The sequence below is a fragment of the Nocardia sp. NPDC050412 genome (genome assembly GCF_044458825.1).
Taxonomy (GTDB): domain Bacteria; phylum Actinomycetota; class Actinomycetes; order Mycobacteriales; family Mycobacteriaceae; genus Nocardia.
Map to the genome: position 1 here is coordinate 264,556 of NZ_JBITIJ010000010.1, position 57,300 is coordinate 321,855.

Sequence of the window (57,300 nt, forward strand, 5' to 3'; positions counted from 1 at the left end):
GCCGGGCGCCGGCGCGGGCGACCCGGGCCCGGGGGGCCCGGGCCCTGCGCCGACTCGGACGCGAGACGGGCCGCGAACGGTCGCTCGTAAGACTCGCTCCGTTGTGGGTGCGTGAGTGACGGGAGTTCGTGTCTTCGTCGTATGCGCTTCGGCGACTCGGCTGTTTCTGATGGTCGCGCCTTCGGCGCGGACGCGAGACGGGCCGCGAACGTCGCTCGTAAGACTCGCTCCGTGTGGTCGGGTTGGGGGTAACGTTGCACCGCAAATCGATTCGCTGTGCTGATGCGGATCATCGATCTGCGGCGCATGCCAGCCGCCCGCGTCCGGTGGTGGACGCGGGCGGCAAAATCCCAATCGAACACATGTGCGTGAGGCAGCGCAGCGAGCGAACCAATGGCACAGCGCCCTCTGGGCACCATGGTGCCGAGTGTTAGCGAGGTGCCGATGTGAGCAGGGTGACGAAGACGTCGAAGCAACTGTCTGAGAGGCTGGAGGCGTGAATCCGTCTACAGCACAGGCGCAAGTGGTCGTTGACGAACTCGCGCGCGGGGGTGTGCGGGATGTCGTGCTGTGTCCAGGGTCGAGAAACGCGCCCCTGGCATTCGCACTACAGGCGGCCGATGCGGCGGGCCGACTCCGCCTGCATATGCGCATCGACGAGCGAACCGCGGGCTTCCTGGCCATCGGTCTCGCCATCGCCAGCCGACTGCCGGTACCGGTGGTGATGACCTCTGGGACCGCCGTAGCCAATCTCGGCCCCGCGGTGCTGGAGGCGAACTACGCCCGGGTTCCGCTGGTGGTGCTCAGCGCGAACCGACCTTACGAAATGCTCGGTTCCGGCGCCAATCAGACCGTCGAACAGTTAGGGCTGTTCGGTAGCCAGGTCCGTGCCTCGATCAGCCTCGGACTCGCCGAGGAAGAGTCCGTTACGGACGGCGGCGTGCCCTACGGCCAGCAGAACAGCCAGTGGCGTTCGGCCGTCTGCCGGGTGCTGGCGGCGGCCCGCGGCACCCGTTCCGGCAATGCCGGGCCGGTGCATTTCGATATTCCACTGCGCGAACCGCTGGTGCCGGATCACATGCCGGACGAGTGGGCGCCTCAGGGCCGCCCCGGCGGCGAGGCATGGACGAGCACTCGGTACGCGACCCTCGATGTGCCGCTGGATCTCGACCTGACGCCCGATACGGTCGTCATCTCCGGCCACGGCGCCGGATTGCGCCCGGAACTGGCCGAGCTGCCCACGGTGGCCGAACCCACGGCCCCGATGCACGGTCCGTCCCTGCATCCGCTGGCCTTGCCGCTGCTGAAGCCGCGGCAGGCGATCATTACCGGGCGGCCGACGCTACATCGTCAGGTCGCGAAGGTGCTGGCCGATCCGGCCGTGACCGTCTACGCGCTCACCACCGGTCCGCGCTGGCCCGATGTCTCGGGCAATGTGGTCGGCACCGGAACCAGGGCGGTGACCACGGGTGCGCCCAGTGCAGACTGGCTCGCGCACTGCCGCGAACTCGATGCGAATGCCGGTCGGGTCGTGCGCACGGAACTGGCCAACCATCCCAAGCCGACCGGGCTGCACGTGGCCGCGGTGGTGATGGACGCGCTGCGCGATGGCGATCAGCTGCTGCTCGGCGCATCCAATCCGGTGCGCGACGCGGCCCTGGTCTCGCATCCGCGACCAGGTGTTCGGGTGCTGTCCAATCGCGGTGTGGCCGGTATCGACGGCACCGTTTCCACGGCCGTCGGCGCGGCACTGTACCACACCGGCCGCACCATCGCGCTGCTCGGAGACCTCACCTTCCTGCACGACGCATCCGGCCTGCTCATCGGCCGCGGTGAACCCCGCCCAGCCGATCTGACCATCGTGGTCGCCAATGACGACGGCGGTGGCATCTTCGAACTCCTGGAACAGGGCGATCCGCAGTACGCCGGTGTTTTCGAGCGGGTCTTCGGTACGCCGCACGGGATGGACCTGGCCGCGCTGTGTGCCGCCTACCGTATTCCGCACAAGCAGGTCGATACCGAGCAGTTGGCGGTCGAGTTGGCCGAGCATGCGCACGGGTTGCGGGTGCTCGAGGTCGCGACCGAGCGTTCCAGTCTGCGGGAGTTGCACGCGAGGGTGCGAGCAAAGATCGCGCCGTGAGTTCGGACCGGCTCTGAGCGTGCGCTTTTCGCTCCGCGCTCAGCAGTGCACGGGGGCAGTTCGCGAAGGGACAGTTCGCGGAGGGCCGATCAATACTCCGGCTCGGAATCGCGCTCGTCATCGAGCGGCACGGGGATCGACTGTTCCACAACATCGGCCGGATCGGCACTGAAGGCATCCCGGGTGACCGCCGCCGCGAGGTCGCTTTCGGAGCTGTCGTCGATGTCATCGGCGGGGTCGGCGGGGACGCTCTGCTCGACGTAGTCGCCTTCCGTAGCCGCATCGATGGTGCGGGACGTGCTTGGATCGGTCATCGTTCATTCCTCTCCGCGCGTGGTTTTGGGTTGGGTACCCGATACTCTGCCGAACGAACAACAGGTGCCGCGAGAATCACAGCGCAATCCGACACTGTCGAGAATGCTCCTAGTCGGCTCGGGCGGCAACCCATCCGCTACTCGCCTTCGACCGGACCCGAACCATTCGCCGGGAATTCGACGAGCGCCAATGTGCGCCCCGCCATGAACCGTGCCGTTCGAACGGCGACGCCCGTTCGCGTCACTTCGCTGACCTCGACCACACCACGCGCGATGCGCACCTCGACCTTGCGCCCGGCCCGCGTCGCGGCCACTTCATAACTGCGAGACCCGTCGCCGAAATCGACGACGATCTCCACTCGATCGCCCTTCATCTACCAATTCTCCGCTTTTCCAGCACCTTTCGCCGCTACGACTTGGTTGCGATAGACGGCGGCGGGAAGGCCTGGCAAGCCGTCGAACCGTTCCCGACGCGGGCAGGATCGTGGCGCCGATGAATTCCGTTGGCGCGCGCCGTCTCAATCGATGACGTCCGTTGCCGAGGAGGCCCCGATGCACCCGAATTTCGATCTCGAACCGGCCGCAACCGCCCTGGAGGCGGTGGTCGGCGCCATTGCCGACGATCACCTCACCGCGTCCACACCCTGCACCGACACCAGCGTGCGCGACCTGCTCGCCCACGTCGTCGGACTGACCGAGGCTTTCCGGCAGGCCGCGACCAAGGAAGCGGTCGGCCGCTCGGTCCCGCCCGCTGTCGGCCCGCAGAGCGACCTGCCCGCCGACTGGCGCTTCCGCATTTCGGCCCAGCTGAAGGCGCTCGTCGAGTCCTGGCGCGATCCGGCGGCCTGGGACGGCGAAACCGAAGCGGGCGGGGTGACCGCCCCGGCGGTCGTCATGGCCGCGATCGCCCTGGACGAAATCGTCATCCACACTTGGGATCTCGCCCGTGCTACCGGTCAGCAACCGGACGTCGACCCCGCCCACCTGGCCATCCTGCTCGAATTTCTGAGGGACACACCGCCCGAGGGCACCCCGGGCATGTTCGGCCCGGTCATCCAAGTCCCCGACACCGCCCCGCTCCTGGACCGCATCGTCGGACTCACCGGCCGCGACCCCGCCTGGTCCCGCTGATCACTTGCGGCCGAGGCCCAGCGTGCGCGCGATACGGGCCATCAGCTGAGACATCCTGGCCGGGAACGAATCCGGCTCCGGAACCGTGACCGGTCGTACGCGGCCGTTGTGAATCGCGGTGATCCGCCACCCATCGGGGGTCCGCACCAGCACCACGGTCTGCCGCGACAGGCGGCGCTCGGGCAGCCGCGACCGCCACGGCATCAGCACCGAAGCGGTGCCGTGCAGGATCGCGACATCCGCAGTCACGTACCGGATCGACTCCAATTCGCCGACCAGCGCCGAACCGGCGAGCACGCCGCGAAAGAGCTTGTCGTGGTTGGCCTGGTGTTCCGTACGGCCGATCGCCCGGGTGCCGTCGTAGGACACGTAATCGGAGTCGTCGGTGAACAATGCGCCGAATGCCGCGGCATCGTTATCGGTCCAGGTCTGCATGAGCTGCTGGAAAACCGCACTGAGTTGTGTGTCGTCGGTGCTGGCGCGATCGAGGGTCTCGTTCATGGTGCTGGGCTCCTTCTGTGCTATCATTTCGATGAACGAAATATACGATAACAGAAAGATTCGAATGTCGAAAGATGAAACTATCGGAGAGATCGGGATGCAGCTCCGCCTGCTGCAGGAGAGCTTCGACGCCTTCGATGAGGCCGTCGCCGCTCGTCTCGGCCTCAATCGCACCGATACTCGCTGCCTCGACGTCGTTCTCGGTCGCGGTCCACTTGCGGCCGGCGAATTGAGTGTTCAGCTCAAGCTGAGTCCCGCCGCGACCACCACCGTCATCGATCGACTCGTCCGTGCCGGATTCGTCGCCCGCAGCCAGGATCCGTCCAATCGTCGCCGCGTCCTGGTCGAAGCCACCGAGGCCGCGCAAGCGACGGCTGCTGAAATCTTCGGTCCGGTCGGCCAGGCGGGTGCGAAAGCGTTGGCTCGCTACAACTCCGACCAACTGGACGTCATCCTCGACTTCCTGCGCACCGCACTGGAAGTCCACCGAGCTCAAACCGACCGTCAGATAGCCGCCCTGAACCACTCCGGATAACCCGCAACGAGTTGTCCGAGATCGGGATCGGGTGGAATCGCCCGAGAGTTCCGCCTGATCTTGTTCATGACTTCGCGTAGATGCCCGCTGTTGCGGCTTGGGTAGCGGCTGCGGCGGCGGTGACGGCGGCCGCGTCGTCGATCGGGTCGCCGCTGGCGAGCAGGCGATAGTAGAGGGGGGCCGACACGGCGGTGAGGACGGCGCGGGCGTCGGTGTTCTCGGGGATTTCGCCGCGGGCGATGGCGGCTTCGATGCACGGGGTCCATTCGGTGAGGCGGATGTCGTAGAAGCGGCGCAGGGCGGCTGCGGCGGTTTCGTCGCAGGTGGCGGCGGCGATCACAGCCTGGAAGAGCTTGCCTTGGCGGGGGTTGGTGAGGGTTTTGGCGACCAGACGGGCATTGGCGGTGAGATCGCCGAGCAGGGAGCCGGTATCCGCGTGTGGCAGCGATTGTTCGGCCATATCGATGAGCAGGTCGGCGACAAGTCCGGTCGAGTTGCGCCAGCGGCGGTAGGCCGTGGTCTTGCCGACCTCCGCGCGCGCCGCGACCTCGGTCAGATCCAGGTGCGCGAAACCGCGCTCGGCGAGCAGATCGCCCGCCGCCTGCAGTACCGCCTCGCGGACGCGGGCAGTGCGCCCACCAGGGCGAACCGAGCCGGGAACGGCATTGTCAGACTCCATAACGGAACTCCAGTTTCATTTACAGCGCATCGGGTGTATGGTTCGAATCGTTAACGGAACTATAGACCCTTTAGGAGTCATCATGGAGTACCGTCGGCTCGGCGCATCAGGTCTGCTCGTCCCGGCGCTGAGCTTCGGCGCGGGCACCTTCGGCGGGCGCGGCGAACTGTTCAGCGCGTGGGGTGATACCGATGCGGAGCAGGCGCGTCGACTGGTCGATATCAGCCTGGACGCGGGCGTAACGATGTTCGATACGGCCGATGTCTATTCCGATGGCGCCTCCGAGGAGGTGCTCGGTGCGGCCATCAAGGGCAGGCGCGACCGACTGCTGCTGTCCACCAAAGCGAGTCTGCCGACCGGTCCAGGTCCGTTCGACGCGGGTTCCGGCCGTTCGCGCCTGATCAAAACGGTCGAGGGGTCGCTGCGCAGGCTCGGCACCGACTACATCGACCTGTTCCAACTGCACGCCTTCGACGCGCACACCCCGGTCGAGGAAGTCCTTGCGGTACTGGACGATCTGGTGCGCGCGGGCAAGATCCGCTACCTCGGCGCCTCCAACTTCGCGGGCTGGCAGCTGATGAAATCCCTTGCCGCGGCGGCTCGGCTCGGCCTGACCCGCTACGTCGCCCACCAGGTCTACTACTCACTTGTCGGCCGCGACTACGAATGGGAACTCATGCCGCTCGGCCAGGATCAGGGCGTCGGCGCGGTGGTGTGGAGTCCGCTCGGCTGGGGCCGACTGACCGGGAAAATCCGTCGCGGCCAATCACTTCCGGAAGGCAGCCGTCTGCATCAGACCGCGCAGGCGGGTCCGCCGGTAGATGACGAGAAGCTCTATAACGTGGTCGACATCCTCGACGAACTCGCCGCCGAGACCGGCAAAACCGTCCCGCAGATCGCGCTCAACTGGCTGCTGCGCCGTCCAACGGTGTCGACCGTCATCGTCGGCGCACGCAATGAGGCGCAGCTGCGCCAGAATCTCGGCGCGATCGGCTGGGAACTCGATGCCGACCAAATCGCCCGCCTCGACAAGGCCAGCGCGACCACACCGGCGTACCCCTACTATCCGTACTATCGGCTGCCGGACTTCGCGCGGCTGAATGCTCCCGCGGTGTGAGTCCTAGCGCCCACTCCTCCTCGAATCTGCGGGTTCCCGCCGGATCTGGACAGGATTGGGCGCTCAGGCGGACCCTCAGTACACGTCGCGAACGTACCGCTTCTCGGCGACCAACTGCTTCCGGAACGCCAGCGCCCCGTCCTCGTCGAGCTTGCCGTGGATTCTGGCAATGGTCAGCAGGGTGTCGTCGACATCCTTGGCCATGCGCGCGGCATCACCGCACACATAGAAGTGCGCGCCGTCACGCAGCCAGGACCACAGCTCGGCCCCGTGCTCGATCATCCGGTGCTGCACGTAGATCCGCTCGCGCTGGTCGCGGGAGAAGGCCAGATCGAGTCGGGTGAGGAAGCCCGAGCGGAACATATCCTCCAATTCCGCTCGGTAGTAGAAGTTCTGGGCGGCATGCTGATCGCCGAAGAACAGCCAGTTGCGGCCGCTGCACCCGAGGGCGCGGCGTTCCTGCAGGAAGCCGCGGAAGGGCGCGATGCCGGTACCGGGGCCGACCATGATCATCGAGGTGGCCGGGTCCAGCGGCGGTCGGAAATGCGGTGCACGCTGCAGGAAGATCGGCACCGCAGATTCGGCGGCGTCGGCACGGTCGGCGAGGAAGGTCGAGCACACCCCGCCGCGGCGTGCGGCGGATCCGGTCGCGGCCGGATCGCCGTACCGGACAACACCGACGGTGAGTTGCACCTCGTCGGGACTGACCAGCGGACTCGACGAAATCGAATATTGGCGCGGCTGTAGCTTTTTCAGCGTGCCCAGCCATTCGACGAGATCGGCGCGCACCGGAAAATCGCGCAGCACATCGACGGCCTGCCGGTCCCACAGGTAGTTGTCGAGCTCATTGCGATTATCGCGGCGCAGCAGTTTGGCCAGCCGGTTGTTGGTATTGCGTTCGGCGATGAAAGTAAGCAGGTCGTGGCTGACCTTCGTGATGTCGTAGCGGGTCCGCAGCGCCTGGGCCAGCGGCAATTCCTGGTTGTCGACCTCGACAATCCGGCGACCGTCCAACCCGGTCGCGCCGAGCCATTCGGCCACCATCGAATCGCCATTCGTCGGCCAGACCCCGAGCGAATCGCCGACCTCGTAGTTCGCTTTCAGCCCGCGCAGGTCGAAGCCGAACTGGCGCACTTCCTTCTGCGATCCGACATGCGACAGCGGCTCATTGCGCACCAGCGGGGCGGTCACCGGGGCGTTGCGGGTGAACGGCGCCGGTCCGGCGGTCTGCGTTCCGACCGACGGTGCGGTACGGCTCAGCACCATCGTGCCACCGGTGGACCGCTCGGGCGGCCGAGCTCCGCCGGGACCGGCCGAACTCGCTTCGGGTGCACCGCCGTCGAGTGCGGCTAGCACCTCGTCGAGCCAGCGTGCCGCCGCTTCCTCGTAATCGGGTTCGCTGTCGACGCGTGTGAGCAGCCGGGTGGCCCCGCGCTCGGTCAGCTTCGCGTCCAGTTTGCGACCGTGGCCGCAGAAGTCGTCATAGGAGGAATCGCCGAGCGCGAATACCGCGTACCGCATGCCGGCCAATCGGATCACGCTGTCGTCCAGGCGTTCCCAGAAGTCGGTTCCGTTATCCGGCGGACCGCCGTCGCCGAAGGTGCTGCTGATCACCAGCACATCGCCGGTGAGTTCGTGGAGTTCGCACGAGTCCATATCGAGCAGCCGCGGCGCGAAACCGGATTCGGCCAGGCGCGCCGCCGTCGTGGCCGCGAACTCTTCGGCCGTGCCGGTCTGTGAGGCCCACAGCACGGTGATCGGACGGGCGGGTTCGTCGGGAGCCGTATCGGCGGGCGCGGATTCGGTTACCGCACTTCGCGAATACATACCGGCCAAAAGCCCATCGATCCACAACCGACTGTTCTTGGCCAGCGGCGCGGATTCGGGCAGCACCGGCTGACCCGTCACCGGAATGGATTGCAACGCCGAGAGATATCCGGCCAGATAGATCCGCTCGGTCTCGCTGAGCGTCGGGGCGGTACCCGCGTCGAGCCCCAGCATGACCGCCAGCGGGTGCGAGCCATGGTTCGCGGCGGTTTCCGGTACACCTGCCGAAGGGGTTGCGGCCGCTTTCGGCATCACCGCGACCCGGCGCAACGACACCGCGCACGCCTTGAATTCGGGCTGCAACGAATCCGGATCCACCGCGTCATTGGTTACGGCATTGATCGTCAGATATTCGCCCTGCTCGTCATTCCAATGAAACGGCGCGAAGCAATCACCGGGCCGCACCCGGTCGCTGATCTGCACCGGCAGCACCGCTCGCCCACGCCGGGAAGCGATTTCGAGCTGGTCACCCGCTTCGACCCCGAGCCGCTCGGCATCATCGGGATGCACCTCCACCAACGGCTGTCCGGTCAACTTGGTCAGCTTGTCGATCTTGCCGGTCTTGGTCATGGTGTGCCATTGATGCTGCAAGCGGCCGGTATTGAGCATGAAAGGGTAGTCTTCGTCGGGCATTTCCGCCGGCGACATATGCGGGCGCGGCCAGAACACCGCGCGACGGCTCGGTGTCGCGAACGCCAACCGGGGCTGGCGTCCGGCTTCGTCGACGAAAAGTTCCTGGCTGACACCGTCATTGAGGTAGCGGATCGGGTTGCGCTCGCGGTCGGTCTCGGCGCACGGCCACTGCATCGGCCCCTCGCGCAACCGCTGGTAGCTCATCCCACGCAGGTCGTATCCGGTGGTCGGATTGGCGAACTGCTTGATCTCGTCGAAAACCTCGGCACTGGAGCAGTATTCGAAGCCTGCGAAACCCATCGCGGTGGCGACCTGCGCGATCAGCAGCCAGTCCGGTCGGGCATCGCCGATCGGATCCACCGAGCGCCGCAGCAGCGTGACATTGCGCTCCGAATTGACCATCACCGCATCGGCTTCGGCCCACAGCGTGGCGGGCAGCAGTATGTCGGCGTAGGAGTTGGTGGCGGTATCGGTGTAGGCGTCCTGCACGATGACCAGCTCGGCCGCCTCCAGCCCACCGATGACCGTCTTCCGGTTGGCGACGGTGGCAACGGGATTGGTGCAGATGATCCAGGCCGCCTTGATCTGCCCCTCGGATAGCTCGCGGAACATCTCGATGGTGCCCGGACCGGTCTCGGTACGCAGCGTGCCGGGTTCGACCCCCCACGCGGTCTCCACGAAGCTGCGGTCGGCGGGGGAGAGCAGGCTGCGCTGGCCGGGCAAACCCGGTCCCATATACCCCATTTCGCGCCCGCCCATGGCGTTGGGCTGACCGGTCAGCGAGAACGGCCCGCTGCCCGGACGACAAATAGCCCCGGTGGCGAGGTGCAGATTGCAGAGTGCGTTGGTGTTCCAGGTGCCGTGGGTGGACTGGTTGAGTCCCATGGTCCACAGCGACATCCATTCCCCGGCCTCGCCGATCCAGCGCGCGGCCGTGCGGATATCGACCTCGGACAGCCCGGTGATCGCGGCGACCTTGTCCGGCGGGTAATCGGCGAGGAATTCCGGCATCGCCGCCCATCCCTCGGTGTGCTCGGCGATGAAGTCCGCGTCGATATCACCGTTCTCGACGAGCAGATGCAGTAGGCAGTTGAGCAGCGCGAGATCGGTACCCGGTGCGATCTGCAGGAACAGATCGGCCCGCGCGGCAGTATCGGTGCGCCGCGGATCCACCACTATCAGTTTCGCCCCCGCCTTGACCCGGTCGATCATGCGCAGATAGAGGATCGGGTGGCAGTCGGCCATATTCGCACCGATCACGAAGAACAGATCGGCGTGTTCGAAGTCGTCATAGGAGCCGGGCGGCCCGTCCGCGCCGAGCGACTGCTTATAGCCGGTGCCGGCGCTGGCCATGCACAGTCGGGAATTGGCCTCGATGTGCTTGGTCCGCAGGTACCCCTTGGCCAGTTTGGTCGCCAGATACTGCGCCTCCAGCGACATCTGCCCGGAGACGTACAGCGCGATGGCGTCCGGTCCGTGTTCGTCCAGGATCGCCCGCAGCCGGGTGGCTACCTCGTGCACCGCCTCGTCGACAGGCACAGGCACCGGTACCTGGCCGCGCTCGGGCCGCCGGTACGCGGTCTCCATCCGCCCCGGGGCCGCCATCAACTCCTGGTGGGTCGCCCCCTTGGTGCACAGGCGGCCGGCGTTCGTCGGATGCAGTTTGTCGCCGCGCACCTTGGCGATGACCGGCACGCCGCCCGCACCCGGGCGGGTCTCGACAACGACGCCGCAGCCGACGCCGCAGTACGAGCACGCCGTTCTGGCGGTGCTCGCGCGGTCGATGCCTGCATCGGTCATGCCACCGATCATGCGCACCGCCGATTGCGGCCGATTTACCCAACGTTATCGACAGATGACAATTAACCTCACCGCGGCAAATCTCCCGCGTGAGGTGTGGCGTGCGCCACGAAAATATGCCGCGACCAGGTGCGCAGTCCGATCAGGCGGTCAGCCCAGTTTGTAAGCGCGGTGCAGTGCGACGATGCCGCCGGTCAGATTGCGCCATTTCACCGACGACCAGCCCGCATCGGCGATCCGCAGCGCCAACCGCCGCTGATTCGGCCAGGCCCGGATGGATTCGGCGAGGTAGATGTAGGCATCCGGATTACTGCTCACCGCCACCGCGACTTTCGGCAGCGCCTTCATCAGGTACTCCAGATAGATGGTGCTGAAGACCGGCACGATCGGCGTGGAGAATTCGCAAATCACCATCCGCCCGCCCGGCTTGGTGACCCGCAGCATCTCGCGCAGCGCGGCATCGGTTTCGGAGATATTGCGCAGACCGTAGGAGATGGTCACCGCGTCGAACGAATCGTCGGCGAAGGGCAGTGCCGTGGCATCGGCGGCCACCATCGGCACATTGCGGAACTTGCCCGCGGCGAGCATGCCCTGGGAGAAGTCGGCCGCCAGACACCAGGCACCGGATTTCGCCAGGTCCAGCGTGGAAATGCCGGTACCCGCGGCGAGGTCGAGCACGCGCTCACCCGGCCGCGGCGCGACGGCCTTGCGCACCGCCCAGCGCCAATATCGGTCCTGTCCCAAGGAGATGACGGTATTGGTCAGGTCGTACCGCTTCGCGACCCCGTCGAACATCGACGCGACCTCGTGCGGCTGCTTGTCCAGCGAAGCCCGAACCGGTTCCCGCTGCTCTGTTTTCGCCACGCCCCCGAACCTACCGCGCGTAACACATGCGGGGCGAGACTCCCGCGCCGAACTGGCCCAGACAATCCGTGCCATCGCCCGGCGCGCCCGCGTTTTTCATGGTCACACCAGTAATCGGCGTTCGGAGGTCGCGAAACTCACACGCGGATCGATTACGCGGTGTGCGGCAACTGGGTCCGAATCCCCGTGATATCGGCGTAGTGGCCCATCAATTCGGTGCAGATGGCGGGCCAGGTCCGGTGCAGCACCGACTTGCGGGCAGCCGCGGCGAATCGCGCCCGCAATACCGGATCACGAAGCGCCGCAACCGCACTGGGCAGCAGCTCGGCGAAGCGATCCACCGGCAGCAGGTAGCCGTTGCGGCAGTGCGCGATGAGATCGCGTGGTCCGCCCGCATCCGGGCCGATCACCGGCACCCCGGCCGCTAGTGCCTCCTGCACGCCCTGACAGAACGTCTCGTGCTCACCCGCGTGCACCATCACATCCAGGCTCGCGTACGCCTCGGCCAGTTCGTCACCGCCGAGCTCACCGGTGAAGATCGCGGTGGGCATCATCCGCGCCAACCGGGCCCGCTCCGGCCCGTCTCCGACGATCACCAGTTGGATCGCTGGGTCGCTGCCCAGCACCGCGAGCCGCTCCACATGCTTCTCCGGTGCCAGCCGCCCGACAAACCCAACCAGCAGCTTGTCCTGACCGCGCAACCAGCAGGCTCGCAGCTCCGGCCGCTTCGCCGACGGCGTGAACCGACCGATATCGACACCGCGACCCCAGCGGTGCACCCGCGGAATACCGTGCCGCCGCAAATCCTCGGCCGCCGCGCGTGACGGCGCCAATGTCCGTGTCGCGCCATCATGAATCCGGCGCGTCCAGGCCCAGGCCGCCCGACTGGCCAGCCCCAGCCCGTAACTTTTCGCGAATCCGGCCACATCGGTCTGATAGATCGCGACCGTCGGCAGATCCAGCCGCATCGCCGCACCGAGACCACCCGCGCCGAGCAGGAACGGCGAGGCCAGATGCACCACATCGGCATCGAATTCGTCGATCGCGGCGGTGATACCGGGCTGTGGCAGGCCCACCGGCAGCGAGCTGACTTTCGGCACCATCACCGCTGGTACCAGATGCACTGGGAACCTTTTATAGATCCGTGGGGCGGCGGGCAGCCCGTGCGGCGTGTCCGGCGCGATCACCAGCGCCTCGTGCCCGTGCTGGTCCAGGTGGTCCAGCACCCGGAGCACGGAATTGACGACGCCGTTCATATTCGGCAGGAACGACTCCGAAACGATGGCTACGCGCACCATCCCAGGTTGACCCGCGCAACGCGCCACGCCGTCACGTCGAAATGACCGATACACAAAGATCCGGCGAACTGTCGGGGCTGCTCGCCTCAGGCGGCGCCGGCCGCGGCGTGGGGTCCGTTCACCGGGCCGGGCGTGCGGCGCTGTGCTCGCAGCAGCAGCCACATCGTGGGCACCGCGACCGCCCACACCACAAGAATCACCGACAGCGCGGGCTGAATCGCGACCCGCGCGTCGCGCCCGGCCACCCGGACCAGATCCGGATCCTTGCGGCTGTACTCCACATTGATCCGCTCACCGGCGGTGAGGTTGGTCGGATAGAGCACCCCGACCTTCGGATTGTGCGTCTTCCCGTCCGGTGTGACATAGATGACCGCCGAACGCAGCCGCCCGGCGGAGAGCACCTCGGCGGAGGTCACACCCTTGTCGGAGCTGATCAGATAGTCGTTGCGCCAGGCGGCGAGCACCAGCAGCACGACGAGGGCGCTGAGGAAGACCGCAGCCGTCAGCACCCCGATCCTGGCCCGCCGCAGGCGGTTCGAACGCCTTTCGGACTGGCTGGTTTCCGACACCACCACAGGCTACTTGCCGCCTCCGATGCGATGTGCGCGCATGTCCCGAAAATTCAGCTTCACATATCGAGGAGTGGGTCGCCGCGCAGGCGAGCGCCTGACGCGTTCGGGCTCGTCGGCTACCCGGCGAAATCCTCCGGGCTGAATTCCTTGGGCTCCACCAGCACCAGCCAGTTGCCGGAGTTGTCCCGGATGATCGCCTCCGTGCCATAGGGGCGTTCGGCGGGCGGCTGGACGAACTCCACACCCTTGGCGGTCAATTCCTCGAAGGTCTTCTGGCAGTCATCGGTCTTCAGACCGACCGCGCCGTGGGTGCCATTGGCCAGGGCACGGCGGATGGCATCGGCGAGATTCTCATCCAGCGGCGGTCCCGGAATCATCAGGGTGATCTCTAGTTCCGGATGATCGGGATGTGCGACGCTGACCCAGCGGAATCCGTTGTCGCCCATCGTCACATCGCTGGTCTCGACGAACCCCAGCTTTTCGGTGTACCACTGCTTGGCCGCGTCCTGGTCGGTGACGTACACGGTGACCAAGGAGACATTCGTAATAGTCATGCCCAAAGGCTAGGAAACGCGTCGACCCGCACGCTTCTCCGAAATTGCTGAGCTCTGCGAACCGCTCAACTTCGCGGCTTGCGATCCGATAGCCCGTGCATGAACACATAACAGCCCGGAATCCGCGGCGCGCCGTCCGCGAATTTGGCCTGATACTCCGACGGCGTCACCCCGACCAACTGCCGGAACTTACTGCTGAACGACCCGAGGCTGCTGTACCCGACCATCATGCAGACCTCGGTCACGGTGAGGTTGGTGGCCCGCAGATAATCCTGCGCCCGCTCGATCCGTCGCTGTGCCAGATACGCCGCGGGCGTCACGCCGTACACGGCCGCGAACGCGCGCAGGAAGTGATACTTCGAAACTCCCGCGGCAGCGGCTAGTTCGTCCAGATTCAACGGCTCGGCATAGTTGCGGTCCGCAAGATCCCGCGCCCGCCGCAGATGCGGAAGTAGGTAGAGCGCGGGTAGTCCGGTCATCTCAGGTGAAGGGTGCGAGTTCGTCGAAGCGGTAGGACGCCCGCCCCGCGGCCCGCCAGGCCCTGGCCGTCAGATCCAGATCCTCATCGGTGACCAGATTGCCCATCACCCGAACCGCGGTGCGCTGCAGATACTTCGACCGCATCACCGGCGGCCCGCCCATCGGCACCATCCGCGGGTGGGTCGCCAAACCGGCGATGCGCCGTGCCACCGAGAACGTCCGCCCGTAGCGGGCACGCAATAGCTGCGGCCACACCGTCGTGAGATCCGGTTCGTCCAGCAGTCCGGCGAGCATGTGCCCGCCCTCGAGTCCGTAGTCGATGCCCTCGCCGTTCAGCGGATTCACACAGCCCGCGGCATCGCCGATCAGCACCCAATTGCGCCCCGCGATATTCGATACCGCGCCGCCCATCGGCAGCAGCGCGGAGGCGACCGCCCGCAGCGAACCCTCGAACTGCCACTCCTCGCGGCGCAACGAGGTGTAGTGCTCCAGTAGGGGTTTCAGCGCGATATGCGAGGGCCGCTTCTCGGTGGCGAGCGAGCCGACGCCGATATTCACCTCCCCATTGCCCAGCGGGAACACCCAGCCGTAGCCGGGCACCAAATCGCCGTCGGCATTGCGCAGCTCCAGATGCGAAGTGATCCACTGGTCATCGCTGCGCGCGGATTTGATGTAGGCGCGGGCCGCGGTGCCATAGGCGTACTGCCGATGCCAGGTGCGCCCGAGTAGTTTGCCGATCGGGGAGCGGACACCGTCGGCGACGACGAGCGTCTTGCATGCGATCGAATGCGGGCCCTCCGCCGTCTTCACCGTCACACCGGTGACGCGATCACCCTCCCGGATGACATCGATCACTTTCGTGCCATCCAGCATCCGGGCACCCGACTTCACGGCTGTCTCACGCAGCTTGTCGTCGAGTTCGGTTCGGGGAACGGCACTTCCATACGTTGGGAACGAGCCGCCCGGCCACGGCAGCAGCGCCTCACGACCGAAACCCGTCATCCGCAGGCCATGGTTCACGGTGTGCGCCCGCAGCCAAGCGCCGAGGCCGAGGTGCTCCAATTCGGCGGTCGCGCGGGGGGTGAGTCCATCGCCGCAGGTCTTGTCACGTGGGAAGACGGCGGAATCGGTGAGCATGACATCACGTCCGGCCCGCGCGGCCCATGCGGCGGCCGCCGATCCGGCCGGCCCGGCACCGACCACGAGCACTTCGGTCTGTGTGGGAATCGCGCTCTGCGTCTCCCCGTCCCCGCCCGCGGGAGTGGCATCCGGTGAACCCATGCGCTCAATACTCGCAGGAGCATTCCGTTCGTGTCGATGGCGCCTGCCCGTGGCGCAGACCATGCGATCGATGTGGTCGGAAAACGATATGGAAAAGTGTCTGATACACCGCATAGTGACGGTGTTCATGGGCCGCGCGGCGGGGACACGCTAGGTTCTCTACCGTGGGGTCGGACGCATCGCTGGGAGAAGAGATGAGCACATCGGCTGTGAGTGATGAGAGCACGGTGGTGGCCGGAGTCGATCTCGGTGACACCGAGCTCGCCCAGACCGTGCGCAATGGCCTCATCGATGTCGAAAAACTCCTGATCGACGAGCTGTCCGACGGCGAGCTGTTCCTACAGGAGGCGGCGCTGCATCTGGCCAAGGCCGGGGGTAAGCGATTCCGCCCGCTGTTCACCATCCTCACCGGCCAGCTCGGTCCGCGCCCCACCGATCCGGCGCTGATCACGGCGGGCACCGTGGTCGAACTGGTGCACCTGGCGACCCTCTACCACGACGACGTCATGGACGAGGCCACCATGCGTCGCGGCGCCCCGAGCGTGAATTCGCGCTGGGGCAACAGCATCGCCATCCTCGCCGGCGACTATCTGTTCGCGCACGCGTCACGGCTCACCTCGACTCTGGGCCCCGATGCGGTGCGGATCATCGCCGAAACCTTCGCCGAGCTGGTCACCGGTCAGATGCGGGAAACCATGGGCGCCCGCGAATCCCAGGATCCGGTCGAGCATTACCTGCGCGTGGTGTGGGAGAAGACCGGCTCACTGATCGCCGCCGCCGGACGCTTCGGCGGCACCTTCTCCGGCGCCGATGCCGAACACGTCGAGCGGCTGGCCCGGCTCGGTGATGCGGTCGGCACCGCCTTCCAGATCTCCGACGACATCATCGATATCTCCTCGGCCGCCGAACAATCCGGTAAGACGCCGGGCACCGACCTGCGCGAGGGCGTGCACACCCTGCCGGTGCTGTACGCGCTGCGCGATGAGGGCGCCGAGGGCGACCGGCTGCGCAAACTGCTCGCCCACCCGCTGCAGACCGACGACGAGGTCGAGGAGGCGCTGTCGCTGCTCGCCCACTCCCGGGGCATGGTGCTGGCCAAGGAGAAGCTGCAGAGCTACGCCGATATCGCGCACGCCGAACTCTCCGCGCTGCCATCGGGCCCGGCCAACGACGCGCTGGAGCGCCTGGTCCGCTACACCATCGAGCGCGTCGGCTAGTGCCGCGTCCCGATAGCTCCTGCCGTATCAAGCCTTGGCTCGGAGTGTTCGAACGCCGTCGAATGGTGCTCGCCCACGCTGCATCGACCGCCATATCACTGCGCTCGGCGAGCAGTCGGAGCCAAGCTGTCCGGACGACGCGCTAGGTGGCACGGAGCTCACATTTCGATCAGGAACCTTCGCTCGTGCCTCGGCGTTGACCTGGTGTAATCCAATCGGTGAGATCGTGGTAGACGCGACGACTGATTTCGTGAGTACATGGGTAACTCGCCGGGTACGCCCAGAACCCACCAGGCGCTCGACGCAGGACCTGTGACCAAGTCTCGCGGCACTGACGGTATGGCCTGAATACGCGGAGAGGCGGACATGCACGGGTATGCGAATGGGCTGAAGACGTTCGGGCTCATGGTCGGCCTCTCGGCCTTGATCGTGTTCGCAGGGGCGTTGTTCCGCAGTCCGATGATTCTCTTCTTCGCGATCCTGATCGCGGTCGGCATGAATGCCTACGCCTATTTCTACAGCGACAAGATCGCGCTGAAGGCCATGCACGCGCAGCCGGTCAGTGAGCTGGAGGCTCCGGTCATCTACCGCATCGTGCGCGAGCTCGCGACTACCGCGCGTCAGCCGATGCCGCAGCTCTATATCAGTCCGACCAACGCCCCCAACGCCTTCGCGACCGGACGCAATCCGCGACATGCCGCAGTCTGTTGCACCAGTGGCATCCTGCAGATCCTCGACGAGCGCGAACTGCGTGCCGTACTCGGCCACGAGCTATCGCACGTCTACAACCGCGACATTCTGATCTCCTCGATCGCGGGTGCACTGGCCGCGGTCATCTCCGGCCTGGCCAACCTGGCCTTCTTCGCCTCGATGTTCGGCGGCAATCGCAATGGCGAGGGCCCCAATATCCTCGGCGTGATCCTGGTGACGCTGCTCGGGCCGATCGCCGCGACCCTGGTCAAATTGGCCGTCTCCCGCTCCCGCGAATATCAAGCCGATCAGTCCGGCGCCGAGCTGACCGGTGACCCGCTCGCCCTGGCCTCGGCGCTGCGCAAGCTGGAGCGCGGCGTACAGGCCGCCCCGCTGCCTCCTGAGCCGCAGCTGACGGCGCAGTCGCACCTGATGATCGCCAACCCGTTCCGGGCCGGTGAGCGTGCGGCGCGCCTGTTTTCCACCCACCCGCCGATGGCCGAACGCATCGCCCGACTCGAGGAAATGGCGGGCGGGCCCCGCAACTACTGATCGCTGGGCCTACCCGCAACGCACTCAATCGTGTTCGGCCGCGAGTTCCTGCTCGTAGGCCCGTAGCGTCTCCACGAACATCTGGCGCTGCTCGGCATTCAACGGTTCGAGCACCTTCCGCCACGCCCGCGCACTGCCACCGAGCCATGCGTTGACCGACTTCTCGTGCGCCGCCGCGATCGCGACGATAGTGCGACGGCGATCCGCCGCATCCGAGCGCCGCTCCAGCACCCCCTGACGGCTCAGATCGCCCACCATCAGGCTCACGGTCGTCGGCGCGACTTCCAGCCGCGCGGCCAGCTCGTTCACCGTCATCGGCCCCTCGAACACCAGATTCGCCAGCAGTGACAGATGCCGCGGCGCGAGCGAAAACGATTGCAGTTCTTCGGGAACACGCATCTTCTTGGCCCTTCCCACCACCCGCGGCATGAGCAGCAGCAGACTCCGAATGCCCTCGTCCACCCCGATGCCACGCGCACCCGTTGACATCCCGCACACCTCCAAATAGCCTTTGCTTACAAAGCATTTTTGCTTGCAAAGCAAAATCTAATCTCTCTCGCAAGGCTAGTACCAGCGGTCGTCGGTCTGCCCGGCGATCCGGAAGGGCACAGGACATGACAGAGGCACAGCCGACTTCGTCGGCGGGTTTCAATGCGGCGATCATCGACGAGTTCCGCGCGAACGCGGGGTCGGTCGGCGCGATGTTCGAGGGTGTGCCGCTCATCCTGCTGACCACGGTCGGCGCGAAAAGTGGACGCGAGCACACGACGCCGGTCGTCTATTGCCGAGACGGCGATCGTCTACTGATCTTCGGCTCGAACGGTGGCGCCGACACCCATCCGGCGTGGTTCTACAACGTGCAGCGGAATCCGGCCGTCACTGTGGAGATCGCCGAAGCGGCCGGCGTCGAGACTTTTCGGGCAACCGCAACAGTGCTGGCTGGTGCCGAGCGCGATCAGCGCTACGCCGAACAGGCCGAGCGCGATCCGGCATTTGCCGCATACCAAGCGGGAACCTCGAGAGTCATACCGGTGATCGCGCTGTCTCGCGAACAGCGAGCCGCGATCGGCCGCCGCGGCGTGATCGTCGGTGCGGCGGTCGCCGCGACCGCGGTGGCGGGCGTCTCCGCCGCGATCGTTGGCTCGGGTGATGTGGCCCCGCAGCAGGCGGCCCCGCGCGCAGCCGCCATCGGTGACCATCTGCGGACCGTGCATGAGCAATTGCGGCGCGATCTCGCGACGGTTCGCACGCAACTGGATCGGCTCGACGACTCGAGTGAAAACCTAAGCCTGCCAATGGATCTACGCAGCCACTGTGTCGCATTTTGTGGTGCGCTGCACGAGCATCACACCAATGAGGACGGTGTCTTTCCGGCGTTGGTCCGCCAGCATCCCGAATTGGCTCCGGTGGTCGAGCGGCTGCAGCGTGAGCACGGTGTGGTTGCGACGGCACTCGCCGAATTGCAACTGTTGCTCAACAGTGCCGACCCGGTTCGTTTGCGTGCCGAATTCGACCGTCTCGCGAATGAATTGGAAACCCATTTCAGCTACGAGGAGGACGAGCTCGTCGCAACCCTGAATGCGACCGACCCGACCGCACTTCGACAGCGGTAAATGCGCGCACAAACGAGAAACCCCCGCCGATCATGTGATCGGCGGGGGTTTTCGGTGGCAGGTGTAGGATTCGAACCTACGTAGGCTTTCACCGACAGATTTACAGTCTGCTCCCATTGGCCGCTCGGGCAACCTGCCGTCGCGCTTCTCGGCGCGCAGTGCAGCTTACAACGAACCCGCACCCAGAATGCAAACCGGCTGGCCATCGGCCATGCGACGGGACTACCGTCACGCTCCGGGGTAGAACTGACGATGACCGGAAACCGGTCGCTAGCGACTGCTTGCAGGTCGCTCGAAAGGGTCAGCAGACCCGTTGGACCGCCAGGACAGGAGCGAAGTGTGGCCGATTCGTCTTTCGATGTTGTCAGCAAGGTCGACCGTCAGGAGGTCGACAACGCGCTGCATCAGGCGGAGAAGGAGCTGAACACCCGCTACGACTTCCGTGGCACGGGCGCGAGTATCGAATGGTCCGGTGAGGACAAGATCGTGCTCAGCGCCGAGGCCGAGGAGCGGGTCAAGGCGGCGCTCGAGGTATTCAAGGAAAAGCTGATTCGCCGCGATATCTCGCTCAAGGCCTTCGATGCCGGCGAGCCCGTGGCCTCCGGCAAGACCTACAAAATCACCGGCACGCTGGTGCAGGGCATCGACGCCGAGCATGCGAAGAAGATTTCCAAGAAGATCCGCGACGAGGGCCCCAAGGGTGTCAAGGCGCAGATCCAAGGCGAGGAACTGCGCGTCTCCAGTAAGAAGCGCGACGATCTGCAGGCGGTGATCGCATTGCTCAAGGGTGAGGACTTCGGCATCGCGCTACAGTTCGTCAATTACCGGTAGGCTTTGGGCGGCCGCTGTATGTGGCCGCAAAAACCGCTCTGACCACCCGGTTTGGAGGTGCGACCGGTGAGTGTGTAACCTCGTTCAAGACTTCGCCGCGCCGGAGTCCTGAACGTTAGGCCACGGTGCGGAGCTAGTCATGCCCCCTTAGCTCAGTCGGCAGAGCGTTTCCATGGTAAGGAAAAGGTCAACGGTTCGATTCCGTTAGGGGGCTCGCCGGATTGCCGGTGGTGACCGACTCGGCATCTCCAAGGTTGGGCGCGGCATCACCGAGCAATGCGACCCCGTGGCGGTGTAGCTCAGTCGGTAGAGCAAACGACTCATAATCGTTGTGTCGCCGGTTCAAGTCCGGCCATCGCTACCAAAGACCGATCAGACCATCTGGTTGACCCGAAAGAAGGAATATCGTGGCCGCGAAGTCCACCGATGTCCGGCCAAAGATCACCTTGGCCTGCGAGCAGTGCAAGCACCGCAACTACATCACCAAGAAGAACCGGCGCAACGACCCGGATCGGCTGGAGCTGAAGAAGTTCTGCCCGAACTGCGGCACCCACCGGGCGCACCGCGAATCCCGCTAGTTCACCACGCGTGCCGCGGCCGCGTTGATTGGCTTCCGGGTGCGTCCCGGATTATCGGGTCGTGACACTTGCGAGGGCCGGACATATGTCCGGCCCTGACGTGTTTCACGACTCGAGTGCGGTGGGCGTTGCGAGCGAAGCGAGTAACCGATCGACACAGCCGCCAAGCGGGCACGACGGAGCCGAGCGCTAGCGAGGCGCAGTCGTGAACGCTCCGTCGACTCCGGGGCTCGGGGTCAGATAGGTACAGTCCTCCCGTGACAATCAACACCGGTACAGACGAAGCGGTCGCAACGGACGAAGAACTCGATCCCGCGGCGCATGCCGCGGCGATGGTCGGTCATCACTACCGCGTCGACGACTACTACGAGGTCGGCCGCGAGAAGGTGCGCGAATACGCCCGCGCCGTGCAGGACTACCACCCCGCGCACTGGGACGAGGACGCGGCACAGGAGTACGGCTACGACGGACTGCTCGCCCCGCTCACCTTCATCTCCCTGGTCGGAATTCTCGCCCAGCGCAAACTCTTCGAGCAGATCGTCACGGGCTACGACCTGAGTCAGATCATGCAGACCGATCAGATCCTGGAATTCCACCGCCCCATCAAGGTCGGCGACCGGCTGGTCTGCGATGTTTACCTGCACTCGTTCCGGCAGGCCTTCGGCGGCGACATCATCGTCACCAAGAACATCGTCACCGCGCAGAACGACGAGATGGTGCTCACCACCTACACCACGCTGATCGGGCGTAGCGGCGGCGATATCGATCCGAACCTGCAGGGCGCGGTCCGCAATGTGCTCATGCACGGCATCGACGAGGACGCCCCGAGCCATCATCCGCGCACTGTGGCTGACACCCACGTGCCCGCTGTGCCCGCGCCCGTGATCGCACCGAGCAAGCACGCGATCAACTTCGAGGACATCGCCGTCGGCGACGAACTGCCCGCGCGCATCGTCCGGCTCACTCGCGGCGATCTGGTCAACTACGCCGGTGTCTCCGGGGATGCGAATCCGATCCACTGGAGTGACGAGGTCGTCAAACTCGTCGGCCTGGAGAACGTGGTCGCGCACGGCATGCTCACCATGGGCCTCGGCGGCGGTTTCGTGACCTCCTGGCTCGGCGATCCCGGCGCGGTCAAGGAGTACAACGTGCGCTTCACCAGCCCGGTCTACGTCGGCTCCGAGGAACCTGCGGAGGTCGAGTTCGCGGGTAAGGTGAAGTCGGTGGATCCGGAGACCCGGACCGCGGTCGTCGCCATCGTGGCGAAGTCGGCGGGCAAGAAGATCTTCGGGCGCGCCACCGCGACGGTCCAACTGGCCTGACCTGGTCGAGCGACCCTGATTGGCATATGCCGCAGGCGGTAACGTACACTCAGATTTCTGGGGTCACCAGCCGCTGCGCGCTGCTCTGCAAGGGCTGGTTCCAGGTGAGTCCGCAAGGATTCGCCGACGGGGCCGGCAACTGCCGGAGTGGCGCGCGTGTTGTGTGATACCAGATAGAAGAACGACAACTGAATACAGAACAGTGGTTGGACAGCTGGATCGTTCGACCGAAGGGGCGTAGCTCAACTGGCAGAGCAGCGGTCTCCAAAACCGCAGGTTGCAGGTTCAAGTCCTGTCGCCCCTGCCCTGGATGCCAGCGACGAAAGGATCGACGTGAGCGAGCGTAGCGAGCGAGCCATTGGCACATCGCGCATCGCGCACGGCGGCGCCGAGCGCAGCGAGGTGACGGCGTGAGCGACGAGCGGGATACTCGCCGCGGCGCGCATGCCGAGGACGACGACACCGCCGCGGTGGCTCGCCCGAGCGGTAAGCGGTCCGCGCGGCGCAGTCGGAATGCCGATTCGGGCTCGGTCGCCACGATCGATCGACCGTCGTCAGCCAAGGCAGCCAAGAAGACCGATCGGGCCGAACGCAAGAAGACGGGTAACCCGTTCAAGCGTTTGATCAAGTTCCTGCGCGAAGTAGTCGCGGAACTGCGCAAGGTGATCTGGCCCAACCGGAAGCAGATGGTCACCTATACGAGCGTTGTTCTGGTGTTCGTGATCTTCATGGTCGCGTTCATCAGCGGGTTGGATCTGGCGTTCATCAAGGGTGTCAACTGGCTGTTCGGCTAGCCGATCGCCGCCGACGCCGGTAGCCGACCCCGGGTCGGCGCGTTACAGCGCGCCAGGCCCGGTACGCAAAGGATGTACGTGACGACACAGGAAGCGAGTGCCCCAGTGAGCACCCCGGAGAACGACACAACCGACGAGTTCCCGGTCGACGACGCGGTGCAGACCGTCGAGGAGTCCGCTGCCGTCGAGGAAGCTGTTGTCGACGAATCCGACGCCGCTGACGCCGAAGTTGTCGAGGCCGCTCCTGTCGATGCCGAACCCGCCGATCCGGTCGCCGAAATGAAGGCCGCGCTGCGACGCGCCCCCGGCGATTGGTACGTGATTCACTCGTACGCCGGTTACGAGAACAAGGTGAAGGCCAACCTCGAAACCCGCGTGCAGAACCTGGACCTCGAGGATTACATCTTCCAGGTCGAGGTGCCGACCGAAGAGGTCACCGAGATCAAGAACGGCCAGCGCAAGCACGTCAACCGCAAGGTGCTGCCCGGTTACATCCTGGTCCGGATGGAACTCAACGACGAGTCGTGGGGCGCGGTGCGCAACACCCCCGGTGTCACGGGTTTCGTCGGCGCCACCTCGCGGCCGTCGCCGCTTTCCATCGACGATGTGGTGAAGTTCCTGGTCCCGGCCGCGCAGCAGCAGAAGAAGCCCGCTGCCGAGGCCGCTGCCGCGACTTCGGCCGCCACCGATATCGCGCCCAAGCCGGTCATCGAGGTCGACTTCGAGGTCGGCGAGTCGGTGACCGTGATGGACGGCCCGTTCGCGACGCTGCCCGCCAGCATTTCCGAGGTCAATGCCGAGCAGCAGAAGCTCAAGGTGCTCGTGTCGATCTTCGGTCGCGAGACTCCGGTCGAGCTGGCGTTCACCCAGGTCGCGAAGATCTAGTTCCGCGGTTTCGGCTCCGGCTGGGATCGCGGGATGAATCGGCCCGGCGCACGGGTTGATTCACCAGGCTTGCAAAGAGCAAGGACACCAAAACCCTAGGAAAGAAAGATGCCCCCCAAGAAGAAGAAGCTCGCCGGGATCATCAAGCTCCAGATCCAGGCCGGCCAGGCGAACCCGGCCCCTCCGGTCGGCCCCGCGCTCGGTCAGCACGGCGTCAACATCATGGAGTTCTGCAAGGCGTACAACGCCGCGACCGAGTCGCAGCGTGGCAACGTCATTCCGGTCGAGATCTCGGTGTACGAGGACCGGTCCTTCGACTTCAAGCTGAAGACCCCGCCCGCCGCCAAGCTGCTCCTCAAGGCCGCCGGTGTGCAGAAGGGCTCGGCCGAGCCGCACAAGACCAAGGTCGCGAAGGTCACCATGGACCAGGTCCGGGAGATCGCCAAGACCAAGCAGGAAGATCTGAACGCCAAGGACATCGACCAGGCGGCCAAGATCATCGCGGGTACCGCGCGTTCGATGGGCATCACCGTCGAGGCGTGAGTCTCGCACTCGCAATCCCGGTGGGAGGGTCGGCCAGACCCGATAACCACTTCTGAACCACATTAAGGACAGACAATCATGGCAAAACGAAGCAAGGCGTATCTCGCCGCGGCCGAGAAGGTCGATCGCACTCAGCTCTACTCCCCGCTGGCCGCCGCGCGTCTGGCGAAGGAGACCGCTACCACCAAGACCGACGCGACCGTTGAGGTCGCCGTTCGTCTCGGTGTGGATCCCCGCAAGGCCGACCAGATGGTCCGCGGCACGGTCAACCTGCCGCACGGCACCGGTAAGACCGCCCGCGTCATCGTGTTCGCGGCCGGTGAGAAGGCCGCCGAGGCCGAGGCCGCCGGTGCGGACGCCGTCGGTGCAGAGGATCTGATCGAGCGGATCCAGGGCGGCTGGCTGGACTTCGACGCCGCGATCGCCACCCCGGACCAGATGGCCAAGGTCGGTCGGATCGCGCGTGTCCTGGGCCCGCGCGGCCTGATGCCGAACCCGAAGACGGGCACGGTCACCAACGATGTGACCAAGGCCGTCAACGACATCAAGGGCGGCAAGATCAACTTCCGCGTCGACAAGCAGGCCAACCTGCACTTCGTCATCGGCAAGGCGTCCTTCGACGATGCCAAGCTGGTGGAGAACTACGGCGCCGCGCTGGACGAGATCCTGCGTGCCAAGCCGTCGACCGCCAAGGGCCGCTACGTCAAGAAGGTCACGGTCTCGACGAACACCGGACCGGGCATCCCGGTGGACCCGAACCGCACCCGCAACCTCCTCGACGAGGATGCGTAAGTAGCACCCCGGCTCTTCGATAGCCCAGCTCTTCGGAAGCTGAGCGTTATCGCAGGAAGCTGAGTTTTACCGCAAGGGCGGGAACGCGATTCGCGTTTCCGCCCTTTGTGCATATTCGGCTGATTTTCCCAGGTGGCGGTATGGGCGCTCGCGGTGCTGCGGACGCACCGCGATTCGGACTATTTCACGCGTGGCGACGGTTGGCCATGAGGTGACCGCCGTACTACTCATCTCCGGAAGCACGCGTAGTGCTTCGACCAATACCGCCGCACTGCGCACAGTCGCGGCGATCGCGCCGGAGGGTGTCGAGACCTTCTGGTACGAAGGCCTCGGTGAACTTCCCGCCTTCAGTCCGGATGACGACGGTACCGGTCATCCGTCGGTTGTCGCACTGCACGAACATATTTCGCGCGCCGATGCGGTCCTGCTCTGTACTCCGGAATACGCGGGTACCCTCCCCGGCAGCTTCAAGAATCTGCTCGACTGGACCGTCGGCACTGCCGACCTCTACGAAAAGCCCACTGCCTTCCTCAATGTCGCCGCCCAAGGCCGCGGCGAAGGCGCGGCCACCACCCTGACCACGGTGCTGGGCTACGTCGGTGCCATCGTCGATCCGGCCACCTGTGCCCGACTCCCGGTAGCCCGCGATGCCGTCGACACCGACGGCCTGGTCACCACCCCCGAATTCCGCAGCGGGGCACTGACAGCCCTCATCCGCCTGGTCCACCAGACCACCCCCGCTTGAACCACCCCCGCCTGACCACCCGCCCAGGCGAGTCGAATGGTGGCTTTCGGGCCGGGGTCCGAGCCACCATTCGACTCGTCTCGATGGTCAGTTTTCCTGGGGCTCTGAGGATTTGCGCCAGCCGAGTAGCACCGATTCGCCCTCCTGCACACCCCACGGTAGGAAGATGGCGACGATCAGCGCGCACACCACGACCGCGCCCGCGGCGACCAGGGATGCGGCGTGGGAACCCTGCAGTGCTGCCGTTTTCATTGCGGTGATCAGGTTTTCGCGCTGGACCTCGAAGAATGGTGCGAGTTCTCGTTTGCGGATCTCGAGCACGCTGAGCGGACTGGCCTTCACCAGACTGCGCTGGTCGGAGTTCATCATCCCGGCGGGCACCCGGTCGATCAGCGGCGAGACGCGAGTTGTGTAGTAGGAGGCCACGATCGAGCCGAGGACCGCGACGCCGAGGGTACCGCCGATCTCGCGGGTGGTGTCGTTGACCGCGGATCCCGCGCCCGCTTCGTTCAGCGGTAGCGATCCCATGACCGATTCGGTCGCCGGGCCCTGCACGATGGCCAGGCCCAGTGCCATCGAAACCATGGACGGTAACACGTCGATGACATAACTGCTGTCCACCGTCACCTGCCCGCCGAGATACAGCCCGACCCCGGTGAGCAACAGCCCGAATACGATCACCGGCGTGGTGCCGATGCGGGTCGCCATGAGCGTCGCGATCGGTGCGCCGATCGCCACCGAAAACGCGAATGGCAGTGAGGCGATGCCGAATTCGAGTGGCGTGTACTCGCGCACCCCTTGGAAGTACTGAGTAATGAGGAATAGGAATCCGAACATCGAGAAGTAGCCGACCGCAATCGCCAAGGCGGGCATGGAGAATCGGCGATTGCGGAACAGCCGCATATCGAGAATCGGTGCGTTGGTACGCAATTCCCACGTGATGAAGGCCGCGAGCAGTGCGACACCGAGTGTGCCGACACCGAGCGTGGTGGTGGAAAGCCAGCCGTAGCGCGGCGCTTCGATAATTGCCCACACCAGCGCGGTGATGCCGGTGACCGACAATCCGATGCCCGGCAGATCGAGCCGTCCCACCTGGGCGGATCGCGATTCGGGCACCCAGATCAGGGTGGTGGCCAGCGCGATCAGTGCCACCGGCACATTGATCCAGAAGACCGAATGCCAAGAAAAGTGTTCCAGCAGCCAGCCGCCCGAGATCGGGCCGATCGCGATGGCGAAGCCGGCCATGGCCGTCCAGGCGGCGATGGCCAGTGCCCGCTCGCGTTTATCGGTGAAGATATTGATGATCAGCGCCAGGGTGGCGGGGAAGACGGCCGCGGCGAAGACACCCATGGCAGCGCGGGCGGCGATGACACTGCCCATGGATTCCGACAGCGCCCCGCCGACCGACATGACGGCCACGCCGACCAGGCCGATCATCATGACGCGGCGGCGTCCGTAGCGGTCGCCGAGATTGCCGAAGGCCAGCAACAATCCGGCGAAGGTCAGGGTGTACGCATCGACGACCCATTGCAGGCCGCTGACGCTGGTGGCCAATTCCACTCCGATGGAGGGCAGGGCCACATTCACGATGGTGTTGTCGAGGACGACCAGCAGCTCCGCCGAACAGATGACGGCAAGAGCGATGAAGCGTCTGGTGCGTCGTTCCAACAGCACCGGTGGATCGACTATGGAGGTTGCCATAGTTTCAGTAGTCAAGCAGTAACTGTCACCAATGGTAACACTTTGTTGTGGCGATATCCGCCACAACTGTCAGCGATTGTGATTGGCGACACGTTGTCGAAGCTATGCGGGCACTGGCTGATTTCGCGAATAACTCGACGGATGCGTCCAATACGCAACTCCGGCATAGCCGCAGGTCCACGAGGTTCGTCCGGTGGCACTCGCGAACGGCGAAAGTTCCGGGGAGGCTGAGGGAGTGCCGTTTTGGCAGATGGGGATGGGTTCGGCTACTCTGGACCGAAGTAATCGACAAGTTCGATGACTACCCAATCCGTTCTACCGAAGACCGTTGGTCGCTGCGCCCATTCGGGCGTGGTCGAAGGTCCGGCATCAAGCCGGCGGCCCACGCAGGGAGGACCGAGGCTGGGAATTGACTTGGGCCATGCCCGGGTCGATCACCTATTGCGCCCCGGAACGCTCTGCGTTCGGGGCGTTTGCTTTATCGCTGGCCCCTGGTACTCGGCAGTTCGAATACGAACCGACATCCAGAGAGGAGGCGAAGTATGGCAAAACCCGAGAAGGTCACCGCGGTCGAGGAGATCACGGAGCAGTTCAAGAGCTCGTCGGCCACCGTCATCACGGAATACCGTGGTCTGTCGGTCGGTAAGCTCACCGATCTGCGTCGCGCGCTCGGCGAAGGCGCTACCTACTCCGTCGCCAAGAACACCCTGGTCAAGCGGGCGGCCGCGGAAGCGGGCGTCGTTGGCCTGGACGACTTGTTCGTCGGACCGACCGCCATCGCCTTCATCAAGGGCGAGCCGGTCGACGCGGCGAAGGCCATCAAGACCTTCGCTAAGGACAACAAGGCGCTCATCATCAAGGGCGGGTACATGGACGGCGCCGCGCTGTCCGTTGCCGAGGTCGAGAAGATCGCCGACCTGGAGTCCCGCGAGGTGCTGCTGGCCAAGCTGGCCGGCGCGATGAAGGGCAACCTGGCGAAGGCTGCCGGTCTGTTCAATGCTCCCGCTTCGCAGGTGGCCCGCCTGGCCGCCGCGCTGCAGGAGAAGAAGCAGGCCGAAGAAGGCGGAGCTGCCGCCGAGTAACACCCCCGCGGCATGAGCGAGGGGCCCGGAGCGGTAGCGCAGTCGCAACCACGCAGGGCCCCGCGAATGCCGCAAATTCAACACAGCGGGTGGATCGCGTGCGGCTCGCCCACATAGACAACCAACTACCGAAAGGAACCAACAATGGCCAACGTTGACGAACTGCTCGAGACCTTCGGCAACATGACCCTGCTCGAGCTGTCGGACTTCGTCAAGAAGTTCGAGGAGAAGTTCGAGGTCACCGCGGCTGCTCCGGTCGCCGTCGCCGCCGTCGGTGGCGCTGCCGCTCCGGCCGAGGCCGCCGAGGAGCAGGACGAGTTCGACGTCATCCTCGAGGGTGCCGGCGACAAGAAGATCCAGGTCATCAAGGTGGTCCGCGAGATCGTCTCGGGCCTGGGTCTGAAGGAAGCCAAGGACCTGGTCGAGAGCGCCCCGAAGCCGATCCTGGAGAAGGTCGCCAAGGATGCCGCCGAGGCTGCCAAGGCGAAGCTGGAAGAGGCCGGCGCCAAGGTCTCCGTCAAGTAATTCGCGAGTTACTCGCCGAGCGGGCGGTCCCCATTGGGGGCCGCCCGTTTGCATTGTCGTGACGCGTGCGACGGTAATGCGAATATTGCGAGTGATCCGGGGTTACTCTTCGGTCAGGTTAGGGTGTGCCGCGTCATGCTCATGGGATACAGTGACCGCACCCACTGTGACGCGACACACCGTGATACCGAATAGCGCGGTTCGCCGGTGGGTGGTTCGCTGAGAAATTTGTGGAGGTTGGCGTGGGCGTCGAGGTCAGGACCGAGGGTGTTACCAAGTCCTTCGGTTCACAGCGTATTTGGCAGGATGTCTCACTGACGCTGCCCTCGGGTGAGGTCAGCGCGCTGCTCGGCCCCTCGGGTACCGGTAAATCCGTCTTTCTGAAGTCACTGATCGGCCTGCTGCGTCCGGAGCGCGGTTCGATCTTCATCGACGGAACCGATATCACCACCTGCTCCAATAAGGAGCTCTACGAAATCCGCAAGCTCTTCGGTGTGCTGTTCCAGGACGGCGCGCTGTTCGGCTCGATGAATCTCTTCGACAATGTCGCTTTCCCATTGCGCGAGCACACGAAGAAGACCGAATCCGACATCAAGAAGATCGTGATGGAGAAGCTCGAGCTGACCGGTCTGCTCGGCGCGGAGGGCAAGCTCCCGGGTGAGATCTCCGGTGGTATGCGCAAGCGCGCCGGTCTGGCCCGCGCTTTGGTGTTGGACCCGCAGATCATCCTGGTCGACGAGCCCGACTCCGGTCTGGACCCGGTCCGTACCTCTTACCTGTCGCAGCTGCTGATCGATATCAACGCGCAGATCGACGCGACGATCTTGATCGTGACCCACAACATCAACCTGGCCCGTACCGTGCCCGACAACATCGGCATGCTGTTCCGTCGCTCGTTGGTGATGTTCGGTCCGCGCGAGGTGCTGCTCACCTCGGAGGAGCCGGTGGTCAAGCAGTTCCTCAACGGACGCATGATCGGTCCGATCGGTATGTCGGAGGAGAAGGACGAGGCGCAGATGGCGCGCGAGCAGGCCCTCGTCGACGCAGGGCACCACCATGGTGGCGCCGAGGAGGTCGAGGGCATCATCCCGCAGATGCGGGCCACTCCGGGGATGCCGGTGCGCCAGGCTGTGATTCGCCGCCAGGCGCGCGTCCGCGAAATCATGCACACCCTGCCGCACGCGGCCCAGGCGGCTATCCGGGATTCACTTGCGGAGAGCGACGACACGCAGGTGATGGCGTACCAGAATGGGGACCTGGGCGGATACCAAGGTGGGTCGTTCGACACTACCGTGCGCCACAACACAACTAACGGGTAACATCTGCGATCGTGAATTCCACCCTGGCGCGATTGCGGACTCCAGTAGAGTCGGGGTTTGGCCAGGCCGGCAACATCTTTGCGCTGCTCATCGACGTTATGCGCAAGACGTTCAAACGGCCTTTCCAGTTGCGCGAATTCATCGAGCAGTCGTGGTTCATCGCGAGTGTCTCGATCTTGCCCAGCGCACTGGTCGCCATCCCGTTCGGTGCGGTTGTCGCGCTGCAGACCGGCTCTTTGATCAAACAACTAGGCGCCGAGTCTTTTACCGGCGCAACCAGCGTGCTGGCTACCGTCCAGCAGGCCGCTCCCGTTGTGACCGCGTTGATCATCGCGGGCGCGGCCGGCTCGGCGGTCGCCGCCGACCTGGGCGCGCGCAGCATCCGTGAGGAGATCGACGCGATGGAGGTGCTCGGCATCGACCCGGTGCAGCGACTGGTCGTGCCGCGCGTGCTCGGCATGATGCTGGTCGCGCTGCTGCTCAACGGTCTGGTGTCGGTCGTCGGGATCGCCGGCGGCTACTTCTTCAACGTGCTGCTGCAGGGCGGAACACCGGGCGCCTACCTCGCTTCGTTCTCCGCACTGGCCCAGCTGCCGGACCTGTGGATCGGTGAGATAAAGGCCTTGGTATTCGGTCTGCTCGCAGGCGTGATCGCCGCGTACAAAGGGTTGCATCCAAAAGGGGGCCCGAAAGGAGTCGGAGACGCGGTGAACCAATCCGTGGTTATCACCTTCATGGTTCTGTTCTTCGTGAACTTGATCCTGACACTGGTGTATTTGCAGGTCGTCCCCGCCAAGGGCGCCTGACCCGTGGCCACCTCGTACCGTCCCCCGGTGCTGGCGAAATCTGCCCGCCGGGCCCGTGAGATCGCACGTGTGCCGGTTAATGTCATCGATCGCGCAGGCGACCAGATGTCGTTCTATTCCAAGGCCATCGCCTGGATTCCGCGCACCGCGGTGCACTACCGCAAGGAGGTCATGCGGCTGCTGGCCGAGGTGACCTTCGGCAGTGGTGCGCTGGCCGTCATCGGCGGCACCATCGGCGTCATCGTGTTCATGTCCGGCTCGGTCGGCGTCGTTGTCGGCCTGCAGGGCTTCAAGGCCTTGGATGCGCTCGGCAGTTCGGTGCTGACCGGCTTCCTCACCGCCTATATCAATACCCGTGAGATCGCCCCGCTGGTCGCCGCGCTCGCGCTCTCGGCAACGGTGGGTTGTGGTTTCACCGCCCAACTCGGCGCGATGCGGATCTCCGAGGAGATCGACGCGCTCGAGGTGATGGCGGTGCCGGGTCTGCCGTTCCTGGTCACCACCCGGGTGATCGCGGGCTTCCTCGCGGTTATCCCGCTCTACATCGTCGGCCTGCTCGGCACCTTCCTGGCTTCGCGAATGATCAGCATCTGGTTCAACGGACAATCCAGTGGTTCCTATGACCACTATTTCAGTCTGTTCCTGCCACCAGAAGACGTCTTGTATTCATTCGTCAAAGTGTTGGTCTTCGCGTTCGTAATCATCATGGTGCATTGCTATTACGGCTTCAATGCCACCGGCGGACCGGCCGGTGTCGGTGTCGCGGTGGGTCGCGCTGTGCGCGCGGCGATCGTGCTCGTGAATGTGCTCGATTTCTTCCTGAGTCTCGCCATCTGGGGCACTACGACAACAGTGCGGGTTGCCGGATGAGCGAGCGGGGCATCGAAATGGGAGCGGCAGTGAGGTGCCGTCATGAGTAATAACGTGCAGATGTGGCGCGCGACGGAGAAATTGCGCGTCCGGTTGCTCGGTATCGCATTCTTCGTGGTCTGCGCACTATTCCTGGTCACTACGGTCGCGATCTACAACAAGGCGTTCGTCGACACCGTTCGGGTCCAATTGATCACCGACAGCGTGGGAAATGCGTTGACCCGCAATGCCGATGTGAAGGTGCGCGGCGTCAATGTCGGCGAGGTCAGATCCAGCCGGTCCGAGGGCGGCAAGGTGACCCTCGACCTCGCGATCGTTCCGGGTAAGGCAGAGCAGATTCCGGTCAACGCGACGGCCCGGCTGCTGCCGAAGACGCTGTTCGGCGAGCGGTATGTGGATCTGGTCATCCCGGACGAGCCGAGCAAGCAGCACCTGACCGAGGGCGTGACCCTGCATCAGGACACCAGCGGCAATGCCATCGAGATCAGCAAGCTGCTCGACGATGTGCTGCCGCTGCTGCAGGCGATTCCGCCGCAGGATCTCGCCTCGACGCTCGGCGCACTGTCCCAAGCGCTGTCGGGGCAGGGCCTGGCGCTCGGTGAGTCGGTGGAGAAGTTGGATCACATCTTCCGTGAGGTCAACGGGGTCATGCCGGATCTGAAGCAGGATCTGGTGAGCTTCGCCGATGTGGCCGCCACCTACTCCGACGCGCTGCCGCAGTTGGTCGACGCTTTCAACAACCTGCGCACCACCAACGCGACCATCGTGCAGCGCCGCCCGCAGATCGACACCCTGCTGGCCACGCTGAATCCGACCGCGGCCACCACCGCGGACTTCCTGATCGCCAACCGCGACAACATCATCGATGTGGCCGCCGATTCGCGGCCCGCGCTGGAACAGCTGGCGACCTACTCGCCGACCTACACCTGCGCATTGGCGAACTTCGCCAAGATGAAGCCGCGCATCGACCAGCTCATGGGCATGGGCACCGCGCGTCCAGGCTCGCGAGTCACCATCGAGCTGACCAACACCCGCGGCAAGTATCTGCCCAACCAGGACGAGCCGCGTTGGCTGGACACCCGCGGACCTTGGTGCGTGCCGGAGTACCCGGTCTTCACCGATCCCGGCCAGTACACCGGCGGACCGAGCAACGACGGTTCCTATGCGGTGCCGAGCCGCAATCCGGGTGACCAGGACAGCGGCAAGTTGTCGGCGCCGCAGTTCGGCATGTACCCCGCGGCGAATGTGCCGAGCACGGTCGGTTCACCGGCCGAACAGCAGACCCTCGGCGCGATCTACGGCGCGGCGAACGGTGTTTCGCCCGACCAGGTGCCCAGCTGGGTCACCCGGATCGGTGCACCCGCATTCCGTGGCAGCGAGGTGAGCGTGCGATGAAGGAAACGTTGCGCGGCCTCGGCGGGCCGCTGACCAAGCTCGTCATCTTCGTCGTCGTCACGCTGTTGGCGACGACGATCCTCGGGCTCTCGATCGCCAACTACACCGGCGGCGGCACCGCCTTCAGGGCGCGCTTCACCGATGTCACCTCGCTCAATGCCGGTGACGAGGTGCGCATCGCCGGTGTCCGGGTCGGCAAGGTCACCAGCGTCAAGATCGTGGACAAGCGCCAAGCCGAGGTCGGATTCGAACTGACCGACCGCGATTGGCTGCCCGCCTCGACGACGGCGACCATCAAGTACCGCAACCTGGTCGGCCAGCGCTATATCGCGCTCGAGCAGGGCACGGGGGAGCAGGGCCGCAAACTCAATAAAGGCGCGACCATCGGGCTCGAGCACACCAGGCCCGCGCTGAACCTGACCACCCTGTTCAACGGTTTCCGGCCGCTGTTCCAGACGCTGACCGCCGATGACGTGAACAAGCTGTCCTACGAGATCATCCAGGTCTTCCAGGGTGAGCAGGGCACCATCCACGATCTGGTGGCGACCACCGCGAACCTGACGAACAAGATCGCCGACAAGGATGCGGTCATCGGTGATCTGGTGCGGAACCTGACGGCCGTACTCAATGCGGTCAACGAGCGCGAAGGTCAGTTCGATCAGCTGATCGTCAATACCGAGGCGCTGGTCAGCGGATTGGCCGCCGAACGCGACACCATCGGCAGCTCGGTCACCTCGCTCGGCAATCTGGCCTCGGCCACCGCGGATCTGCTGGTGCCGACCCGCCCGACGCTGCAGGGTTCGATCGCCGGGCTCAGCCAGCTCACCGGCACCATCGACGAGCGCAAGGACGAAGTGAATACGTCGCTGACGAATTTGCCGATCAAGATGGAAAAGCTCGGCCGAGTCGGCAGTTACGGCTCCTGGTTCCAGTTCTATCTGTGCGGTATCGACATCGTGGTCGGACCGGGCGCGGTTGATGCGCCGCAGCTCAACCTCCCGGCCGGGCTGCCGACGGTCAACCAGCCGCTCTACACCAATGCCGCACCGCGCTGCCAGGGGAAGGGTGGTCACTGATGGACGACCGGATCCTGCTCGGCAAGCGCAGCCCCGCGTTCATGGGTGTGCTCGGCGTTGCGATGGTGCTGCTCGTGGCGGTCTCCGCGTTCTTCCTGGACAGGTTGCCGATCATCGGCGCGGGCACCAAGTACACCGCGCAGTTCTCCGAGGCCGCGGGCATCAAGAAGGGCAATGAGGTCCGCATCGCCGGTGTGAAGGTCGGTGCGGTATCGGATGTTCGGCTCGACGGCAATAAGGTGCTCGTCGACTTCCGCACCCAGGACGCCTGGATCGGCAACGAGACCACCGCCTCCATCCAGATCAAGACCGTCCTCGGACAGAAGTATCTGGCATTGGATCCGAAGGGTTCCGAGCCCGCCGATCCGAGCAAGGTGATCCCGTTGTCGCGCACGGTGTCCCCGTACGACGTGGTGGACGCGTTCAGCGATGCGGCCAAGAACATCGACCAGATCGACACCGCGCAGCTGGCCACCAGCATGCGGGTGCTCTCGGAGGCGTTCGAGACCACACCGCCGGAGATCCGCAGCTCAATCGACGGTGTCGCCAGGCTCTCGGAAACCCTCGGCAAGCGCGATGAGGAACTGAAGAAGCTGTTCGCGGCGACCAGGCAGACCACCGGTGTGCTCGCCGACCGCAATCAGCAGTTCGAGCGCCTGCTGGCCAACGGCGGACAGTTGTTGGCCGAGTTGAACATTCGTCAGCAGTCCATCGCACAGCTGCTGACCGGAGCCAAGACGGTGTCGGCCGAGCTGAGCGCGTTGGTCGCCGATAACGAGAAGCAGATGGGTACGGCGTTGACCAACCTCGAGGCCTCCATCAATCTGCTGAACGAGAACCAGCAGAACATTTCCAAGACGCTGGAACTCGCGGCGCCGTTCTACGGCCTCTACGCCAATGTGCTCGGTACCGGACGCTGGTTCGACGCGGTGATCGTGAATCTGCTCCCGCCCGGTCTGCCGGAGATTCCGGGCGACCGTCCGCCGGTGCGCACCATGGGAGGTAACTGACATGGGGGTGAACTGGCCTCGTAAGGAGCCGCTCACCGCGCTGCGCACCTCGCGTCGCGGCACCAAGGCGACCATCGCGATCGGCGTGATCGCGGCGCTGGTACTGGCCGGTGCGCTCTGGTGGCTTTTCGACCGGATGACCACGACCAAGATCACCGCGTACTTCGACCGCTCCGTCGGCATCTACGAGGGTTCGGATGTGCGCATCCTGGGTGTGCCGGTGGGCAAGGTGGATTCGGTTGAACCGCAAGGCGAGCAGGTCAAGGTGGTGATGAGCGTCGATCGCAGCTTCGACGTGCCCGCCGAGGCCAAGGCCGCGCAGATCACGCCGTCGATCGTGTCCGACCGCTACATCCAGCTGACCCCGGCCTACACCAGCGGACCGAAAATGGCTCGCACGGCGACCATTCCGCGCGATCGCACGGTCACTCCGATCGAGGTCGACCAGCTGTACAAGAGCATCACGGAACTCTCGGATGCATTGGGCCCCAACGGCGCCAACGCCCAGGGGGCGGTGAACCAATTGGTGCGCACCTCGGCGGCGAATCTGGCGGGCAATGGAGAGGCGTTGGCCAACAGCATCACTCAGCTCTCGCGCGCAGCGCGGTACCTGGGCGATGCCCGCGGCGATATCTTCGACACCGTCAAGAATCTGCAGACCTTCGTCACCATGCTGGCCCAGAACGACCAGCAGGTGCGGCAATTCAATGCCCAGCTCGCGGATCTGTCGACCTTCCTCGCCGGGGAGCGCCAGGATCTCGGTGCGGCACTGAACCTGCTTTCGGTCGCACTCGGCGATGTCGCCCGATTCATCGACGAGAACCGGGATCTGATCCAGCAGAATGCCCAGGGCCTGACCACGCTCACCGCCACGCTGGCCAAGCAGCGCGACGACCTGGCCGCGACACTACCGGTGCTGCCGCTGGCGCTGAGCAACCTGATCAATATCCACAATGCCGAATCCGGCACCCTCGATATGCGCGCCAACTTCACCGATCTGCAGGATCCGTTCGGCGCGGTGTGCAAGATGCTGGATCTGAGCAAGTTGATGCCGGGCGATCCGAAGTTCGAGGCGCTCGGCAAGCAGATGCGCCCGATTCTGGAGCACTGCAAGGAGATCACCGACCAGATCACCGCCGGTGTGAAGACGCCGACGCTGATCCTGCCGTTCGGCATCCTCAGCAATGACAACCAGCAGCGTGACCCGGTGCCGGGCACGGTTCCCGGCACCCCGTCCGATCAACTTCCGCCCTCGCAGGGAGGTGGCCAGCGATGAACGCGCGAATTCGTTCCGCGGCACGTACTCTCGCCGTAGCGACTGCTCGCAGGTCGCTCGAAAGGATCAGCGTAGCGACTGCTCGCAGGTCGCTCGAAAGGATCAGCGTAGCGACTGCTCGCAGGTCGCTCGAAAGGATCAGCGTAGCGACTGCTCGCAGGTCGGTCGAAATGGTCAGCGCCGTGCTGGTGGTCGGCATGAGCACGGTCCTGGTGACCTCATGCTCGTCCGAGGGTATCTACGCGGTGCCGCTGCCCGGTGGCGCCGATGTCGGCAACCATCCGATGACCATCGATATCCGGTTCGACGATGTGCTCGATCTGGTGCCGCAGTCCGCGATCAAGGTCGAGGGCGTGGCGGTCGGCCGCGTCGAGAAGATCGCGCTGGCACCGGACGGCTGGACCGCCAGCGTGCGCGCGGTGGTGAACTCCTCGGTCGATCTGCCCGCCAATGCGCGGGCCGAGGTGCGGCAGTCGAATCTGCTCGGCGAGAAGTTCATCGAACTTTCCAAGCCCGCCGAGGAACCCGATAGCAAAAAGCTCGCCAATGGCGCGGTCATCCCGGCCGATCACACTCGGCACGCGACCGAGGTCGAGCAGGTGCTCGGTGCGCTGTCGTTGCTGCTCAACGGTGGTGGCGTCGCGCAGTTGCAGCCGATCGTCACGGAGCTGAACAAGACCCTCGGCGGCCGCGAACAGCGGGTGCGTTCGCTGCTGGATCAGGCCAATACCCTGATCGGCGGGCTGAACGAGCAGGTCGACGACATCACCAGGGCCATCGACGGACTGGCCACGCTGAGCGGTCGGGTGAGCACCCAGACCGATCAGATCAGCCGGATCATCGATGAGCTGCCGCAGGGCATCAAGATCCTGAACGAGCAACGGCCACAACTGATTTCGCTGCTGCAGCAGCTGGATCGGGTGGGTCAGGCCGGTTTCGACGTGTTGAACCACTCGAAGGAAGATCTGATCAAGGATCTGACCTCGCTGCGTCCGACACTGCAGGAACTCGGCAAGGCCGCACCGGATCTGGTGACCGCGCTGCCGCTGGTGCCGACCTATCCGTTCCCGGACTCGACGCTGGAGGGCACCTTCGGCGGCCAGGTGAACACCTGGCTCTCGGTCGATCAGCAGATCGGTGTCACACTCAGCAATCTCGGTGTCGGCAAGGGTGATCCGGTCTATATCCCACCGCCCTACGGCCCTGAGGTGCCGGTGAATCCGACCAACCCGTACTACGGCGGCAACGGTCCGCGCCCGGGTTGGCCGACGGTATCGCTGCTGCCGCTGCCGCCCAATATTCCTCGCTTCCCGGCCGGCCTGCCGCAGCTGCCGACCGATCCGCTCGGGGCGATTCTCGACCAGATCGGAGGTGGTCAGCGATGACCCGTCTGGTGCGCTACCAGCTGGTCGCATTCGCCCTGATCGCGGTGCTCGGCGTGGTTTACGTCGGCGCCAAATACGTTCGGCTCGAGCACATGCTCGGCATCGGTGAGTACAGGGTGAAGGTCGACGCCAAGCAGACCGGCGGTATCTACAAGGGCGCCGAGGTGACCTACCGCGGCGTCCCGGTCGGTCGGGTCGGCGATCTCGAACTGACCGATTCGGGTGTGGCTATCGACCTTGTGCTCGATTCGAGTGCGCCGAAGGTTCCGGAGTCGGCTCGCGCGGTGATCGCAAACCGCTCGGCCATCGGTGAGCAGTACGTCGATCTGCAGCCCGATGCCGATCACGGCCCGTATTTGCGCGACGGTTCGGTCATCGCCTCGGCGACGACACCGATTTCGGTCGAGCAGCTGGTGCAGAGTGTGGACACCTTCACCCGCTCGGTCGATCTCACCGCGCTCAACACCACCGTCACCGAACTCGGCAAGGCCTTCGACGGCAAGGGCGACGACCTGAAGGTCTTCATCGATTCGCTGAACAAATTCACCGCGACGTTCAACGACAGCCTGCCGCAGACGATCCAGCTGATCCGCGACGGCCGGATCGCGCTGGGCACCCAGGCCGAGCAGTCGGGCTACATTCGGCAGTTCAGCCAGGGCCTCGATGAACTCACCGCCCAGCTGCGCTCCAGCGATCCGGACATCCGGCGCCTAATCGGCACCGGCACCGATGCGGGCGAGCAGATCACCGCGCTGCTGAACGAGAGCGGCGGCGCCCTCACCGAGGATCTGACCAACCTGCGTCAGCTGCTGCTGTCCATCTCGCCGAAGTTCTACGCGCTGCGCCCGCTGCTGCAGATGCTGCCGCAGCTGTCCATCGGCGCGTCGTCTACCGCACCGGGCGACGGGACCAGCCATTTCGGTCTGGTGGTCGAGGCGAACAACCCGCCCGCCTGCACCCAGGGCTACGAGGGCACCAAGGCCATCCTGGACCAGATGAAGCGGGAGAATCCGGACTTCGACGACACCCGCGACGAATTCCCGTTCAACAAGGACGCGAAATGCACTGTGCCGTTCGGTAATCCGACCGCGGTGCGCGGCGGAATGCGCGCCGAGCTGGCGGATCCGAGCATTGTGCAGCCCTGGGATGCCAACCCCAAGACCGATCCCGAGAAGCTGAATCTGAACCCGATCGCCGTGCAGATGGCCACCCTGTTGGGGGTCACGCCCAAGCGGTGAACAGGACCTACGCGGCTACGCCGCAGTAACAATAGTTAGGGTGTCTGGCCGTGAGCGAGCGAACCAAGAATACTGCGCCCATGATGGGCACGACCGTGCCGAGCGCTAGCGGGGTACGGTCGTGAGCATCGACATATCCAAGGAAACGCCGGCGGTGACCGACTCCGATTCCACGGAAGCTGATGCCGCGGCGCATGACGCGACGGCATCGGATCCCGTGCGCCCGACGGTGGCGTCCGCGGACGCCCCCCGCGGACGACTCGCGGTCACCATGGTCGCCGCGGCCGCGCTGGTCGTCGCGTTGATCGCCGCGGTCTGGTTCGGCACCGGCTGGGTGCGCGCGGCGTTCTTCACCGACGGTCCGCGCGTCGAGGCGCGTGATACGGCGCTCGCCGATGCCAGGCAGGCCGCGATCAATCTGATGTCGCTGGATCCCAATGATGTCGACGGTTCGATCAAGCTGATCCAGTCGTCGATGACCGGATCGCTGCTCGACGATGCCACCAAAACCCAGGATCAGTTCCGTGAGCAGGCCAAGCAGGCCAAGACCAGGCTGGAGTCCAAGGTCATCGGCTCCTCGCTGACCGCGCTGAATTCCGAGCGCGACCACGCCTCCGCGCTCATCGTGCTGCAGACCACCCGGACTGCCCCGGATGTCGCGCCGTACTCCTACCGCCAGACCTGGACCCTTGATGTGGTCAAGCAGGGTGAGGTGTGGAAGGCCGAGAAGGCGAGTCCATTGAGTCAACCCATCCCCCTGAATCAGCCGACTGCCGGGCAGCCCGGTGCGACGCCATCCGGGGGCGCTACGCCCAAGCCCGGATCGTAGGAGAACCCGTCATGGCATCTCGTCGACCAGTCAATCGGGTCACTCCCCGCAACCGTCCCACCGTCGGCCGCACCGCGGCGAATGCCGGGTCCGCCACCGTGCGCCGCAGCACCCGCGCGGCCGAGGAAGCGAGCACGAAGCGGCGGGCGAAGGTCGCCGGTACCGCGGAATCGGTCGGTCCGGCTGCGCAGCCAGCCGAACCGTCGCGGCCGTGGTCGCAGCGGCTGCGTCCGGGCGCGGGGTGGGGCGTGGTCGCGGGCCTGCTCGTTGCCGCCGTGCTGCTCGGCGCATTCGCCACGGTCGCGGCCTTCCGTCCCGGCATCGACGATTCCAATGCGGCCTATGTGGACAGCAAGGCCACCGAAGAGGTGACCGCGGCCGCCTCGCACGCTTTGAAGACCATCTACGCCTACGACGTGAACAAGCTCGACGGCTACAAGGATGCCGTGCACGGGGTTGTCACCGGGCAGATGCTGGCCGATTTCGACAAGTACGCCGATACCAATCTCGCCGCCCTGAAACAGGCGCAGACCAGCGCCGATGCCCTCGCCGACCCGATCGGGGTGACCTTGCTCACCGAGGATCGGGCCGAGCTGTTGGTGAACTTCGTGGTCAGCGCGAACAAGAACGGGGTCGCCCAGCAGAGCGCGTCCGGACCGATCGTGCTGAAAATGCAGAAGGTGGACGGCAAGTGGCTGGCCGCGGCCATCGTCGATCAGTGATTTCGGCGGCATAAGCCCAGCGGGGCAGGGGATCTGGCCGATCATGGCGTCGGGCCCGCCACTTGACGAGTTTCGCCGGACACGTCACGCTATTCACAACAGCGGCAGCTGTCACAGTGGCTTCAAGAGCCCCGTGGCTACCCGACGCAGCCAGCGATTCGGGCATGGCACGCGGTCATAACGGTCACGGCGTGCCGCCACGCGGCGGATGGTTCGGGTGGTACTTTGACACCACCTTGCGTATTGGTGTACGGTTGGACGTTGCGCTGGCTGCCTCCTGTCCATACCTCGATTTGCACACGTAAGTTCCACCTTCCGGTGTTACTTCCGTTGTTGCCTGTTCGGGTTTCGTTCGGGTTGTATCCAGCGGAATTCGTAGCAGACAAGCGACGGTCGCGGACCACCACGCGACGCGCGTGAGGTGCTGGAAGGACGCATCTTGGCAGTCTCCACCCAGACCAAGGCAGTTGCCGGAATCCCCGGAGCCCCGTTGCGGGTGTCTTTCGCGAAGATCCGTGAACCCTTGGAGGTGCCCGGACTTCTCGATCTACAGACCGACTCATTTGCATGGTTGATCGGCTCGCCCTCGTGGCGTGAAAAAGCCGCGGCTCGCGGCGACGGCGGACTAACGGGCGGTCTGGAGGAGGTGCTCGAGGAGCTTTCGCCGATCGAGGACTTCTCCGGGTCGATGTCGCTTTCTTTCTCTGATCCTCGTTTCGAGGAGGTCAAGGCCTCCATCGACGAGTGCAAAGACAAGGACATGACCTACGCGGCGCCGTTGTTCGTGACCGCAGAGTTCATCAACAACAACACCGGTGAGATCAAGAGCCAGACGGTCTTCATGGGTGATTTCCCGATGATGACCGATAAGGGCACGTTCATCATCAACGGCACCGAGCGCGTCGTCGTTTCGCAGCTGGTGCGTTCGCCGGGTGTGTATTTCGATCACAGCGTCGACAAGGCCACGGAGAAGGATCTGCACAGTGTGCGGGTGATTCCGTCCCGTGGCGCTTGGCTGGAGTTCGATATCGATAAGCGCGACACCGTTGGCGTGCGTATCGACCGTAAGCGCCGGCAGCCGGTCACCGTGCTGCTCAAGGCGCTGGGTTGGACGAACGAGGAGATCGTCGAGCGTTTCGGCTTCTCCGAGATCATGATGTCGACCCTGGAGAAGGACAACACCGCCGGTCAGGACGAGGCGCTGCTGGACATCTACCGCAAGCTGCGTCCGGGCGAGCCGCCGACCAAGGAGTCCGCGCAGACCCTGCTGGAGAACCTGTTCTTCAAGGAGAAGCGCTACGACCTGGCGCGCGTCGGTCGCTACAAGATCAACAAGAAGCTCGGCATCCACCTCGGCGAGCCGATCACCGCATCGGTGCTCACCAAGGAAGACATCGTCACCACGATCGAGTACCTGGTGCGTCTGCACTCCGGTGATCGGGCGATGACCGCGCCGGGCGGCGAAGAGGTGCCGGTCGAGGTCGACGACATCGACCACTTCGGCAACCGTCGTCTGCGCACCGTCGGCGAGCTGATCCAGAACCAGATCCGGGTCGGCCTTTCCCGCATGGAGCGCGTGGTCCGCGAGCGGATGACCACCCAGGACGTCGAGGCCATCACGCCGCAGACCCTGATCAACATCCGTCCCGTCGTGGCCGCGATCAAGGAGTTCTTCGGAACCTCGCAGCTGTCGCAGTTCATGGACCAGAACAACCCGCTGTCGGGTCTGACCCACAAGCGTCGCCTCTCGGCGCTGGGCCCGGGTGGTCTGTCCCGTGAGCGCGCGGGTCTGGAAGTCCGCGACGTGCACACCTCGCACTACGGCCGCATGTGCCCGATCGAGACCCCGGAAGGCCCGAACATCGGCCTGATCGGTTCGCTGTCGGTGTACGCGCGGGTCAACCCGTTCGGCTTCATCGAGACGCCGTACCGCAAGGTGGTCGACGGCGTGGTCACCGATGAGGTCAAGTACCTCACCGCCGACGAAGAGGACCGCCACGTCCGTGCGCAGGCCAACTCGCCGGTCGACGTCGACGGCCGCTTCCTCGACGAGCGTGTGCTCTGCCGCCGGGGCAATGACGAGAACGAACTCGTCCCCGCCTCCGAGGTCGACTACATGGATGTTTCGCCGCGTCAGATGGTTTCGGTCGCGACCGCGATGATTCCGTTCCTCGAGCACGACGACGCCAACCGTGCCCTCATGGGTGCGAACATGCAGCGTCAGGCCGTGCCGCTGATCCGTTCCGAATCCCCGATCGTGGGTACCGGTATGGAGCTGCGCGCCGCGGTCGACGCCGGTGACGTCGTGGTGAACGAGAAGTCCGGTGTGGTGGAAGAGGTTTCGGCCGATTACGTCACCGTGATGGCCGACGACGGCACCCGCAAGAGCTACCGGATGCGCAAGTTCGCCCGCTCGAACCAGGGCACCTGCGCGAACCAGCGGCCGATCGTGGACGAGGGCCAGCGCGTCGAGACCGGTCAGGTGCTCGCCGATGGTCCCTGCACCGAGAACGGTGAGATGGCGCTCGGCAAGAACCTGCTCGTGGCGATCATGCCGTGGGAGGGCCACAACTACGAGGACGCGATCATCCTGTCGCAGCGCCTCGTGGAAGAGGACGTGCTCACCTCGATCCACATCGAGGAGCACGAAATCGACGCCCGCGACACCAAGCTCGGTGCCGAGGAGATCACCCGGGACATCCCGAACGTCTCCGACGAGGTCCTCGCGGACCTGGACGAGCGCGGCATCGTACGCATCGGCGCCGAGGTGCGCGACGGCGACATCCTGGTCGGCAAGGTCACCCCGAAGGGTGAGACCGAGCTGACCCCGGAGGAGCGGCTGCTGCGCGCGATCTTCGGTGAGAAGGCGCGCGAAGTGCGCGACACCTCGCTGAAGGTGCCACACGGTGAGTCCGGCAAGGTCATCGGCATCCGCGTGTTCTCGCGCGAGGACGACGACGATCTGCCTCCGGGCGTCAACGAGCTGGTCCGGGTGTACGTGGCGCAGAAGCGCAAGATCCAGGACGGCGACAAGCTGGCCGGTCGCCACGGCAACAAGGGTGTCATCGGCAAGATCCTCGCGACCGAGGACATGCCGTTCATGCCCGATGGCACCCCGGTGGACATCATCCTGAACACCCACGGTGTGCCGCGTCGTATGAACATCGGCCAGATCTTGGAGACCCACCTCGGGTGGATCGGCAAGGCTGGCTGGGATGTCGGCGCGGGTGCGGACGGTGGTTCCCGTCCGGACTGGGCCAAGGCACTGCCGGAGGAGATGCTGGCGGCTCCGGCCGAGTCCAACATCGCCACCCCGGTGTTCGACGGCGCTCGTGAAGAGGAGCTGACCGGCCTGCTCGCCTCGACCCTGCCGAACCGCGACGGTGAGCGCATGGTCGACGACAACGGCAAGGCGACGCTGTTCGACGGACGTTCCGGTGAGCCCTTCCCGTACCCGGTGGCCGTCGGCTACATGTACATCCTGAAGCTGCACCACCTGGTCGACGACAAGATCCACGCCCGTTCGACCGGTCCGTACTCGATGATCACCCAGCAGCCGCTCGGTGGTAAGGCGCAGTTCGGTGGTCAGCGCTTCGGTGAGATGGAGTGCTGGGCCATGCAGGCCTACGGCGCCGCCTACACGCTGCAGGAGCTGCTGACCATCAAGTCCGACGACGTGGTCGGTCGCGTGAAGGTGTACGAGGCGATCGTCAAGGGCGAGAACATTCCGGAGCCGGGCATTCCGGAGTCGTTCAAGGTGCTCCTCAAGGAGCTCCAGTCGCTGTGCCTCAACGTCGAGGTGCTGTCTTCGGACGGCGCGGCGATCGAGATGCGCGACGGCGATGATGAGGATCTGGAGCGCGCGGCCGCGAACCTGGGCATCAATCTGTCCAGGAACGAAGCCGCCACCGTCGACGATCTGGCGAACTAGGCGGTAGGGCCGGATGGCGTGCACGCCGACGACATCCGGCCTCCGCGCTCGACCAACTAGTGAACTTTTTGCTCGAATTCGACCCGAATAGGGGAAAGGAAGTTACGTGCTAGACGTCAACTTCTTCGATGAACTCCGGATCGGTCTGGCCACCGCCGAAGACATCCGCCAGTGGTCCTTCGGCGAGGTGAAAAAGCCGGAGACCATCAACTACCGCACGCTCAAGCCGGAGAAGGACGGCCTGTTCTGCGAGAAGATCTTCGGTCCCACCCGGGACTGGGAGTGCTACTGCGGTAAGTACAAGCGCGTCCGCTTCAAGGGCATCATCTGTGAGCGCTGTGGCGTCGAGGTGACTCGCGCCAAGGTGCGCCGTGAGCGGATGGGCCACATCGAGCTGGCCGCTCCGGTTACCCACATCTGGTACTTCAAGGGCGTGCCTTCGCGCCTCGGGTACCTGCTCGACCTGGCGCCGAAGGATCTGGAAAAGATCATCTACTTCGCCGCCTACGTCATTGTCGGCGTCGACGAGGAGCTGCGTCACAACGAGCTCTCCACGCTCGAGGCCGAGATGGAGGTCGAGAAGAAGGCGGTCGCCGATCAGCGCGACGCCGATCTCGAGGCCCGCGCCCAGAAGCTCGAGGCCGACCTGGCCGAGCTCGAGGCCGAGGGTGCCAAATCCGATGTCCGCCGCAAGGTCAAGGACGGCGGCGAGCGCGAAATGCGTCAGCTGCGCGACCGTGCCCAGCGCGAGCTGGACCGGCTCGACGAGATCTGGAGCACCTTCACCAAGCTGTCGGTCAAGCAGCTCATCGTCGATGAGGTGCTCTACCGCGAGCTGATCGACCGCTACGGCGAGTACTTCACCGGCGCCATGGGTGCGGAGTCCATCCAGAAGCTGATGGAGAACTTCGACATCGACGCCGAGGCCGAATCGCTGCGCGAGACCATCCGCAGCGGTAAGGGCCAGAAGAAGCTGCGCGCGCTCAAGCGGCTCAAGGTCGTCGCGGCCTTCCAGGCCAACGGCAACTCGCCCATGGGCATGGTGCTCGACGCCGTTCCGGTGATCCCGCCGGAGCTGCGCCCGATGGTTCAGCTCGACGGTGGCCGCTTCGCCACCTCCGACCTGAACGACCTGTACCGCCGCGTGATCAACCGCAACAACCGCCTCAAGCGACTGATCGATCTGGGCGCGCCCGAGATCATCGTCAACAACGAGAAGCGGATGCTGCAGGAGTCCGTGGACGCACTCTTCGACAACGGCCGCCGCGGCCGCCCGGTCACCGGACCGGGTAACCGCCCGCTGAAGTCGCTGAGCGATCTGCTCAAGGGTAAGCAGGGTCGTTTCCGTCAGAACCTGCTCGGTAAGCGCGTCGACTACTCGGGCCGTTCGGTCATCGTGGTCGGTCCGCAGCTGAAGCTGCACCAGTGCGGTCTGCCCAAGCTGATGGCGCTGGAGCTGTTCAAGCCGTTCGTGATGAAGCGTCTGGTCGATCTGAACCATGCGCAGAACATCAAGTCCGCCAAGCGGATGGTGGAGCGGCAGCGTCCCCAGGTGTGGGATGTCCTCGAAGAGGTCATCGCCGAACACCCGGTGCTGCTGAACCGTGCGCCCACCCTGCACCGCCTCGGCATCCAGGCCTTCGAGCCGCAGCTGGTGGAAGGTAAGGCCATCCAGCTGCACCCGCTGGTCTGTGAGGCGTTCAACGCCGACTTCGACGGTGACCAGATGGCCGTGCACCTGCCGCTGTCCGCGGAGGCGCAGGCCGAGGCCCGCATCCTGATGCTGTCCTCGAACAACATCCTCTCGCCTGCCTCGGGTCGCCCGCTGGCCATGCCGCGTCTGGACATGGTGACCGGTCTGTACTACCTGACCCGCCTGGAAGAGGGCGCGAAGGGCGAGTACCAGGCGGCCACCAAGGATGCACCGGAGCAGGGCGTGTACTCCTCGCCCGCCGAGGCGCAGATGGCGGTGGACCGCGGTGAGCTCACCGTGCGTTCGCTGATCAAGGTGCGCCTCACCGACCAGCGCCCGCCGAAGGCTGTCGAGGCGGAGCTGTTCCCGGATGGCTGGAACCGCGGCGACGCGTGGATCGCCGAGACCACCCTTGGTCGCGTGCTGTTCAACGAGCTGCTCCCGGCGGACTACGCGTTCATCAACGAGCAGATGCCGAAGAAGCGTCAGGCAACGATCATCAACGATCTGGCCGAGCGCTACCCGATGATCGTGGTCGCGCAGACCGTCGACAAGCTCAAGGACGCGGGCTTCTACTGGGCCACCCGTTCCGGCGTGACGGTCTCGATGTCGGACGTGCTCGTTCCGCCGGAGAAGACCGAGATCATGGAGCGCTACGAGGCGCAGTCCGATCAGATCGAGAAGAAGTACCAGCGTGGTGCTCTCGACCACCAGGAGCGCAACAACGCCCTGGTCAAGATCTGGCAGGAAGCGACCGAAGAGGTCGGTAAGGCGCTGCGTGCGCACTACCCGGCCGACAACCCGATCATCACGATCGTCGACTCGGGCGCGACCGGTAACTTCACCCAGACTCGTACCCTCGCCGGTATGAAGGGCCTGGTTACCAACCCGAAGGGTGAGTTCATCCCGCGGCCGATCAAGTCCTCCTTCCGTGAGGGCCTGACGGTGCTGGAGTACTTCATCAACACCCACGGTGCTCGTAAGGGTCTGGCCGACACCGCGCTTCGTACCGCGGACTCGGGTTACCTGACCCGTCGTCTGGTGGACGTCTCGCAGGATGTCATCGTGCGCGAGCACGACTGCGCCACCGAGCGCGGCATCGTGGTGCCGATCGCCGAGAGGCAGCCCGACGGCTCGCTCATCCGGGACGCGCACGTGGAGACCTCCGCGTACGCCCGGACGCTCGCCTCGGACGCGGTGGACACCAAGGGCAACGTTGTCGTGGCGAAGGGCGCCGACCTCGGCGACCCGGCCATCGAGGCGCTGCTCGACGCCGGTATCACCGAGGTGAAGGTCCGCTCCGTGCTGACCTGTACCACCGGCACCGGCGTGTGCGCGACCTGCTACGGCCGCTCCATGGCGACCGGCAAGCTGGTCGACATCGGTGAGGCCGTCGGTATCGTCGCCGCGCAGTCCATCGGTGAGCCCGGTACCCAGCTGACCATGCGTACCTTCCACCAGGGTGGTGTCGCGGGTGACGACATCACCGGCGGTCTGCCCCGTGTGCAGGAGCTCTTCGAGGCTCGTGTGCCCAAGGGCAAGGCGCCGATCGCTGAGGTCTCGGGTCGGGTGCGGCTCGAGGACGACGATCGCTTCTACAAGATCACCATCATCCCGGATGACGGTGGCGAAGAGGTTGTCTACGACAAGCTCTCGAAGCGTCAGCGTCTGCGTGTGTTCAAGCACGACGACGGCACCGAGCGTCTGCTCTCCGACGGTGACCACGTCGAGGTCGGCCAGCAGCTGCTGGAAGGCGCGGCGGATCCGCACGAGGTGCTGCGTGTGATGGGCCCCCGTCAGGTGCAGATCCATCTGGTCCACGAGGTCCAAGAGGTCTACCGCTCGCAGGGTGTGTCGATCCACGACAAGCACATCGAGGTCATCGTGCGCCAGATGCTGCGTCGCGTGACGATCATCGATTCCGGTGCCACGGAGTTCCTGCCCGGTTCGCTCACCGAGCGTTCCGAGTTCGAGGCCTCCAACCGTCGCGTCGTCGCCGAGGGCAATGAGCCCGCGGCCGGTCGCCCGGTGCTGATGGGTATCACGAAGGCGTCGCTCGCGACCGATTCGTGGCTGTCGGCGGCATCCTTCCAGGAGACCACGCGAGTCCTGACCGACGCGGCCATCAACTGCCGCTCGGACAAGCTCATCGGTCTGAAGGAAAACGTGATCATCGGCAAGCTGATCCCGGCCGGTACCGGTATCAACCGCTACCGCAACATCCAGGTCCAGCCGACCGAAGAGGCTCGTGCCGCGGCGTACGCGGTGCCGTCCTACGACGACACCTACTACTCGCCGGACAGCTTCGGCGCCACCACCGGTGCCGCGGTCCCGCTCGACGATTACGGTTTCAGCGACTACCGGTAGTCGGTAATTGGCAATCGCCCCGCTCCAACAGGAGCGGGGCGATTCTCGTTTCACGGTATTGTCAAAGTGTGAGCGTGGCGTACGACCACTACCCAGAACTGCATCGTCTCGTCGAGCAACTCCGACCAGAGGTTGCGCCCGCAGCGCGTGAAGCGCTGCTGCGATTGGTTGAGGGTGGCGCAAGCGATCGGCTCGCCGCACTGCCGTCCTTCGACGGCCCAGAAGACCTTAGTGAGCGGATGGATACCGAACTCTTTGAGGCCCAGTGAAACTGATCGTCGATGCTAATGTCCTGGTCGCAGTGATGAATCGGCGGGATAGACGGCACGCTGAGATGAGTGCGCTCCTGGTAGGTCGGACTGATGAGCTGGTTGTCCTCCGTATGTAGTGGCTGAGGTCACCTACTTGATGCAGAAGTACGCCAGTGCACAGGCCGAAATCCAGTTCATGGAAGCCGTGCGGGACGGAGTCTTCCGTGAGGAGTTCGATGCCGCGGACACGCTGCGGATTATCGAGCTGATGAAGCAGTTCGCGAGCTTTCCACTGGGCGCTGCGGACGCTTCTCTGATTGCGGTTGCCGAGCGACTCGGAATACGGGAAATCGCTAATGCGGACAACCACTTTCGTGCGGTGAATACCGCCGGACTAGATTTCATCAATGTTCTGCCGTAGATGATGACCGGCGGTCAGCCGGCAGATTTCTAGCGATCCTGATGACGCACTCGGGGACAGGTTTTGCCTGCGATGTGGCATTTCTCCTCGAAGCCAGCCGGTAGCCAGTTACCTGACTGCAACAGGGGATGGCTCGGGAACTGGGTGTGGGCCGCAAGTGCGAAAATCAGTACGGCCCATGGGCTTTGGACCTGCAGTAGATGTGGATTGCCGTTTCGGTCCGGATAGCGGCAGACCATTCGGTCGGGACCGGGCATATCCACCACTTCCAGACCGGCCCAGTGCACCGAGAACGAATGATCCGCGTTGTAGCAGTACATCCGTCGGTCCGAAACCATTACTGTCCCAGGGCGTTCGGCTACCCAGCGCGGGCGCAGTCCGGCCTCGGCCTGGCGGCGGCGCGAGCGGTTCGCCATAGCATTGCCGAGATGGGCGGCGGCCACAAAGGATAACGATCCGACTGCGGTCACACTGTTGTGATTCCAGGTACCGTCCCCGACCGCGCGCCACTGAAACCAGACGGCAGGCCCCTCTGCCAGAGGGATTTCGGCGGGTTCGGTTCGGACCATGGTCGCCCGGGGCGGCAGTTCGGAGAGTCGGTCGTGCAGTAGGAAGTCGATGACACCACAGGTGTACAGCAGATGGTCGTCGGCCGTGGACCAACCCACCTGCTGCGCGATGATCCGGTCGATATCGGCGGTCGGGTCGTACATCGGCCCCTACCGTCCGATCGGCCGCAGACACATCGGCTTTCCCTCAGTTCTTCGCGCCAACGTCGTCATGCAATATCCAATCGCGATAGATATGCCACCGTTGTCAATTGTGCCCAAGGGGAGCCGATCGCGCGATCATCCGCCGTCTGCACGAGTGCGCGAAAAGATTCGTAGGCTGGAAGGGCCCGAAATGCCGAGCCTGGCCGCCGACCTCGAGACGGGACTACACCCATGACGTACGGACAACAGCCCGGCTATGGCTATCCTCCAGCGCAGCCGCAGTTCGAGCCACCGGCGCATCTGGGCTTCGCGCTCGTCGCGACGATTATCGGCACGCTGACCTGTCTGGTGGGGACGGCGCTCGGGCTGGTCGCGATCGTCTTCGGCGCGCAAGTGCACTCGAAGTGGATCGCGGGCGACGTCGCGGGAGCGACGGACGCGTCGAGGAAGGCGCGAGGCTGGGCGATCGGGGCCATGGTCGCGAATGTGGTGTGCGTAGTACTCGCGGTCGGCTACCTGGCCGTCACGCTCACCCGATCGTCTTCCTACTGATCCATGGTGGACAACCGCTGTCCTGCCGGGGTATGAAATTAGAACACGTTTCAGTTCGGTGGGAGATGCGATGGATGACGCGGCTATGGGCGATCTGGTGATGGCCGGATTTCAGAAGCTGGGATTTATCCAGTTCACCGGCATCGAAGGAGTGGAGTTCAGCTCGGGCCGCAATGTTGTGACGATCGCGCCGAAGCCCGAACATCTCAACCACAATGGTGATCTGCATGCCGCGGTGCTGTTCGGGCTAGCCGAGACCGCGGCGATGGGTGCGTCGATCTCGGGCATTGTCGATCTCATGGGTGAGACGTTCATCGTCGCCCGTGGCGGCCGGATCGAATACCTCGCGCGGGCCAAGGGGGAGGCGGGTCCATTCCTCGCGACCTCCGAGTTGACCGCCGAAACCTTGGAACAAGTGCGCGCCGATATCGCGGCGCGCGCCGATGTCGAACTCGAGGTGCCAGTGGAAATCACTGACAACACTGGCAAGCCTGTTGCCGCATCGGCATTCACGGCGGTCATTCGGCCACGTCGGAAGTGACCGATTGCCCGGGGTCGGGAGGGCGACCCGAACGCGCGCCCTCCCGTAAACCACGTCAGCGCTCGCTGTCGAGCAGCGCCATCTGCGCGGCCGCATAACGCTCGCCCGCGATCTGATCGGCCGGCACTGCGGCTTCGATGGTTGCCAGTTCGTCGGCGCTGAGCTGGATATCCACGGCTCCAAGGGATTCCGTCCAGCGCTGGCGAGTGCGTGCGCCGAGGATCGGCACGATATCCGCGCCCCTGGTCAGCACCCAGGCAATGGCCAATTGCGCGACCGAAACATCCTTCTCCGCAGCGATTTTCGCGAGAGCGTCGACCAATTTCAGGTTCTGGTCGAGATTTTCACCCTGGAAGCGCGGGCTGTGCGCGCGGAAGTCGGTCGGCGCGAAGGTCGCGCCCGGACGAACCGAATCGCTGAGCAGACCACGTGACAGCACTCCGTAGGCGGTGACGCCGATGCCGAGTTCCCTTACCGTGGGCAGGATTTCGGCCTCGATACTCCGGGAGATCAGCGAGTATTCGATCTGCAGATCCGCGATCGGATGCACGGCGGCGGCCCGACGGATGGTTTCGACGCCGACCTCGGACAGGCCGATGTGGCGGATATAACCCGCCTCGACGAGTTCGGCCATGGCGCCGATCGTCTCCTCGATCGCGACATTCGGGTCCAAGCGCGCGGGGCGGTAGACGTCGATGTAGTCCACGCCGAGGCGCTGCAGGCTGTAGGTGAGGAAGTTGCGCAGCGCGACGGGGCGACTATCGGTGCCGCCCCACGTGCCACCCGGCCCGCGCAGTGCGCCGAACTTCACGCTCAGCACCATGTCCTCGCGGGGACGCTCGGCAATCGCCTTGCCGATCAGCATCTCATTGTGACCGGCGCCATAGAAGTCGCCGGTATCGATGAGGTTGGCGCCGGAGTCCAGTGCGGCGTGGATGGTGGCAATCGATTCGGCGTCGTCGGCGGCCCCGTACATGCCGGACATGCCCATGGCGCCGAGTCCGATGCGGCTGACCGCTGGTCCGGTATTGCCGAGCTTGCTGGTGAGCTTCGATGTCGTCATAGGACCAGCTTGGCCGCTGTGCACGCGTGGCGGCAGAGATCGCTTATCGGGGGATCGGCGATCCCTGGCTGACTCGCGCGTATTGCGGGAAAGTATTGCTATGGACCGATCCGAACTGGCCGATTTCCTGCGCCGGCGTCGCGAACAGTTGACGCCCGCGGACGTCGGACTGCCACCGGGGGTGCGCCGGCGCACCCCCGGTTTGCGCAGGGACGAGGTTGCCATGCTGGCGGGCATGTCCACCGACTACTACACCCGTCTCGAGCAGTCCCGCGGCCCGCGCCCATCCACCCAGGTGCTGGCGTCGCTGGCGCGGGCGCTGCGCTTCAGCAATGACGAGCGCGACCACCTGTATCACCTGTGCGACCACGCCCCGCCCGGAGGTGAGTCCGCCGACAAACACGTCGGTCCCGGGATCATGCATGTGCTCGCGAAACTGGACGACACCGCGGCCACGGTCATTACTGACCTCGGCGAGGTATTGGTGCAGAACCGAATGCACACCCTGCTCGTCGGCGACCACGCGAGTCGGCGCGGCTGGGACCGGTTCTATGCCTGGCGCTGGTTCACCGATCCGCAGTCGCGCTCGATCTTCCCGGAGGACGACTGGGAGCGGTTGGGGCGCAATCACGTCGCGGATCTGCGCGCCACCGCGGCGCGCCGATCCGGCGATGCCGACGTCACCGAATACGTGAGCCGATTGCGTACCGCGAGTGCGGAATTCGAGCAGTTGTGGCACGAACACGAAGTGGCGGTGCGGACTTCGGATATCAAGCGGATCCTGCATCCGGAGGTCGGCGCGATCGATACGGTCTGCGAAACCCTGCTCACCCCGAACGCGGCACAGCGCCTACTGGTCTATATGCCGCGTCCGGGCACCGATGCCGCGGAGAAGCTGGATCTATTGCGCGTCATCGGGACGCAGCGCCTGCTACCGCACGACGATATCGGCTCGCTCAGGGATTGAGATCGAAGTAATCCATCGCCGCCTGAACGGCCGGTTCACCACCACCCGCGGACAGACCGGCGAACGCGCCGATGGTCCCGCCGACCACGGTCATGACCGGGACGGTGACGAAGTCGAAGACGAAAAGGCCGAGCGGGAAACCGAGGACGAATCCGATAGCGGCACCGATGGCGGCACCCGTCAACACCTGCGGCATGGACTTCTCGACCTGATCGAAAAAGCGCTCCTCGGTGCTCACCTCCCGCACCGGGTCATCGGTCGTGCTGATCGGTGTGAGTGCGAGCCGGGTACCCGCCTCATCGATGGTCGGCACCAGATCGATCCGATGCCCGGCGATCTTCACTACGGTTGGCAGTGCGGCGACCACCTGTCCGTTCGGATCGGTCAGCGAGATGACCTTGTTGTCGCGGACCAGGTCCCAGCGGCCCTCCGAAATGGTCGTCACCACGGCGTGTCGGTTCTGCGTCGCCGCGACGTGGTAGCCGAGGTGCTGGAAGATGCCCTGCAGATCGAGTGGTACGTCGGCGGTCGAATTAGGCGCGGGCACTGCGGGTTCGGCATGTACGACGCTGGTGCCTATCGTGGTGGCCGCGAGCGCAAGCAGTGCCGTCGCGGTGATTCTGGAGATCCTCATCCTGCTCTTTCATCCGACCACCGGCGTGGAATGTCCGGTTTGCTCCGGACGAAGATACCGTTTCGTGATCGAATGTTGAAGGGTTTCCTCCCCGATACCAGGTGAGTCCCGATTGTTTTGTGGTGCTTCGTATTCAGGTCCTGGCCGAACCCATGCGCCGCTTGCGCGGCTTCAGATGCAGACCGGGCAGCGGCGGGGCGGGAATGCGCTGTTGCGGTGTGTGGCCCGCGATATCGGCGAAACGTTCGACAACATGCTTTTCCCAATCGTTTCGGGCCTCGACGATGTCTTCATGGCTGCGGCCGACGAAGTTCCACCACATCACCAGTTCTTCGCCGAATGGCTCGCCGCCGATGAGCGCGAAATGCGCGCCCTCGGTGCTCGTCAGCGGCAACTCGTCGCGGCCGGCGCCCAGGTAGAGCAGTGGGCCCGCGGCGATTTCGGTGCCATCGACGGTGACATTGCCCTCGACCACCATGAGCGCGTGCTCGAAATCGGGATCCAGGGCAATGGTGGTGTCGACGCCCGGTTCGATCCGCACATCCGCGCCGACGATCGGCGTGTACACCTTGGCAGGCGAGGTGAGTCCGGCGAACGTGCCGATCAGCACGATGGCTCGCACTCCGGGAGCCTCGTAGACCGGCAGGTCACGATGCTGTTCGAAGTGTGGATCAATCCCGAGGCTATTGCCGGGCAACGCGATCCACAGTTGTAGGCCGTGCCCGGCTTGCGCCCCCGCGACGCCGTATTCGGAATGCGCGATGCCGCGTCCGGAGGTCATCAGATTCAGCTGTCCCGGCTCGATCTCCACATCGGAGCCGACCGAATCGCGGTGGCGGATACGGCCGTCGAACGGCCAAGTCACCGTCTGCAATCCGATATGCGGATGCGGATCGATATCCGGTGACGCACCCGTCTTGGTGACCGTGGGCGAGCCGAAGTGATCGAGAAAGCACCAGGCGCCGACGGTCGGCAGATCACGTTGCGGCAGTACACGTTCCACGTAAACGCCGCGCACACCGCCGAGCGGGACCTCGCGCGCCGGATAGATCTCCGCGACCGGACCGCAACCGGGTGTCGCCTCGCAGACCGCTTCGTCCGGATGCGGATCCAGGTCACTCATGCCTTCGCCTCGCTGGCGCTCGGCTCCGGCATGACCGACCTTGTCGCTGTGCTGATGGTTCGCTCGCTGCGCTCACTCACGTGCCTGCACCTCGCTGGCGCTGGGTTCCGGCATGACCGACCTTGTCGCTGTGCTGATGGTTCGCTCGCTCATCGGGTGATGCCCTTGCCGACCACGTGCTCGTCGTACTGCGGATGCTTCTCCAGATAGGCCTTGATGAACGGGCACAGCGGTCGGATCACCCGGTCGCGGGCGACCGCATCCTCCACCGCGTTCTTGGCCAGAACGGTGCCGAGGCCCTTGCCGGAAAACGCGCCATCGATCTCGGTGTGGATGAACACCGTCTCGTCGTCGCGCTCCTCGTACTCGGCGAATCCAGCCAGTTCGCCGCCGTAGAAGACCTCGTAGCGCTGCTTCTCGTCGTTGCGAACGACCTTGCTCTCGGGCGTCGATTCGGTCATGGTCGACTTCTCCTTCGTCGGGCGTACCGGGTGCTTACTCAGGATCGATACGCGGTTGAACGCACCGATCGTGGTGGCGACCCAGAGGATCGCCGAGACCTGCTCATCCGATAAATGCTCCCGCGCCCGAGCGTACTCACGATCCATCGTGGCCTCGTCCGGCAGCGTGGTGGTGAGTTCGGCAAGTGCCAGCGCGGCCCGCTCGTGCGGCGCGTACAGCTCGGTGCGCCGCCACGCGGACAGTACGGCGAGTTCGCGCTCGGTGGCGCCGGCCGCGATGGCGGCGCGATGGTGCACGTCCAGGCAGTAGGCGCAGCCGTTGATCTGGGAGATGCGTACGTTGATCAATTCGATGAGCCTGCGGTCGAGTCCGGCCTCGGCTCCGGCGGCGCGGACCGCGCTGGCCACGGTGTTCAGCGCGCGAAACGCCTCGGGTGTCTGCTTGTCGATGAACACGCGTCTGCCGGATGACTCCATGCTCCGGATAGTAGAGCAGCACGGACCCGGACTGCGGTCCGGATGCCGTGCTGCGCTGGGCTCTGTGAGATCAGGTGACCTCGTGGAACCGTCGGAGGTGGAACGGCTCGATCAGGATCTCGTCCAATATTGCCGCCGCTTCCTTCAGATGCGGGGTTTCGAAATGCGTCGCAAGTGCCGCCTCATCGACCCACTCCTCGAGCAGCACGACCCGACTCGGATCGCTCGGGTGCAGATACAGCTCGTAGGCGATACAGCCCGCCTCGGCAAGTGTCGGCGCAACCAAATCCTCGAGCGTCTCGCGCAGTTCGGTCTCGTGACCGGGCTTGGCGGCGAACCGGACATTGAGCGTCAGAGTGGACACCGATGACTCCTGATTCGGCTGACCGGTCATTCCCGGCCGACGGCGGTGAAAGACATATCCGCGTACCGGTCTCCGGCCACCTTGTCGGCGATCGGGTCCAGCACGGCCAATTCCTCGGCGGTGAGCGAAATGGTCGCTGCGGCGACATTCTCGGCGAGCCGGATGCGGCTGCGGGTGCCCGGAATCGGGACCACCGTGAGTCCGTGCACGCCCGCCTGGG

General features: G+C 64.9%; 54 protein-coding genes, 4 tRNA genes and 1 pseudogene (1 of these 59 only partly in view). 38 read left to right on the forward strand and 21 right to left on the reverse strand.

The features are described 5' to 3' along the window. The first annotated feature begins 496 nt into the window (after positions 1-496). Complete coding sequence (gene menD / locus ACIBI6_RS27700) at positions 497-2,140, forward strand: 2-succinyl-5-enolpyruvyl-6-hydroxy-3-cyclohexene-1-carboxylic-acid synthase (protein ID WP_396958305.1); 1,644 nt, start codon at positions 497-499, stop codon at positions 2,138-2,140. 89 nt (positions 2,141-2,229) lie between these two features. On the opposite strand, the gene ACIBI6_RS27705 is transcribed toward menD, so the two are convergent. Next, positions 2,230-2,454, reverse strand: a complete 225-nt coding sequence (locus ACIBI6_RS27705; protein ID WP_364358644.1) for a hypothetical protein — start codon at positions 2,452-2,454, stop codon at positions 2,230-2,232. A gap of 137 nt (positions 2,455-2,591) precedes the next feature. After that, the gene (locus ACIBI6_RS27710; RefSeq protein WP_396958306.1) at positions 2,592-2,828 is read right to left on the reverse strand and encodes a hypothetical protein; all 237 of its coding nucleotides are present in this window, start codon (positions 2,826-2,828) and stop codon (positions 2,592-2,594) included. Positions 2,829-3,006: 178 nt separating this feature from the next. Here ACIBI6_RS27710 and ACIBI6_RS27715 point away from each other — a divergent pair, with 178 nt between their 5' ends. After that, a complete protein-coding gene (locus ACIBI6_RS27715; RefSeq protein ID WP_396958307.1) occupies positions 3,007-3,585 on the forward strand; it encodes a TIGR03086 family metal-binding protein in 579 nt (192 codons plus the stop codon). On the opposite strand, the gene ACIBI6_RS27720 is transcribed toward ACIBI6_RS27715, so the two are convergent. After that, positions 3,586-4,086 (reverse strand): SgcJ/EcaC family oxidoreductase, encoded by a 501-nt coding sequence (locus ACIBI6_RS27720; protein ID WP_396958308.1) that lies wholly within the window; start codon positions 4,084-4,086, stop codon positions 3,586-3,588. A gap of 64 nt (positions 4,087-4,150) precedes the next feature. Between ACIBI6_RS27720 and ACIBI6_RS27725 the strand changes: the two genes are divergently transcribed. Then, positions 4,151-4,621, forward strand: a complete 471-nt coding sequence (locus tag ACIBI6_RS27725) for a MarR family winged helix-turn-helix transcriptional regulator (protein WP_396958309.1) — start codon at positions 4,151-4,153, stop codon at positions 4,619-4,621. Between the two features lie 64 nt (positions 4,622-4,685). Here the strand turns inward: ACIBI6_RS27725 and ACIBI6_RS27730 are convergent, their stop codons facing one another. Further along, a complete protein-coding gene (locus ACIBI6_RS27730; protein WP_364358628.1) occupies positions 4,686-5,300 on the reverse strand; it encodes a TetR/AcrR family transcriptional regulator C-terminal ligand-binding domain-containing protein in 615 nt (204 codons plus the stop codon). An 82-nt stretch (positions 5,301-5,382) separates the two neighbouring features. Between ACIBI6_RS27730 and ACIBI6_RS27735 the strand changes: the two genes are divergently transcribed. Continuing rightward, complete coding sequence (locus ACIBI6_RS27735) at positions 5,383-6,417, forward strand: aldo/keto reductase (protein ID WP_364358625.1); 1,035 nt, start codon at positions 5,383-5,385, stop codon at positions 6,415-6,417. Positions 6,418-6,492: 75 nt separating this feature from the next. On the opposite strand, the gene ACIBI6_RS27740 is transcribed toward ACIBI6_RS27735, so the two are convergent. From ACIBI6_RS27740 to ACIBI6_RS27770, 7 genes are all read right to left on the reverse strand, one after another. Further along, entirely contained in the window at positions 6,493-10,689 is a 4,197-nt protein-coding gene (locus ACIBI6_RS27740) for a molybdopterin-dependent oxidoreductase (RefSeq protein ID WP_396958310.1), read from the reverse strand. 138 nt (positions 10,690-10,827) lie between these two features. Beyond that, positions 10,828-11,541 carry a demethylmenaquinone methyltransferase gene (locus ACIBI6_RS27745; RefSeq protein WP_396958311.1) on the reverse strand — a complete coding sequence of 238 codons (714 nt, stop codon included), beginning with the start codon at positions 11,539-11,541 and terminating at the stop codon, positions 10,828-10,830. A 152-nt stretch (positions 11,542-11,693) separates the two neighbouring features. Beyond that, positions 11,694-12,836 carry a glycosyltransferase family 4 protein gene (locus ACIBI6_RS27750; RefSeq protein WP_396958312.1) on the reverse strand — a complete coding sequence of 381 codons (1,143 nt, stop codon included), beginning with the start codon at positions 12,834-12,836 and terminating at the stop codon, positions 11,694-11,696. Positions 12,837-12,925: 89 nt separating this feature from the next. After that, positions 12,926-13,408 carry a DUF3592 domain-containing protein gene (locus ACIBI6_RS27755; RefSeq protein ID WP_396958313.1) on the reverse strand — a complete coding sequence of 161 codons (483 nt, stop codon included), beginning with the start codon at positions 13,406-13,408 and terminating at the stop codon, positions 12,926-12,928. 119 nt (positions 13,409-13,527) lie between these two features. Continuing rightward, positions 13,528-13,965 (reverse strand): VOC family protein, encoded by a 438-nt coding sequence (locus tag ACIBI6_RS27760; protein ID WP_396958314.1) that lies wholly within the window; start codon positions 13,963-13,965, stop codon positions 13,528-13,530. Between the two features lie 65 nt (positions 13,966-14,030). Further along, positions 14,031-14,444 carry an AraC family transcriptional regulator gene (locus tag ACIBI6_RS27765; RefSeq protein ID WP_364358607.1) on the reverse strand — a complete coding sequence of 138 codons (414 nt, stop codon included), beginning with the start codon at positions 14,442-14,444 and terminating at the stop codon, positions 14,031-14,033. Position 14,445: 1 nt separating this feature from the next. After that, on the reverse strand, positions 14,446-15,726 hold the full coding sequence (locus tag ACIBI6_RS27770) for a geranylgeranyl reductase family protein (RefSeq protein ID WP_396958315.1): 1,281 nt from the start codon (positions 15,724-15,726) through the stop codon (positions 14,446-14,448). A 194-nt stretch (positions 15,727-15,920) separates the two neighbouring features. Here ACIBI6_RS27770 and ACIBI6_RS27775 point away from each other — a divergent pair, with 194 nt between their 5' ends. Beyond that, complete coding sequence (locus tag ACIBI6_RS27775; protein WP_364358601.1) at positions 15,921-16,943, forward strand: polyprenyl synthetase family protein; 1,023 nt, start codon at positions 15,921-15,923, stop codon at positions 16,941-16,943. A 366-nt stretch (positions 16,944-17,309) separates the two neighbouring features. After that, a complete protein-coding gene (htpX, locus tag ACIBI6_RS27780; protein ID WP_364358598.1) occupies positions 17,310-18,185 on the forward strand; it encodes a zinc metalloprotease HtpX in 876 nt (291 codons plus the stop codon). A gap of 24 nt (positions 18,186-18,209) precedes the next feature. On the opposite strand, the gene ACIBI6_RS27785 is transcribed toward htpX, so the two are convergent. Continuing rightward, the gene (locus ACIBI6_RS27785; protein WP_364358595.1) at positions 18,210-18,674 is read right to left on the reverse strand and encodes a MarR family transcriptional regulator; all 465 of its coding nucleotides are present in this window, start codon (positions 18,672-18,674) and stop codon (positions 18,210-18,212) included. A gap of 125 nt (positions 18,675-18,799) precedes the next feature. Here ACIBI6_RS27785 and ACIBI6_RS27790 point away from each other — a divergent pair, with 125 nt between their 5' ends. Then, positions 18,800-19,798, forward strand: coding sequence for a nitroreductase/quinone reductase family protein (locus ACIBI6_RS27790; protein ID WP_396958316.1), 999 nt, complete (start codon positions 18,800-18,802; stop codon positions 19,796-19,798). A 55-nt stretch (positions 19,799-19,853) separates the two neighbouring features. Here ACIBI6_RS27790 and ACIBI6_RS27795 read toward each other — a convergent pair. Next, positions 19,854-19,936: transfer RNA gene (locus tag ACIBI6_RS27795), tRNA-Tyr, on the reverse strand. Positions 19,937-20,137: 201 nt separating this feature from the next. Here ACIBI6_RS27795 and ACIBI6_RS27800 point away from each other — a divergent pair. The 11 genes from ACIBI6_RS27800 to ACIBI6_RS27850 all read left to right on the forward strand — a co-directional run bounded on the left by ACIBI6_RS27800 (position 20,138) and on the right by ACIBI6_RS27850 (position 26,288). After that, complete coding sequence (locus tag ACIBI6_RS27800; protein ID WP_396958317.1) at positions 20,138-20,629, forward strand: YajQ family cyclic di-GMP-binding protein; 492 nt, start codon at positions 20,138-20,140, stop codon at positions 20,627-20,629. Positions 20,630-20,770: 141 nt separating this feature from the next. After that, positions 20,771-20,843, forward strand: a tRNA-Thr gene (locus tag ACIBI6_RS27805). Between the two features lie 74 nt (positions 20,844-20,917). Then, positions 20,918-20,993 (forward strand) — tRNA-Met (locus ACIBI6_RS27810). A gap of 43 nt (positions 20,994-21,036) precedes the next feature. Further along, on the forward strand, positions 21,037-21,207 hold the full coding sequence (gene rpmG, locus ACIBI6_RS27815; RefSeq protein WP_011211653.1) for a 50S ribosomal protein L33: 171 nt from the start codon (positions 21,037-21,039) through the stop codon (positions 21,205-21,207). A 263-nt stretch (positions 21,208-21,470) separates the two neighbouring features. After that, on the forward strand, positions 21,471-22,529 hold the full coding sequence (locus ACIBI6_RS27820; protein WP_396958339.1) for a fused (3R)-hydroxyacyl-ACP dehydratase subunits HadA/HadB: 1,059 nt from the start codon (positions 21,471-21,473) through the stop codon (positions 22,527-22,529). A 231-nt stretch (positions 22,530-22,760) separates the two neighbouring features. Next, positions 22,761-22,833: transfer RNA gene (locus tag ACIBI6_RS27825), tRNA-Trp, on the forward strand. A 106-nt stretch (positions 22,834-22,939) separates the two neighbouring features. Then, positions 22,940-23,323 (forward strand): preprotein translocase subunit SecE, encoded by a 384-nt coding sequence (gene secE / locus ACIBI6_RS27830; RefSeq protein WP_364358585.1) that lies wholly within the window; start codon positions 22,940-22,942, stop codon positions 23,321-23,323. Positions 23,324-23,428: 105 nt separating this feature from the next. Further along, entirely contained in the window at positions 23,429-24,208 is a 780-nt protein-coding gene (nusG, locus tag ACIBI6_RS27835; RefSeq protein ID WP_364358656.1) for a transcription termination/antitermination protein NusG, read from the forward strand. Between the two features lie 108 nt (positions 24,209-24,316). Continuing rightward, positions 24,317-24,751 (forward strand): 50S ribosomal protein L11, encoded by a 435-nt coding sequence (gene rplK / locus ACIBI6_RS27840; RefSeq protein ID WP_062983809.1) that lies wholly within the window; start codon positions 24,317-24,319, stop codon positions 24,749-24,751. 78 nt (positions 24,752-24,829) lie between these two features. Beyond that, positions 24,830-25,543 (forward strand): 50S ribosomal protein L1, encoded by a 714-nt coding sequence (rplA, locus tag ACIBI6_RS27845; protein WP_354960268.1) that lies wholly within the window; start codon positions 24,830-24,832, stop codon positions 25,541-25,543. A 190-nt stretch (positions 25,544-25,733) separates the two neighbouring features. Then, entirely contained in the window at positions 25,734-26,288 is a 555-nt protein-coding gene (locus ACIBI6_RS27850) for an NADPH-dependent FMN reductase (RefSeq protein WP_364358581.1), read from the forward strand. Positions 26,289-26,375: 87 nt separating this feature from the next. Here ACIBI6_RS27850 and ACIBI6_RS27855 read toward each other — a convergent pair whose 3' ends face one another. Further along, entirely contained in the window at positions 26,376-27,989 is a 1,614-nt protein-coding gene (locus tag ACIBI6_RS27855) for an MFS transporter (RefSeq protein WP_396958340.1), read from the reverse strand. Positions 27,990-28,531: 542 nt separating this feature from the next. Between ACIBI6_RS27855 and rplJ the strand changes: the two genes are divergently transcribed. The 17 genes and pseudogenes from rplJ to ACIBI6_RS27940 all read left to right on the forward strand — a co-directional run. Further along, positions 28,532-29,071 carry a 50S ribosomal protein L10 gene (gene rplJ, locus ACIBI6_RS27860; RefSeq protein WP_364358575.1) on the forward strand — a complete coding sequence of 180 codons (540 nt, stop codon included), beginning with the start codon at positions 28,532-28,534 and terminating at the stop codon, positions 29,069-29,071. A gap of 144 nt (positions 29,072-29,215) precedes the next feature. Beyond that, positions 29,216-29,596 (forward strand): 50S ribosomal protein L7/L12, encoded by a 381-nt coding sequence (gene rplL, locus ACIBI6_RS27865; RefSeq protein WP_040696004.1) that lies wholly within the window; start codon positions 29,216-29,218, stop codon positions 29,594-29,596. 242 nt (positions 29,597-29,838) lie between these two features. Continuing rightward, the gene (locus ACIBI6_RS27870; RefSeq protein ID WP_364358571.1) at positions 29,839-30,915 is read left to right on the forward strand and encodes an ATP-binding cassette domain-containing protein; all 1,077 of its coding nucleotides are present in this window, start codon (positions 29,839-29,841) and stop codon (positions 30,913-30,915) included. A gap of 98 nt (positions 30,916-31,013) precedes the next feature. Continuing rightward, positions 31,014-31,721, forward strand: a complete 708-nt coding sequence (locus ACIBI6_RS27875; protein ID WP_364358653.1) for an ABC transporter permease — start codon at positions 31,014-31,016, stop codon at positions 31,719-31,721. Positions 31,722-31,826: 105 nt separating this feature from the next. Next, on the forward strand, positions 31,827-32,591 hold the full coding sequence (locus ACIBI6_RS27880; RefSeq protein WP_364358650.1) for an ABC transporter permease: 765 nt from the start codon (positions 31,827-31,829) through the stop codon (positions 32,589-32,591). Positions 32,592-32,633: 42 nt separating this feature from the next. Further along, complete coding sequence (locus ACIBI6_RS27885) at positions 32,634-33,986, forward strand: MCE family protein (protein ID WP_396958318.1); 1,353 nt, start codon at positions 32,634-32,636, stop codon at positions 33,984-33,986. Further along, positions 33,983-35,062, forward strand: a complete 1,080-nt coding sequence (locus ACIBI6_RS27890) for an MCE family protein (protein WP_364358565.1) — start codon at positions 33,983-33,985, stop codon at positions 35,060-35,062. The genes ACIBI6_RS27885 and ACIBI6_RS27890 overlap by 4 nt, the downstream gene beginning before the upstream one ends. Beyond that, positions 35,062-36,072 carry an MCE family protein gene (locus tag ACIBI6_RS27895; RefSeq protein WP_364358562.1) on the forward strand — a complete coding sequence of 337 codons (1,011 nt, stop codon included), beginning with the start codon at positions 35,062-35,064 and terminating at the stop codon, positions 36,070-36,072. Before ACIBI6_RS27890 ends, ACIBI6_RS27895 begins: the two co-directional genes overlap by 1 nt. 1 nt (position 36,073) lies before the next feature. Further along, positions 36,074-37,348 (forward strand): MCE family protein, encoded by a 1,275-nt coding sequence (locus tag ACIBI6_RS27900; protein ID WP_364358559.1) that lies wholly within the window; start codon positions 36,074-36,076, stop codon positions 37,346-37,348. A gap of 170 nt (positions 37,349-37,518) precedes the next feature. Beyond that, positions 37,519-38,733 (forward strand): MCE family protein, encoded by a 1,215-nt coding sequence (locus tag ACIBI6_RS27905; RefSeq protein ID WP_364358556.1) that lies wholly within the window; start codon positions 37,519-37,521, stop codon positions 38,731-38,733. Then, positions 38,730-39,971, forward strand: coding sequence for an MCE family protein (locus ACIBI6_RS27910; protein ID WP_396958319.1), 1,242 nt, complete (start codon positions 38,730-38,732; stop codon positions 39,969-39,971). Before ACIBI6_RS27905 ends, ACIBI6_RS27910 begins: the two co-directional genes overlap by 4 nt. 121 nt (positions 39,972-40,092) lie before the next feature. Further along, positions 40,093-40,800: a hypothetical protein gene (locus ACIBI6_RS27915; RefSeq protein ID WP_396958320.1), complete on the forward strand. Its 708-nt coding sequence runs from the start codon at positions 40,093-40,095 to the stop codon at positions 40,798-40,800. A gap of 11 nt (positions 40,801-40,811) precedes the next feature. Next, positions 40,812-41,522 (forward strand): hypothetical protein, encoded by a 711-nt coding sequence (locus ACIBI6_RS27920; protein ID WP_396958321.1) that lies wholly within the window; start codon positions 40,812-40,814, stop codon positions 41,520-41,522. Positions 41,523-41,943: 421 nt separating this feature from the next. Then, positions 41,944-45,453, forward strand: a complete 3,510-nt coding sequence (locus ACIBI6_RS27925; protein WP_396958322.1) for a DNA-directed RNA polymerase subunit beta — start codon at positions 41,944-41,946, stop codon at positions 45,451-45,453. 106 nt (positions 45,454-45,559) lie between these two features. After that, positions 45,560-49,513 carry a DNA-directed RNA polymerase subunit beta' gene (locus tag ACIBI6_RS27930; protein ID WP_364358081.1) on the forward strand — a complete coding sequence of 1,318 codons (3,954 nt, stop codon included), beginning with the start codon at positions 45,560-45,562 and terminating at the stop codon, positions 49,511-49,513. 68 nt (positions 49,514-49,581) lie between these two features. Next, positions 49,582-49,782, forward strand: a complete 201-nt coding sequence (locus ACIBI6_RS27935) for a hypothetical protein (protein ID WP_364358084.1) — start codon at positions 49,582-49,584, stop codon at positions 49,780-49,782. A 115-nt stretch (positions 49,783-49,897) separates the two neighbouring features. Further along, positions 49,898-50,185, forward strand: a pseudogene (locus ACIBI6_RS27940) (type II toxin-antitoxin system VapC family toxin); the annotation flags it as partial. Between the two features lie 29 nt (positions 50,186-50,214). Here ACIBI6_RS27940 and ACIBI6_RS27945 read toward each other — a convergent pair. Next, the gene (locus ACIBI6_RS27945) at positions 50,215-50,898 is read right to left on the reverse strand and encodes a hypothetical protein (protein WP_396958323.1); all 684 of its coding nucleotides are present in this window, start codon (positions 50,896-50,898) and stop codon (positions 50,215-50,217) included. A gap of 231 nt (positions 50,899-51,129) precedes the next feature. Here ACIBI6_RS27945 and ACIBI6_RS27950 point away from each other — a divergent pair, with 231 nt between their 5' ends. Both ACIBI6_RS27950 and ACIBI6_RS27955 read left to right on the forward strand, forming a co-directional pair. Continuing rightward, a complete protein-coding gene (locus tag ACIBI6_RS27950) occupies positions 51,130-51,450 on the forward strand; it encodes a CD225/dispanin family protein (protein ID WP_364358093.1) in 321 nt (106 codons plus the stop codon). 70 nt (positions 51,451-51,520) lie between these two features. Next, entirely contained in the window at positions 51,521-51,991 is a 471-nt protein-coding gene (locus tag ACIBI6_RS27955; protein ID WP_396958324.1) for a PaaI family thioesterase, read from the forward strand. Between the two features lie 55 nt (positions 51,992-52,046). Here the strand turns inward: ACIBI6_RS27955 and ACIBI6_RS27960 are convergent, their stop codons facing one another. After that, the gene (locus ACIBI6_RS27960) at positions 52,047-53,054 is read right to left on the reverse strand and encodes an aldo/keto reductase (RefSeq protein WP_364358099.1); all 1,008 of its coding nucleotides are present in this window, start codon (positions 53,052-53,054) and stop codon (positions 52,047-52,049) included. 100 nt (positions 53,055-53,154) lie between these two features. Between ACIBI6_RS27960 and ACIBI6_RS27965 the strand changes: the two genes are divergently transcribed. Beyond that, on the forward strand, positions 53,155-54,021 hold the full coding sequence (locus ACIBI6_RS27965; protein WP_364358102.1) for a helix-turn-helix transcriptional regulator: 867 nt from the start codon (positions 53,155-53,157) through the stop codon (positions 54,019-54,021). Here ACIBI6_RS27965 and ACIBI6_RS27970 read toward each other — a convergent pair. The 5 genes from ACIBI6_RS27970 to ACIBI6_RS27990 form a co-directional block, all read right to left on the reverse strand. After that, positions 54,011-54,655: a hypothetical protein gene (locus ACIBI6_RS27970; protein ID WP_364358105.1), complete on the reverse strand. Its 645-nt coding sequence runs from the start codon at positions 54,653-54,655 to the stop codon at positions 54,011-54,013. The genes ACIBI6_RS27965 and ACIBI6_RS27970 overlap by 11 nt on opposite strands. A gap of 133 nt (positions 54,656-54,788) precedes the next feature. Beyond that, positions 54,789-55,778, reverse strand: a complete 990-nt coding sequence (locus tag ACIBI6_RS27975; protein ID WP_364358108.1) for a pirin family protein — start codon at positions 55,776-55,778, stop codon at positions 54,789-54,791. 149 nt (positions 55,779-55,927) lie between these two features. Continuing rightward, positions 55,928-56,716: a GNAT family N-acetyltransferase gene (locus ACIBI6_RS27980; RefSeq protein WP_396958325.1), complete on the reverse strand. Its 789-nt coding sequence runs from the start codon at positions 56,714-56,716 to the stop codon at positions 55,928-55,930. 70 nt (positions 56,717-56,786) lie between these two features. Then, positions 56,787-57,080: a putative quinol monooxygenase gene (locus tag ACIBI6_RS27985; protein ID WP_364358111.1), complete on the reverse strand. Its 294-nt coding sequence runs from the start codon at positions 57,078-57,080 to the stop codon at positions 56,787-56,789. Positions 57,081-57,106: 26 nt separating this feature from the next. Further along, on the reverse strand, positions 57,107-57,300 hold the 3' end of the coding sequence (locus tag ACIBI6_RS27990; RefSeq protein WP_396958326.1) for an aldo/keto reductase. Its footprint extends 817 nt past the window's final position; the window shows 194 of its 1,011 coding nt (coding positions 818-1,011); its start codon lies off the right edge, out of view; it ends in the stop codon at positions 57,107-57,109.

Excerpts from the sequence above, each read along its gene's own strand:
- ACIBI6_RS27705 (WP_364358644.1), bottom strand. The coding sequence starts at position 2,454 with ATGACCGATCCAAGCACGTCCCGCACCATCGATGCGGCTACGGAAGGC.
- ACIBI6_RS27710 (WP_396958306.1), bottom strand. The coding sequence starts at position 2,828 with ATGAAGGGCGATCGAGTGGAGATCGTCGTCGATTTCGGCGACGGGTCT.
- ACIBI6_RS27715 (WP_396958307.1), top strand. The coding sequence starts at position 3,007 with ATGCACCCGAATTTCGATCTCGAACCGGCCGCAACCGCCCTGGAGGCG.
- ACIBI6_RS27720 (WP_396958308.1), bottom strand. The coding sequence starts at position 4,086 with ATGAACGAGACCCTCGATCGCGCCAGCACCGACGACACACAACTCAGT.
- ACIBI6_RS27725 (WP_396958309.1), top strand. The coding sequence starts at position 4,151 with ATGTCGAAAGATGAAACTATCGGAGAGATCGGGATGCAGCTCCGCCTG.
- ACIBI6_RS27730 (WP_364358628.1), bottom strand. The coding sequence starts at position 5,300 with ATGGAGTCTGACAATGCCGTTCCCGGCTCGGTTCGCCCTGGTGGGCGC.
- ACIBI6_RS27735 (WP_364358625.1), top strand. The coding sequence starts at position 5,383 with ATGGAGTACCGTCGGCTCGGCGCATCAGGTCTGCTCGTCCCGGCGCTG.
- ACIBI6_RS27740 (WP_396958310.1), bottom strand. The coding sequence starts at position 10,689 with ATGATCGGTGGCATGACCGATGCAGGCATCGACCGCGCGAGCACCGCC.
- ACIBI6_RS27760 (WP_396958314.1), bottom strand. The coding sequence starts at position 13,965 with ATGACTATTACGAATGTCTCCTTGGTCACCGTGTACGTCACCGACCAG.
- ACIBI6_RS27765 (WP_364358607.1), bottom strand. The coding sequence starts at position 14,444 with ATGACCGGACTACCCGCGCTCTACCTACTTCCGCATCTGCGGCGGGCG.
- ACIBI6_RS27770 (WP_396958315.1), bottom strand. The coding sequence starts at position 15,726 with ATGGGTTCACCGGATGCCACTCCCGCGGGCGGGGACGGGGAGACGCAG.
- ACIBI6_RS27775 (WP_364358601.1), top strand. The coding sequence starts at position 15,921 with ATGAGCACATCGGCTGTGAGTGATGAGAGCACGGTGGTGGCCGGAGTC.
- htpX (WP_364358598.1), top strand. The coding sequence starts at position 17,310 with ATGCACGGGTATGCGAATGGGCTGAAGACGTTCGGGCTCATGGTCGGC.
- ACIBI6_RS27785 (WP_364358595.1), bottom strand. The coding sequence starts at position 18,674 with ATGTCAACGGGTGCGCGTGGCATCGGGGTGGACGAGGGCATTCGGAGT.
- ACIBI6_RS27790 (WP_396958316.1), top strand. The coding sequence starts at position 18,800 with ATGACAGAGGCACAGCCGACTTCGTCGGCGGGTTTCAATGCGGCGATC.
- rplK (WP_062983809.1), top strand. The coding sequence starts at position 24,317 with ATGCCCCCCAAGAAGAAGAAGCTCGCCGGGATCATCAAGCTCCAGATC.
- rplA (WP_354960268.1), top strand. The coding sequence starts at position 24,830 with ATGGCAAAACGAAGCAAGGCGTATCTCGCCGCGGCCGAGAAGGTCGAT.
- ACIBI6_RS27855 (WP_396958340.1), bottom strand. The coding sequence starts at position 27,989 with ATGGCAACCTCCATAGTCGATCCACCGGTGCTGTTGGAACGACGCACC.
- rplJ (WP_364358575.1), top strand. The coding sequence starts at position 28,532 with ATGGCAAAACCCGAGAAGGTCACCGCGGTCGAGGAGATCACGGAGCAG.
- rplL (WP_040696004.1), top strand. The coding sequence starts at position 29,216 with ATGGCCAACGTTGACGAACTGCTCGAGACCTTCGGCAACATGACCCTG.
- ACIBI6_RS27875 (WP_364358653.1), top strand. The coding sequence starts at position 31,014 with ATGCGCAAGACGTTCAAACGGCCTTTCCAGTTGCGCGAATTCATCGAG.
- ACIBI6_RS27880 (WP_364358650.1), top strand. The coding sequence starts at position 31,827 with ATGTCGTTCTATTCCAAGGCCATCGCCTGGATTCCGCGCACCGCGGTG.
- ACIBI6_RS27885 (WP_396958318.1), top strand. The coding sequence starts at position 32,634 with ATGAGTAATAACGTGCAGATGTGGCGCGCGACGGAGAAATTGCGCGTC.
- ACIBI6_RS27890 (WP_364358565.1), top strand. The coding sequence starts at position 33,983 with ATGAAGGAAACGTTGCGCGGCCTCGGCGGGCCGCTGACCAAGCTCGTC.
- ACIBI6_RS27895 (WP_364358562.1), top strand. The coding sequence starts at position 35,062 with ATGGACGACCGGATCCTGCTCGGCAAGCGCAGCCCCGCGTTCATGGGT.
- ACIBI6_RS27900 (WP_364358559.1), top strand. The coding sequence starts at position 36,074 with ATGGGGGTGAACTGGCCTCGTAAGGAGCCGCTCACCGCGCTGCGCACC.
- ACIBI6_RS27905 (WP_364358556.1), top strand. The coding sequence starts at position 37,519 with ATGGTCAGCGCCGTGCTGGTGGTCGGCATGAGCACGGTCCTGGTGACC.
- ACIBI6_RS27910 (WP_396958319.1), top strand. The coding sequence starts at position 38,730 with ATGACCCGTCTGGTGCGCTACCAGCTGGTCGCATTCGCCCTGATCGCG.
- ACIBI6_RS27920 (WP_396958321.1), top strand. The coding sequence starts at position 40,812 with ATGGCATCTCGTCGACCAGTCAATCGGGTCACTCCCCGCAACCGTCCC.
- ACIBI6_RS27945 (WP_396958323.1), bottom strand. The coding sequence starts at position 50,898 with ATGTACGACCCGACCGCCGATATCGACCGGATCATCGCGCAGCAGGTG.
- ACIBI6_RS27950 (WP_364358093.1), top strand. The coding sequence starts at position 51,130 with ATGACGTACGGACAACAGCCCGGCTATGGCTATCCTCCAGCGCAGCCG.
- ACIBI6_RS27955 (WP_396958324.1), top strand. The coding sequence starts at position 51,521 with ATGGATGACGCGGCTATGGGCGATCTGGTGATGGCCGGATTTCAGAAG.
- ACIBI6_RS27960 (WP_364358099.1), bottom strand. The coding sequence starts at position 53,054 with ATGACGACATCGAAGCTCACCAGCAAGCTCGGCAATACCGGACCAGCG.
- ACIBI6_RS27965 (WP_364358102.1), top strand. The coding sequence starts at position 53,155 with ATGGACCGATCCGAACTGGCCGATTTCCTGCGCCGGCGTCGCGAACAG.
- ACIBI6_RS27970 (WP_364358105.1), bottom strand. The coding sequence starts at position 54,655 with ATGAGGATCTCCAGAATCACCGCGACGGCACTGCTTGCGCTCGCGGCC.
- ACIBI6_RS27975 (WP_364358108.1), bottom strand. The coding sequence starts at position 55,778 with ATGAGTGACCTGGATCCGCATCCGGACGAAGCGGTCTGCGAGGCGACA.
- ACIBI6_RS27980 (WP_396958325.1), bottom strand. The coding sequence starts at position 56,716 with ATGGAGTCATCCGGCAGACGCGTGTTCATCGACAAGCAGACACCCGAG.